General features: G+C 41.3%; 51 protein-coding genes and 1 tRNA gene (2 of these 52 running past the window's edge). 35 read left to right on the forward strand and 17 right to left on the reverse strand.

The window, feature by feature from the left end; translation table 11 throughout:
• The 10 genes in view from dnaB to U5907_08750 are tightly spaced (at most 18 nt apart) and all read left to right on the forward strand, a layout consistent with a single transcriptional unit that may run on beyond the window.
• Positions 1 to 246: the final stretch of a replicative DNA helicase gene (dnaB, locus tag U5907_08705; GenBank protein ID WRQ32655.1), read on the forward strand. 1,248 nt of this gene lie to the left of the window's left edge; only the last 246 of its 1,494 coding nucleotides appear in the window; its start codon lies beyond the left edge, outside the window; the stop codon is at positions 244 to 246.
• 9 nt (positions 247 to 255) lie between these two features.
• Entirely contained in the window at positions 256 to 1,098 is an 843-nt protein-coding gene (locus tag U5907_08710) for a DUF3108 domain-containing protein (protein WRQ32656.1), read from the forward strand.
• Entirely contained in the window at positions 1,095 to 1,520 is a 426-nt protein-coding gene (locus U5907_08715) for a SoxR reducing system RseC family protein (protein WRQ32657.1), read from the forward strand. The genes U5907_08710 and U5907_08715 overlap by 4 nt, the downstream gene beginning before the upstream one ends.
• A 4-nt stretch (positions 1,521 to 1,524) precedes the next feature.
• Positions 1,525 to 2,385 (forward strand): Fe-S cluster domain-containing protein, encoded by an 861-nt coding sequence (locus tag U5907_08720; GenBank protein WRQ32658.1) that lies wholly within the window; start codon positions 1,525 to 1,527, stop codon positions 2,383 to 2,385.
• Positions 2,386 to 2,394: 9 nt separating this feature from the next.
• Complete coding sequence (gene rsxC / locus U5907_08725; GenBank protein ID WRQ32659.1) at positions 2,395 to 3,732, forward strand: electron transport complex subunit RsxC; 1,338 nt, start codon at positions 2,395 to 2,397, stop codon at positions 3,730 to 3,732.
• Between the two features lie 16 nt (positions 3,733 to 3,748).
• Positions 3,749 to 4,750: an RnfABCDGE type electron transport complex subunit D gene (locus U5907_08730; GenBank protein WRQ32660.1), complete on the forward strand. Its 1,002-nt coding sequence runs from the start codon at positions 3,749 to 3,751 to the stop codon at positions 4,748 to 4,750.
• Positions 4,743 to 5,345, forward strand: a complete 603-nt coding sequence (locus tag U5907_08735; protein WRQ32661.1) for an RnfABCDGE type electron transport complex subunit G — start codon at positions 4,743 to 4,745, stop codon at positions 5,343 to 5,345. Before U5907_08730 ends, U5907_08735 begins: the two co-directional genes overlap by 8 nt.
• Positions 5,338 to 5,925, forward strand: coding sequence for an electron transport complex subunit E (locus U5907_08740; protein ID WRQ32662.1), 588 nt, complete (start codon positions 5,338 to 5,340; stop codon positions 5,923 to 5,925). The genes U5907_08735 and U5907_08740 overlap by 8 nt, the downstream gene beginning before the upstream one ends.
• A gap of 8 nt (positions 5,926 to 5,933) precedes the next feature.
• Positions 5,934 to 6,533 (forward strand): electron transport complex subunit RsxA, encoded by a 600-nt coding sequence (gene rsxA / locus U5907_08745; GenBank protein WRQ32663.1) that lies wholly within the window; start codon positions 5,934 to 5,936, stop codon positions 6,531 to 6,533.
• Positions 6,534 to 6,551: 18 nt separating this feature from the next.
• Positions 6,552 to 6,827: a tetratricopeptide repeat protein gene (locus U5907_08750; protein WRQ32664.1), complete on the forward strand. Its 276-nt coding sequence runs from the start codon at positions 6,552 to 6,554 to the stop codon at positions 6,825 to 6,827.
• Between the two features lie 11 nt (positions 6,828 to 6,838).
• Here the strand turns inward: U5907_08750 and U5907_08755 are convergent, their stop codons facing one another.
• A complete protein-coding gene (locus tag U5907_08755) occupies positions 6,839 to 7,468 on the reverse strand; it encodes an ATP-binding cassette domain-containing protein (protein WRQ32665.1) in 630 nt (209 codons plus the stop codon).
• Complete coding sequence (locus U5907_08760; GenBank protein WRQ32666.1) at positions 7,462 to 8,241, reverse strand: ABC transporter permease; 780 nt, start codon at positions 8,239 to 8,241, stop codon at positions 7,462 to 7,464. The genes U5907_08755 and U5907_08760 overlap by 7 nt, the downstream gene beginning before the upstream one ends.
• Before the next feature lie 1,114 nt (positions 8,242 to 9,355).
• Here U5907_08760 and U5907_08765 point away from each other — a divergent pair.
• The 11 genes from U5907_08765 (at position 9,356) to U5907_08815 (ending at position 19,315) form a co-directional block, all read left to right on the forward strand.
• A complete protein-coding gene (locus U5907_08765) occupies positions 9,356 to 10,915 on the forward strand; it encodes an RHS repeat-associated core domain-containing protein (GenBank protein ID WRQ32667.1) in 1,560 nt (519 codons plus the stop codon).
• Positions 10,916 to 10,917: 2 nt separating this feature from the next.
• Positions 10,918 to 11,406 (forward strand): hypothetical protein, encoded by a 489-nt coding sequence (locus tag U5907_08770; GenBank protein WRQ32668.1) that lies wholly within the window; start codon positions 10,918 to 10,920, stop codon positions 11,404 to 11,406.
• Between the two features lie 326 nt (positions 11,407 to 11,732).
• Positions 11,733 to 13,025: an RHS repeat-associated core domain-containing protein gene (locus U5907_08775; GenBank protein ID WRQ32669.1), complete on the forward strand. Its 1,293-nt coding sequence runs from the start codon at positions 11,733 to 11,735 to the stop codon at positions 13,023 to 13,025.
• Between the two features lies 1 nt (position 13,026).
• The gene (locus U5907_08780) at positions 13,027 to 13,323 is read left to right on the forward strand and encodes a hypothetical protein (GenBank protein WRQ32670.1); all 297 of its coding nucleotides are present in this window, start codon (positions 13,027 to 13,029) and stop codon (positions 13,321 to 13,323) included.
• 115 nt (positions 13,324 to 13,438) lie between these two features.
• Entirely contained in the window at positions 13,439 to 14,560 is a 1,122-nt protein-coding gene (locus U5907_08785) for an RHS repeat-associated core domain-containing protein (protein WRQ32671.1), read from the forward strand.
• Positions 14,561 to 14,567: 7 nt separating this feature from the next.
• On the forward strand, positions 14,568 to 15,425 hold the full coding sequence (locus U5907_08790) for an energy transducer TonB (protein ID WRQ32672.1): 858 nt from the start codon (positions 14,568 to 14,570) through the stop codon (positions 15,423 to 15,425).
• Positions 15,422 to 16,414: an RHS repeat-associated core domain-containing protein gene (locus U5907_08795; GenBank protein WRQ32673.1), complete on the forward strand. Its 993-nt coding sequence runs from the start codon at positions 15,422 to 15,424 to the stop codon at positions 16,412 to 16,414. Before U5907_08790 ends, U5907_08795 begins: the two co-directional genes overlap by 4 nt.
• Entirely contained in the window at positions 16,380 to 16,742 is a 363-nt protein-coding gene (locus U5907_08800; protein WRQ32674.1) for a hypothetical protein, read from the forward strand. Before U5907_08795 ends, U5907_08800 begins: the two co-directional genes overlap by 35 nt.
• A 149-nt stretch (positions 16,743 to 16,891) precedes the next feature.
• The gene (locus tag U5907_08805; protein ID WRQ32675.1) at positions 16,892 to 17,344 is read left to right on the forward strand and encodes a hypothetical protein; all 453 of its coding nucleotides are present in this window, start codon (positions 16,892 to 16,894) and stop codon (positions 17,342 to 17,344) included.
• Positions 17,292 to 18,233, forward strand: a complete 942-nt coding sequence (locus tag U5907_08810; GenBank protein ID WRQ32676.1) for a hypothetical protein — start codon at positions 17,292 to 17,294, stop codon at positions 18,231 to 18,233. Before U5907_08805 ends, U5907_08810 begins: the two co-directional genes overlap by 53 nt.
• Positions 18,234 to 18,271: 38 nt before the next feature.
• A complete protein-coding gene (locus tag U5907_08815) occupies positions 18,272 to 19,315 on the forward strand; it encodes a 4Fe-4S dicluster domain-containing protein (GenBank protein WRQ32677.1) in 1,044 nt (347 codons plus the stop codon).
• A gap of 657 nt (positions 19,316 to 19,972) precedes the next feature.
• Here U5907_08815 and U5907_08820 read toward each other — a convergent pair.
• The 4 genes from U5907_08820 to U5907_08835 are packed head-to-tail and all read right to left on the reverse strand — an operon-like array spanning position 19,973 to position 22,787.
• A complete protein-coding gene (locus U5907_08820; GenBank protein ID WRQ32678.1) occupies positions 19,973 to 20,902 on the reverse strand; it encodes a molybdenum cofactor synthesis domain-containing protein in 930 nt (309 codons plus the stop codon).
• Between the two features lie 17 nt (positions 20,903 to 20,919).
• Entirely contained in the window at positions 20,920 to 21,402 is a 483-nt protein-coding gene (moaC, locus tag U5907_08825; GenBank protein WRQ32679.1) for a cyclic pyranopterin monophosphate synthase MoaC, read from the reverse strand.
• An 18-nt stretch (positions 21,403 to 21,420) separates the two neighbouring features.
• Positions 21,421 to 22,242: a radical SAM protein gene (locus U5907_08830; protein ID WRQ32680.1), complete on the reverse strand. Its 822-nt coding sequence runs from the start codon at positions 22,240 to 22,242 to the stop codon at positions 21,421 to 21,423.
• A complete protein-coding gene (locus tag U5907_08835; protein ID WRQ32681.1) occupies positions 22,242 to 22,787 on the reverse strand; it encodes an RNA methyltransferase in 546 nt (181 codons plus the stop codon). Before U5907_08835 ends, U5907_08830 begins: the two co-directional genes overlap by 1 nt.
• 77 nt (positions 22,788 to 22,864) lie before the next feature.
• Here U5907_08835 and U5907_08840 point away from each other — a divergent pair, with 77 nt between their 5' ends.
• Genes U5907_08840 through U5907_08855 form a run of 4 tightly spaced genes read left to right on the forward strand, consistent with a single transcriptional unit; the run spans position 22,865 to position 30,769 of the window.
• On the forward strand, positions 22,865 to 23,968 hold the full coding sequence (locus U5907_08840; protein WRQ32682.1) for an efflux RND transporter periplasmic adaptor subunit: 1,104 nt from the start codon (positions 22,865 to 22,867) through the stop codon (positions 23,966 to 23,968).
• Between the two features lie 2 nt (positions 23,969 to 23,970).
• On the forward strand, positions 23,971 to 27,000 hold the full coding sequence (locus tag U5907_08845) for an efflux RND transporter permease subunit (GenBank protein ID WRQ32683.1): 3,030 nt from the start codon (positions 23,971 to 23,973) through the stop codon (positions 26,998 to 27,000).
• Positions 27,001 to 27,004: 4 nt separating this feature from the next.
• Positions 27,005 to 28,321 (forward strand): TolC family protein, encoded by a 1,317-nt coding sequence (locus tag U5907_08850; protein WRQ32684.1) that lies wholly within the window; start codon positions 27,005 to 27,007, stop codon positions 28,319 to 28,321.
• 45 nt (positions 28,322 to 28,366) lie between these two features.
• Positions 28,367 to 30,769 (forward strand): TonB-dependent receptor, encoded by a 2,403-nt coding sequence (locus U5907_08855; protein WRQ32685.1) that lies wholly within the window; start codon positions 28,367 to 28,369, stop codon positions 30,767 to 30,769.
• Here the strand turns inward: U5907_08855 and U5907_08860 are convergent.
• Complete coding sequence (locus U5907_08860) at positions 30,753 to 32,063, reverse strand: serine hydrolase domain-containing protein (protein ID WRQ32686.1); 1,311 nt, start codon at positions 32,061 to 32,063, stop codon at positions 30,753 to 30,755. The genes U5907_08855 and U5907_08860 overlap by 17 nt on opposite strands.
• 17 nt (positions 32,064 to 32,080) lie before the next feature.
• Positions 32,081 to 33,394 carry an MATE family efflux transporter gene (locus tag U5907_08865; protein WRQ32687.1) on the reverse strand — a complete coding sequence of 438 codons (1,314 nt, stop codon included), beginning with the start codon at positions 33,392 to 33,394 and terminating at the stop codon, positions 32,081 to 32,083.
• A gap of 228 nt (positions 33,395 to 33,622) precedes the next feature.
• On the opposite strand from U5907_08865, the gene U5907_08870 reads away from it, so the two are divergent.
• The gene (locus tag U5907_08870; GenBank protein WRQ32688.1) at positions 33,623 to 34,708 is read left to right on the forward strand and encodes an AraC family transcriptional regulator; all 1,086 of its coding nucleotides are present in this window, start codon (positions 33,623 to 33,625) and stop codon (positions 34,706 to 34,708) included.
• A gap of 5 nt (positions 34,709 to 34,713) precedes the next feature.
• Here the strand turns inward: U5907_08870 and U5907_08875 are convergent, their stop codons facing one another.
• Positions 34,714 to 35,412: a hypothetical protein gene (locus U5907_08875; GenBank protein WRQ32689.1), complete on the reverse strand. Its 699-nt coding sequence runs from the start codon at positions 35,410 to 35,412 to the stop codon at positions 34,714 to 34,716.
• A 101-nt stretch (positions 35,413 to 35,513) separates the two neighbouring features.
• Between U5907_08875 and U5907_08880 the strand changes: the two genes are divergently transcribed.
• The 3 genes from U5907_08880 to U5907_08890 all read left to right on the forward strand — a co-directional run bounded on the left by U5907_08880 (position 35,514) and on the right by U5907_08890 (position 36,175).
• Positions 35,514 to 35,587, forward strand: a tRNA-Asn gene (locus U5907_08880).
• Positions 35,588 to 35,763: 176 nt separating this feature from the next.
• Positions 35,764 to 35,907 (forward strand): hypothetical protein, encoded by a 144-nt coding sequence (locus U5907_08885; protein ID WRQ32690.1) that lies wholly within the window; start codon positions 35,764 to 35,766, stop codon positions 35,905 to 35,907.
• Positions 35,894 to 36,175 (forward strand): hypothetical protein, encoded by a 282-nt coding sequence (locus tag U5907_08890; GenBank protein ID WRQ32691.1) that lies wholly within the window; start codon positions 35,894 to 35,896, stop codon positions 36,173 to 36,175. Before U5907_08885 ends, U5907_08890 begins: the two co-directional genes overlap by 14 nt.
• 13 nt (positions 36,176 to 36,188) lie before the next feature.
• Here the strand turns inward: U5907_08890 and U5907_08895 are convergent, their stop codons facing one another.
• The 4 genes from U5907_08895 to U5907_08910 are packed head-to-tail and all read right to left on the reverse strand — an operon-like array spanning position 36,189 to position 40,392.
• The gene (locus U5907_08895; GenBank protein ID WRQ32692.1) at positions 36,189 to 37,760 is read right to left on the reverse strand and encodes an STN and carboxypeptidase regulatory-like domain-containing protein; all 1,572 of its coding nucleotides are present in this window, start codon (positions 37,758 to 37,760) and stop codon (positions 36,189 to 36,191) included.
• A complete protein-coding gene (locus tag U5907_08900) occupies positions 37,700 to 38,545 on the reverse strand; it encodes a FecR domain-containing protein (protein ID WRQ32693.1) in 846 nt (281 codons plus the stop codon). The genes U5907_08895 and U5907_08900 overlap by 61 nt, the downstream gene beginning before the upstream one ends.
• Positions 38,542 to 39,084 carry an RNA polymerase sigma-70 factor gene (locus U5907_08905; protein ID WRQ32694.1) on the reverse strand — a complete coding sequence of 181 codons (543 nt, stop codon included), beginning with the start codon at positions 39,082 to 39,084 and terminating at the stop codon, positions 38,542 to 38,544. The genes U5907_08900 and U5907_08905 overlap by 4 nt, the downstream gene beginning before the upstream one ends.
• A gap of 45 nt (positions 39,085 to 39,129) precedes the next feature.
• On the reverse strand, positions 39,130 to 40,392 hold the full coding sequence (locus tag U5907_08910; GenBank protein WRQ32695.1) for a carboxypeptidase-like regulatory domain-containing protein: 1,263 nt from the start codon (positions 40,390 to 40,392) through the stop codon (positions 39,130 to 39,132).
• A gap of 278 nt (positions 40,393 to 40,670) precedes the next feature.
• Between U5907_08910 and U5907_08915 the strand changes: the two genes are divergently transcribed.
• Genes U5907_08915 through U5907_08930 form a run of 4 tightly spaced genes read left to right on the forward strand, consistent with a single transcriptional unit; the run spans position 40,671 to position 48,325 of the window.
• On the forward strand, positions 40,671 to 41,207 hold the full coding sequence (locus U5907_08915) for an NAD(P)H-dependent oxidoreductase subunit E (GenBank protein WRQ32696.1): 537 nt from the start codon (positions 40,671 to 40,673) through the stop codon (positions 41,205 to 41,207).
• Positions 41,185 to 44,349, forward strand: coding sequence for an FAD-dependent oxidoreductase (locus U5907_08920; GenBank protein ID WRQ32697.1), 3,165 nt, complete (start codon positions 41,185 to 41,187; stop codon positions 44,347 to 44,349). Before U5907_08915 ends, U5907_08920 begins: the two co-directional genes overlap by 23 nt.
• A gap of 3 nt (positions 44,350 to 44,352) precedes the next feature.
• Complete coding sequence (locus tag U5907_08925) at positions 44,353 to 46,125, forward strand: NADH-dependent [FeFe] hydrogenase, group A6 (GenBank protein WRQ32698.1); 1,773 nt, start codon at positions 44,353 to 44,355, stop codon at positions 46,123 to 46,125.
• 40 nt (positions 46,126 to 46,165) lie between these two features.
• On the forward strand, positions 46,166 to 48,325 hold the full coding sequence (locus U5907_08930) for an ATP-binding protein (protein ID WRQ32699.1): 2,160 nt from the start codon (positions 46,166 to 46,168) through the stop codon (positions 48,323 to 48,325).
• Positions 48,326 to 48,331: 6 nt separating this feature from the next.
• On the opposite strand, the gene metG is transcribed toward U5907_08930, so the two are convergent.
• From metG to recA, 4 genes are read right to left on the reverse strand one after another with little or no spacing between them, the layout of a single operon-like run.
• On the reverse strand, positions 48,332 to 50,392 hold the full coding sequence (metG, locus tag U5907_08935) for a methionine--tRNA ligase (GenBank protein WRQ32700.1): 2,061 nt from the start codon (positions 50,390 to 50,392) through the stop codon (positions 48,332 to 48,334).
• 41 nt (positions 50,393 to 50,433) lie between these two features.
• Positions 50,434 to 52,392: a DNA primase gene (gene dnaG, locus U5907_08940; protein WRQ32701.1), complete on the reverse strand. Its 1,959-nt coding sequence runs from the start codon at positions 52,390 to 52,392 to the stop codon at positions 50,434 to 50,436.
• A gap of 7 nt (positions 52,393 to 52,399) precedes the next feature.
• On the reverse strand, positions 52,400 to 53,389 hold the full coding sequence (gene trpS / locus U5907_08945) for a tryptophan--tRNA ligase (GenBank protein WRQ32702.1): 990 nt from the start codon (positions 53,387 to 53,389) through the stop codon (positions 52,400 to 52,402).
• Between the two features lie 3 nt (positions 53,390 to 53,392).
• Positions 53,393 to 54,427, reverse strand: a complete 1,035-nt coding sequence (gene recA / locus U5907_08950; GenBank protein ID WRQ32703.1) for a recombinase RecA — start codon at positions 54,425 to 54,427, stop codon at positions 53,393 to 53,395.
• Between the two features lie 66 nt (positions 54,428 to 54,493).
• Between recA and rlmN the strand changes: the two genes are divergently transcribed.
• Both rlmN and U5907_08960 read left to right on the forward strand, forming a co-directional pair.
• Entirely contained in the window at positions 54,494 to 55,504 is a 1,011-nt protein-coding gene (rlmN, locus tag U5907_08955; GenBank protein WRQ32704.1) for a 23S rRNA (adenine(2503)-C(2))-methyltransferase RlmN, read from the forward strand.
• 9 nt (positions 55,505 to 55,513) lie between these two features.
• A protein-coding gene (locus tag U5907_08960) for a cation-translocating P-type ATPase (GenBank protein ID WRQ32705.1) crosses the window boundary here: on the forward strand, positions 55,514 to 57,671 show its 5' portion. The gene runs 647 nt beyond the window's last position; the window shows 2,158 of its 2,805 coding nt (coding positions 1–2,158); the start codon lies at positions 55,514 to 55,516; its stop codon lies off the right edge, out of view.

The raw sequence follows: 57,671 nt of genomic DNA on the forward strand, positions 1-57,671 counted from the left end.
CGTCAGGATTACTACGGGCTCACTGAAGATCCGGCAATGGCAGGAGTTACTGATATTATTATTGCCAAGCACAGAAATGGAGCCGTCTGCGATGTCTCAATGAGGTTCAGACACTCAGAGGTTAAGTTTGTAGATATTAATGATCCTGATTTTTCCGGATTGCATCAGGCAGGAACTGTCCATACTTATGGCTCTAAATTGAATAACACACCGGAATTTATACCAAATTCAGATTTTGACTCATAATGAATTAAGATGGTTAAAAGGCTCCTCATATTAATATGTCTGTTATCGGTGCCGATAGCCTCCTTTTCACAGCAATCCAACTGCCCTCCGCCAAGGGCCGGCTCTCTCTCTGATTTGCCTTTTCAGGACGGAGAGGTTTTGTTGTACTCTTTATCGTATAACTGGGGAGGGGTTGTCTCCTCTGTTGCAGAGGGGTCGTCAAAACTTAAATTTAATAACAGTGGTGCTGCAGGTCCCCATTTTCATGCAATAGTAGAGGGCAAAACTTACAGGTTTTATGATCTCTTTTTTAAAGTAAGGGATTATTATGAATCCAAATTTTTCCCGGGTAATATGAGGCCCTTCTATTTTCACAGAAATGTTCAGGAGGGTAAATACAGGATGAAAAATCACATTACATTTCTTCCTGATAATCAGATAAGATCACTAACTCAAAAATATGACAATCCCCAGAAGGATACTCTTTTAAAGGGCTCTCTCTGCACTTATGACATTGTTACAATGTTTTACTATGCCAGAACACTGGATTACAGGAGCGATTCGCCAGGTACAACATATCCGGTATCATTTGTAATAGATGATGATATATTTAATATATCAATCAGGTACATAGGTAAAGAGGTTAAGAGGATACCGGGATTTGGAACTTTCAATACAGCAAAATTCGCTGTGAAACTTATCGCAGGAACTGTTTTTAAAGGGGATAAAGAGATGATTCTATGGATTTCAGATGATGAAAATAAAATACCTCTTGGATTTGAAGTAGAGATAATTATCGGGAAACTTTTCGGGACGCTTAAAAGTACTGAAAATTTGAAGTTCCCAATGAAAAGTAAGATAACACATAAATGAAGAATACTGATATAATTGAACACGAAGGTGTAATTATTGACATAAGCCCGGATTTCATAACGGTTGAGATAATGAATAAATCTGCCTGTGGGGCCTGTGCCGCAAAAGGGGCCTGTTCTTTGGGTGAAGTGGAGGCAAAAGTTGTTGAGGTTGCAAACACCGGTTATATTATGTACGAGCCTGGTGAGAGAGTGAATGTTATGCTTGCTAAAACTCTTGGACATAAGGCTCTGTATATATCTTATCTGATTCCTTTGTTGATTCTGGTAGCAATATTACTATCTTTGTCTGCCGCCGGAGCCGGAGATCTTTTAACAGGATTGGCAATTTTAGGAGGGCTTGCTCTCTATTATTTAATTGTTTATCTCTTCAGGGAGAGGTTCCGTAAGGAGTATGTTTTTACAATCGAGAAACTGAACTAATTATATGACTGCTACAATTATCTTTACCATTGCGAGCCTCACCGTTCTTGGGCTTGTTCTGGCTCTGATTCTCTACTTTACCGCCCAGAAATTCAAGGTGGTGGAGGACCCCAGAATTGACGATGTTGAGACCATTCTTCCCGGTGCAAACTGTGGAGGATGCGGTTATACGGGTTGCCGGGCCTTTGCGGAGGGTTGTGTGAACAGTGAGTCAATGGATGGCCTGTTTTGTCCGGTAGGGGGCAACGATGTTATGAAGCATGTTGCTGACTATCTTGGGAGGACTGTTGCTGAAAAGGTGCCTCAGACAGCTGTTGTTAGGTGTAACGGAAACTGTGACAGCAGACCTAAGTCAAACAATTATGATGGCTACACATCTTGCGCAGTAATGGCATCGTTGTATGCAGGAGATACGGACTGCAGGTACGGATGTCTGGGTCAGGGAGATTGTGAGCTATCGTGTGATTTTGATGCAATAAAGATGAACCCCAGAACAGGGCTGCCTGAGGTGGATGCTGATAAATGTACTGCTTGCGGAGCTTGTGTGAAGGCTTGTCCTAAAATGATTATTGAGTTAAGAAACAAGGGCCCTAAGGGAAAGAGAATATTTGTCTCATGTATTAATAAAGACAAAGGTGGAGTTGCAAAGAAGGCCTGTGCCGTAGCATGTATAGGTTGTACAAAGTGCCAGAAGGTGTGTGCTTATGATGCAATTACTATTACTTCAAATCTGGCATATATAGACTATAACAAATGTAAGCTTTGCAGAAAGTGTGTTGTTGAGTGCCCTACAAATGCAATTTGGGAGGTTAACTTCCCGGTAAGGGTGCCTAAGAAGGTGGAAGCAGAGGTTGAACAGCATTAATCCCGGAATATGAGCAAAACATTCAGTATAGGCGGTATTCATCCGCATGATAACAAGATTTCAGTTAATGCGGCAATTGAGAACTTTCCGGTTATGGAGAGGGCCTTCATTTCCATGTCGCAACACCTTGGAGCACCTGCTGAGCCTCTTGTGGCAAAGGGGGACAAGGTTAAGACAGGTCAGTTGATTGCAAAGGCAAGTGGTTTTATATCGGCAAATGTACACTCCTCTGTATCGGGGACGGTAAACTCCATTGAGATGCTTCCTGACCTTGCCGGTAACCTTGTGCAGCATATTGTAATAAACGTAGAGGGTGACGAGTGGATGGAGGAGATTGACCGTTCTCCGGAAATAAAAAGAGAGATAACTCATTCGCCTCAGGAGATAATTGCAAAAATTGCAGAATGCGGTATAGTTGGTTTGGGAGGGGCAGCTTTTCCTACTCATATTAAGCTATCACCACCTCCGGGGAAAAAGGCAGAATTCCTTCTTGTGAACGGAGCTGAGTGCGAACCATATCTCACATCGGACTACAGGATAATGCTTGAAAATACCGAGGAGATACTTATTGGTGTTAAACTGATGATGTCTGCTCTTGGAGTGAAGAGGGCCTATCTGGGTATTGAGGAGAATAAGCCTAAAGCAATTAAAAAGATGAATGAGATAGCCTCAAAGGGCTATCAGGAGATTAAGATAGTATCGCTTAAAAAGAGATATCCTCAGGGTGGGGAAAAGCAGCTTATAGACGCTATAACAGGCAGACAGGTTCCCTCTATGGGGTTACCTATTGATGTAGGGGTTGTTGTTCAGAATGTGGGCACTGCCTTGGCGGTATATGAGGCTGTTCAGAAGAACAAACCTCTGTTTGAGGGGGTAGTTACTGTGACCGGCAAATGTATGCCTGAGCAGAGAAACTTCAGGATGAGGGTGGGAACAACATTTGAGTCTATGATATTTGCCGTGGGCGGTTTTCCTAAAGATGCAGAGAAACTGGTTAGCGGCGGACCAATGATGGGTAAAGCGGTGTCAAGGATTGAGGCTGCGTCGGTAAAGAGTACATCGGCCTTACTGCTTCTTACTGAGGAGGAGACAAAAAGGGGAGAGGAGGCAAATTGTATCAGGTGTGCCAAATGCGTTGATGCTTGTCCTATGGGGCTTGAACCATACTTGCTTAACAGATTGTCAAGGGCAAACAGAATTGAGGATCTAGAGGCGAATATGGTGCATGACTGCATTGAGTGCGGTAGCTGTCTCTATGTATGTCCGGCAGATATTCCGTTGCTTGATACTATAAGATTGTCAAAAGCAAAAGTTTTGAAGATAATCAGAAGCAGACCAAAAAAGTAAAATCTAAATTCCAGATATGAAAAAACTGATTGTTTCACCGGCACCGCATCTACACGGTAACGAGTCAACCAAGAGTTTGATGAGAGATGTGATAATCGCTCTTGCTCCATCGCTGCTTGTGTCGGTATATTTCTTTGGGTTTTCTGCAATAAAACTGGCTCTGGTGGGTGTTGCCACCGCAGTGGCTGTTGAGTATGTAATCCAGAAATATATTGTAAAAACAAAAATTACAGTCAATGACTACTCGGCAGCTCTTACGGGCCTCCTGCTCTCACTGAATCTTCCGCCGAATTCACCATGGTGGATAATGTTTATAGGTTCCGTTGTGGCAATAGGAATTGCAAAGATGACTTTTGGAGGGGTGGGCCAGAACCTCTTTAATCCGGCGCTTGTGGGGCGTGTTTTCTTGCTGGTCTCATTTCCTGTAATTATGACCGATTATTCAATTCCCACATCCTGGTTCAGGGAGGGGATTGATGCCGGCTCAGGTGCAACCGCTCTCTCAATTGTTAAGGAGGGGCTTGCAAAGGGTCTAACTATGGATCAGATATTCCCAGAGAATAATTTCTCGTATGCACAGATGCTCTTCTCAAAGATTGGCGGCTCAGTGGGTGAGGTTTCTGCTCTGGCTTTGATTCTGGGATTTGTTTATCTGCTTATAAGGAGGGTAATAAGACCTCATATTCCGGTGGCAATAATTGGGACTGTTCTTTTGTTTTCTGCCATTTTCTGGTTAATCAATCCTCAGATGTATGCTGACCCTCTGTTTAATGTACTTACAGGGGGGATACTTATAGGTTCAATTTTTATGGCAACGGACTATGTGACGTCTCCTATGAGTAAAAAGGGGATGGTGCTCTATGGAGTGGGAATCGGTATAATTACGATGCTTATAAGATACTGGGGTGCTTACCCTGAGGGGATATCTTTTGCTATTCTTATTATGAATGCGACTGTTCCGCTTATAAACATGTACTTTAAGCCTAAAAAGTTTGGGAAGGAGGTGAAGCATGGCTAGAGAATCGACACTCAAGAATATGGTGCTTACACTTGCATCAATTACTCTTATTGCTTCAACTTTACTGGGTGGTGTCTATGCTCTTACAAAGAGCTCTATTGATGCAGCGAAGGTTGCAAAAATTAACGATGCCATATCTAAGGTTGTACCGGAGTTTGACAACGATCCCTCTTCTGAAAAGTTTGTAAAGGAGCTGGATGGAAAGAGTTATATTGTCTATCCTGCAAAAAGTGGTGAGGCAATTGTAGGATATGCTGTTGAGAGCTTTACAACAGGCGGATTCGGCGGAAGAATTACCCTTATGGTGGGATTTAATACAGATGGAACTATAAATAATACATCTGTTCTTTCACACGCTGAAACTCCGGGACTTGGAGACAAAATGGTGGAGGGAAAGAGTGATTTTAGCATTCAGTTTCAGGGTAAGAGTCCGGAGGACTTTAAGTTGCTGGTGAAGAAGGATGGAGGAGATGTTGATGCAATAACAGCCTCTACAATAACATCCAGGGCATTTTGTGAAGCGGTGACTGCTGCCTGGGAGGTTTATAAACTTTGTGTTGACGAAAATGTAAAAAGGGAGGGGGAAGATGAGTAAACTAAATATTCTTACAAAGGGGATTTTCAAGGAGAATCCTGTTTTTGTGCTGATGTTGGGTATGTGTCCTACTCTGGGAACTACAACCTCTGCTATTAATGGTCTGGGAATGGGGCTGGCTACAACATTTGTTCTGATGCTCTCTAATGTGGTAATTTCTGCGATTGCTGGATTTGTTCCGGCAAAGGTAAGGATTCCCTCTTTTATTGTTGTTATTGCGGCGTTTGTGACTGTATTGCAGTTTGTTATGCAGGCTTATACGCCGGGTTTGTATGAAACTCTGGGACTTTTTATCCCGCTTATTGTTGTAAACTGTATAGTTCTTGGCAGGGCAGAGGCCTTTGCTTCAAAAAATTCAATCACAGACTCTTTCCTTGATGGTGTGGGGATAGGGCTTGGATTTACTGCAGCACTTACTGTACTGGGTTTAGTAAGAGAGATTCTGGGTAGTGCATCGGCTTTTGGAATAAAATTTTTGAACGGAGATGGTATTTTGGTGTTTATCCTGGCTCCTGGTGCATTTATTGCGCTGGGGTACCTGCTGGTTCTGTTCAATAAGTTAAAGACAAAAATTAAATAGGAGGGGTTATGGAGTACATTTTAATAATCATATCTGCAGTATTTGTTAATAACATATTGCTATCCCAGTTTCTGGGAGTTTGTCCCTTCCTGGGTGTTTCGAACAAGGTTAGTACAGCAGCAGGCATGGCCGGGGCCGTAACCTTTGTGATTGCTGTTGCCACTCTTGTTACATATCTCCTGCAGTATTATGTGTTAGTTCCTCTGGGCATTGAGTTTATGCAGACTGTTGCTTTTATACTTGTAATTGCAGCGCTTGTTCAGATGGTTGAGATTATTCTTAAGAAGGTTAGTCCATCGCTATATCAGGCACTTGGGATTTTCTTGCCTCTGATTACCACAAACTGTGCAGTTCTTGGTGTTGCTATTATCGTGGTATCCAAGGAATTTGCCTTTGGCAGCGATCCTCATATGCTTAACTTAGCTGAGTCAGTTGTTTATGGTATAGCAACAGCTCTTGGATTTGGCCTGGCAATGATACTTTTTGCAGGTCTCAGGGAGCAGCTGGAACTTGCAAATGTTCCCAAACCATTCAAAGGGATGCCCATTGCCCTTATAACAGCAGGTATTCTTGCCCTGTCATTTATGGGATTTGCAGGACTTGTTTAGTATTTGTAAATTTGAATTATGGCTAAAACCTTACTTGAAATAGATCAGCTGCTAAGAGCGGGAGATGCTGATGCAGCAAATGTGGAGCTGAGAGCTCTGCTTGAGAGGGAACCAAACAATGCCGAGGCTTGGTATCTTTTGGGAAGTCTTCTCAGAAGGCAGCAACTATGGGGGGATGCAATAAACGCCCTTAATAAGGCTAAGTTTCTTAATCCTGAAGGACCTGCTGCCCATGCAATAGAGTCCATTTATGAGATTCTGAGTTATCAGAATACTGATTTGATGAATCCGTAAAGGGAGAGAGTTTAAATAATTTTACCTCCCCTGATGTGGAGTGAAGATGTAGCCAGGCCATCTGTTTCGCCCCTGTTGTGGGTGACATGGAGAACGGTCTGGCCCTCTTTTTTGAGTATTGCCAATGTCTTTACCGCCTCCTCTCTAAGCTCCTCATCCAGTGCGGAGAGCGGCTCGTCAAGCAGTAAAACCGATGGCTGGTGCGCCATGGCGCGGGCAAGTGCACATCTCTGCTTTTCACCGCCGGATAAATCTTTTATAGCTCTCTTAAGCAATCCCTCAATTTTGAAAAGGGAGGCGATTCTCCAGGTCTCCTTTGCAACGGTAGCTTTGTCGGCACCGGAAATGGAGAGGGGAAAGCCGATGTTCTCTTCAACTGTCATATGGGGAAAGAGGGCGTAATCCTGGAAGAGCATACCCACCGGCCTCTTTCTGGCAGGGGTGTTGGTCATATCTACCCCATCAATAAGTATTTTGCCCTTTTCAGGAAATCTAAGCCCGGCAATCAGCTCAAGCATAACAGACTTGCCGGAGCCAGACGGGCCAAGCAGTGCTGTATAGCTACCCTTGGGAAGTTCCAGGTTTATGGGGCCAAGGGTAAACAGCCCTGCTTTGTATATAATGTTTTCCAGTATTACCATCTTCTCTTCTGGTATATTCTCAGCAGTGTAAACAGGATAAGGGTAACGGTGACAAATATCACCGCCACAGGCCTCGCATAGTTTATTCCGAATGAGTTAAATCTGTCAAATATCAAAACCGGTGTGGTCATCGGGTGGTATGCAACTATCACTATTGCCCCAAACTCGCTCATCCCGCGTGCAAACATCAGCATAAGTCCTGAGATAACCGATCTGCCGGCAAGGGGCATGGATATTTTGTAAAATGTAGTAAACTTTGATGCGCCAAGTGTCTCCGCGGCCTGCTCCAGCCTTTCCGGGACTGCCGAAAATCCATCCCTTGCTGAGTTTATAAGAAACGGAAGACTCACAAACGCCATCGCCATCCCAATAGCTATGGGAGAGCCCACCAGGTTAAGCCCTATGGAATCTGCCGCAGAACCCAGCAGACTATCCCTGGAGATAACCCCAAGGAGTGCAATTCCGGCAGCTGAGTGGGGAATCACTATAGGCAGATCAATAATCGCCTCAACTACACCCTTAAGCGGGAACTTTTTTCTGGCAAGAATATAGGCCAGCGGAATGGCAAATACCGACGAAATAAATGTCGCAGCAGCAGATACACCCAGTGTCAGCACAATACTTCTGCTCACCTCCGGATCCCTTATTGTCTCAAAGAGCCCCGGTGCTTTTACCGATAGAAACATCCCCGCAAGCGGCGCAAAAATGAACAGCAACGCCACTGCTCCAAGAAGCATAAAGGCTAAATGAGTGATGTTGCGGTTGTGGTGCATAGGGCAAAGATAGGAAATAATCAAGTTCGCTAGTCTGCTTCTGCACCCTTCCCCAGTGTACTGCTGCGCCCTACCTGAATCACCCGCAGCCCCTCTGGAACTTTTCCTCCTCGCTCTCTTCGTTCGCTGTGGCGGAGGTTCCATCGCTCAAAGACCTGCTCCTCATCCCTACCTGAATCACCCGCAGCCCCTCTGGAACTTTTCCTCCTCGCTCTCTTCGTTCGCTGTGGCGGAGGTTCCATCGTGTCTCGGTTGATTCAGGTAGGAATATGGCAATCTTTTTACATAGTTTACACAGCGGGTTTGATCTGAAGTTTCCCGCGTCAAAGACCGGTAGTAAACTATATACCCGTACTGCTATAACTCACAGTATATCTTCAGGTTAACACTTAATCCCGCGGATGATCCGCGGGATTAAGTGTTAACGCGTACTCAGTAAGCGAGATACAGCCTCACGGGTATGACACTTCACCGCCTTCTGCAAAGTTTATAAGGTGCTTCGCCGGTTTAGCCATCCGGCAATACAAGTTATTTTCGCAGCCCGGGAGATAACTTTTGTACAGACCTGCGACGCATACCCGTACCGCTGTAACTCTCAGTAAATCACTAACAACTACTTTGACCTGACATGTCATTTGTCATATTAAGTGCCTGTAGTAAGATAATCAACGCGTTACAACGCTGCGGGTTTTATATTTTCAGGTGAATTCGTTCGTAAATTATAGGAATAATATCATAATGCATAGGTTTGGGTTGAGAGGGATTTTCGTTTATCTTGCTTATAGTTAGAGGTTTAAAAATTGATTTTTTGAGAAGTTTTTAAAAATGCAATTTGTAATTACTTGGTTTCTTAGCATATATACGAATATCCCTGTCAACCCATTTTCTTTTTCTGCAGATGCAATCCTCTTGTCAGGGATGAATTATCATGTGCCGGGCGACAAACTTAAAAACTTAATAATTTATTAACATATAATTATTATATTTGGTTATTATTAATTAATAAGACTCTTCCTACGGTTTTCCCGTCCTCATTTCTCCGGGTCCTTCTCATTTTATGGGTAACAGTATCGTGAGCACAGCATTAACATATGATATACAGAACCGTCTTCGGATGATCAATAACCCATCCTCGCTGGGTACAAAGCCTTTCGCTATGGAGCTACAGTACAATGCTCCAAATGTGAGCGGAGCGACAGCCCAGTACTCTGGCAATATCAGTGCCGTAAAATGGAGACACAACGGAGGCAGCGAACAGAGCTACCGTTATAATTACGATTCATACAGCCGTCTGACGGATGGCCTACACAGCGGTTCAAACAACGAACAGGGGATAACCTACGACTCCAATGGTAACATAACCGCCCTAACCAGAACAGGGATACAACCTGCAGCAATGACATACAATTACTCGGGAAACAGACTCTCTTCAATAGTTAAAGGAGGTACTACATACACCTATGCTCATGACAGTAACGGCAATGTGACAACAGACGGTATAAGAGGGATGACAATAACATACAACTACCTCAACCTGCCAAAGAGCGTGATCAAGGGTGCGGATAATCTTGAGTTCATCTACGATGCCACAGGAGTCAAGCTGGCAACAAAACAAAACGGAACAACGCAGAACTACTACACAGGAGCAGTAGTGTACAAATCAGACAAGACACCTGACTACATACTAACCTCTAGTGGTATGATAAGAAAAGATGGTGCAAACTACATACGCCAGTACAACATAACAGACCATCTGGGAAATGTCAGGTCTGTTGTAAACCAGTCCGGGACAATTGAACAGGCTACTGACTATTACCCCTATGGATTATCTTTCAGCAATAACAATCTAACTAAAAACCGTTATCTTTACAATGGCAAGGAGATCCAGAACCAGACCCTCTCCTCACAGTTCTTTGGAATGTATGATTATGGAGCGAGGTATTACGATCCTGTGATAGGAAGGTGGATGGGGGTTGACCCACTGGCAGAGAAGAAACCATGGCTTACTCCATACCATTTTTGTAGTAATAATCCACTTAATAGACTTGACCCAGACGGCAGAGATGATTTTGAACTTAATAATAAAGGACAAATTGTAAATCGTATCGAAAATAAAAAAGCGGACAATATTTATATTCTTAATAATGACGGAAAGCGTATAGATGGTCAAACATTAAATTTTGAATACGGTACTATTACTGCTGTTAGGAATCCGACGGTTAAAGTAAAAGGTAAAGATGGTAACGTAACTGATAAGCCTTTAATCCTATTTGAAGTAAAAGGAAATGACAATACTACTAAGATGTTTGAATTCTTGGCAAATCCATCAAGTACAGGAGTGGAGTGGACACATGCAAAAATTGGTGCTGAGAAGTCTGAGCAAAATGTAATTGGAAGCTCACATGACAAATCATCGACACCAGTTGGTCACTACTTAAGAGCCACAAAATATACTTTAAAGGAAGTAACACATAATCATCCTAGCGGTAATTATCTTCCTTCTGATGGAGATAAGAGCGGGGCAAAACTTTATAAACAGCAGAATAGTAATACGTTGCTCAATATTTATACTTACCCTAATCGGTATAGTGGATATGATGAAAAAGGCACTCTTGATTTTAGTGATTTTGAAAATATGCCAACTATTGAAGTAATTGGGACAAAAAAGAATTAAGTATGAAAAGATATATTAAATATTTTTTGCTTGCTTGTTTAGGTATGTTTAGTTTATTATCTAAATCACAAGATTTTAATACGAGCGATTCATTACCTGTATTAAAAATTGCGAATGAACAACTCTTAGTTATAATCGATAGCCTTATAGAGTATGATAAAAGATGTGATTTCTATGATTCAAATTTAGTTTATATTGTGCATATTCAGCCAACGGAATATACTACTTTAATCCAATTTACATCAAGCCATAAATTGATAAAAATGGGTAATGAGACAGGTTGTCTTGCTAAAAAAGGACATGTTATTGTTGTAAGGGGAATTTATGATGATACTCTTTTTGAAAAGACAAGATGTAAGAAAATATTCAATTATTACCAGCCTTCTGATGGAATTGATTCAAACGGAACGGTTATAATTGATATTTATGAAGATGATTCTTATACCCAATGGGATTACAAATACAATAAAGGTAGCTTTACTAAAATATAATTAAAAAGCTTGGCAAGCTTAGGTTATTTTAATGCACATCATGAAGGACGTTCAAATGAACGTACTTTTTAATTTCATCTTGCTTAAAGAGATAGACCGGCAAATCTTAACTTTATTGCGGAGCGACAGCCCAGTACTCTGGCAATATCAGTGCCGTAAGATGGAGACACAACGGAGGCGGCGAACAGAGTTACCGTTATAATTACGATTCATACAGCCGTCTGACGGATGGCCTACACAGCGGTTCAAACAACGAACAGGGGATAACCTGCGACTCCAATGGTAACATAACCGCCCTAACCAGAACAGGGATACAACCTGCAGCAATGACATACAATTACTCGGGAAACAGACTCTCTTCAATAGTTAAAGGAGGTACTACATACACCTATGCTCATGACAGTAACGGCAATGTGACAACAGACGGTATAAGAGGGATGACAATAACATACAACTACCTCAACCTGCCAAAGAGCGTGATCAAGGGTGCGGATAATCTTGAGTTCATCTACGATGCCACAGGAGTCAAGCTGGCAACAAAACAAAACGGAACAACGCAGAACTACTACACAGGAGCAGTAGTGTACAAATCAGACAAGACACCTGACTACATACTAACCTCTAGTGGTATGATACGAAAAGATGGTGCAAACTACATGCGCCAGTACAACATAACAGACCATCTGGGAAATGTCAGGTCTGTTGTAAACCAGTCCGGAACCATTGAACAGGCTACTGACTATTACCCATATGGATTATCCTTCAGTAATACCAATCTAAACAAAAACCGTTATCTTTATAATGGAAAAGAGTTGCAGAACCAGACCCTCTCCTCACAGTTCTTTGGAATGTATGATTACGGAGCGAGGTATTACGATCTCGTGATAGGGAGGTGGATAGGGGTTGATCCATTGGCAAGTGATGCACCTAGTTGGTCTCCTTATCGAGCGTTCTTTAATAATCCACTTAGATTTATTGACCCTGATGGCCTATTTGAGATTGAAACAGGGAAAATAGAGAAAGGGGATAATCTAACAGCAATAGCAAAGCAGCTTAATGAAAAATTTAAAACTAATCTAACTGTAGCCCAAATAGCAAAAGCAAACGATTTAAAAGATGCTAATAAGATAAAAGCAGGAAATTTCATAAAATTGCCAGGTGCAGATATTGAATTAAATTTTGACTTAAGTTCTTTAAAAGTCTCAGATATCAATTATAGTATTGATATGCCAGATTTGGAATGGGAAGGCACAAGTGGACGAGAGGGTTATCAAAGTTCAGAATTTCAAAACTTAAAAGATAAAGGGCCAATACCAGAAGGACAATACATCGTTGACCCAGCCCGCACACAGTCAATATCAGATATTAGTACATGGGATAGAGCGAAAGGAACAATTGGGCGAGGTTCTTGCCCTGGATTAGAAAAATCTTGGGGAGAGCATAGAACTTGGTTGACACCTTCGGCTGGAACTAATACTTTTGGAAGAAATGGTTTTACTATACACGGTGGCGCTATACCAGGTTCTGCAGGTTGCATTGATTTGACGAGTAGAAACAATAGTTTTCACAATTGGTTGAAATCACACGACAAACCATTGAATTTAAAGATAAAATATTAGTATGAAACATTTTAGATGGGTTTTAATTCTGATTTCAATAGGGTTTTATGTAATAGCTATTACTGAAATATTCATGTATTTTAGAAATCCTGAAAGCTATATGCTGGGGTCTGAAGCTATGATAAGCAATGGAGGGCTATACTATAAAAGCAAAGTTGCCTTTTTGTTAATTAACTCAATACAAATAATACTTTCCATCTCGGCTATAATCTTATTTTTGAAAGCTAAAGGAATGATAGGATTTGTAATTGCAGCATTACTTGTGATTTTGCAATTTTTATTTCTTCTAATCAAGTAATAATCTAAAGCTTAGCTTGCTTAATAAAAGCATCAAGGAGAGCGAAGACATGTTGTTATTCGCCCTCTTTTAGTTTTTGTTTACCAAAAAGTCTAAAGGACTCCTGTACTAAAACGTGGATTTCAACAAAACGGGGATTTTGACAACAGGAGCAGTAGTGTACAAATCAGACAAGACACCTGACTACATACTAACCTCAAGTGGTATGATAAGAAATGATGGTGCAAACTACATACGCCAGTACAACATAACAGACCATCTGGGAAATGTCAGGTCTGTTGTAAACCAGTCCGGGACAGTTGAACAGGCTACTGACTATTACCCCTATGGATTATCATTCAGCAATAACAATCTAACTAAAAACCGCTATCTTTACAATGGCAAGGAGATCCAGAACCAGACCCTCTCCTCACAGTTCTTTGGAGTGTATGATTATGGAGCAAGGTATTACGATCCTGTGATAGGGAGGTGGATGGGGGTGGACCCACTGGCGGAAAAGTACTTCTTTTTATCCCCTTGGTCATATGTGGTTAATAATCCGATGAATGCCATAGATCCTGACGGAAGAGATGTTTGGGAAATAAATAGTCTAGGCAAAATAGTCAATCAAATTAAAGATAAAAATCAAGATGCTTTCTATATGGTTGATAAAAATGGGAACAGAACATTCACGACTGACGAAGAAGGAAATAAACATTATAACTCTATTTCATTCGAATACGGTACAATTACCAATTTTGAAAAGTCGGGATGGTTTAGCTCTACTACAAGATTTGCCGTAAATAGTGAATCTTCGGGAGCTGACTTGTTCAAGTTTTTTGCTGATAATACCAAAATAGAATATGGATTAATAAACACACAAAGCAATGGTTCAATCGTCATGACTAATAACAATGAAAGTTCAGTCAGAGCAAGTGAAACAGCCAAGAAATTAAGCGATAGAGGACAAACTGTTACTTCTGTCGTACATAATCACCCTAATAATTCCAATCCGTCAGGATTTAGAAAAGGGGATAAGAGTGGTGATAAATATGCATCAACCCTTTTATCTAATTCTCACGGTTATCAGGTTGAACGTTATGTATATCAGCCAAGAACAGGTAATTTAATTGCGTATGATGAAAAAAATATTATTGGCTCTATGTCTTGGGGATTGGTTTTCAGACCGTCAACAGCACGAAAACATCCCACTTATGCTTTAAGACAATATCCTGGTATTGGTTTACCTCCTAAATGATATGAATATGAAAAAAGTATTTAGTATCATATTCCTATTTTGCGGTTTTATTTCATGTCAATCAAAAAAAGACAATAACATTGTAGAGCTAACGGAGTTTTCAAAAGATTTAGTCTCTCTGTATATCAACAATGCTGAAAATCTAAGTGCAAAAAAAAGAAAGGACGAAATAATTATTATTTCTATAGCAGATACTTCTTTTTATTTTCTATCTGTTTTTGCAAATAACAGTAAAGAGTATATATTTTGTAGAGAAGATTTTATCGGACAAACTATGTATTTAGGACATTTAGTAAGAGTATTTGGCGATGAAAATTCTATGTTTTATTCTTTAAACGATAAAATAAACAAACAGAAGCGATGTAATGATAATTACATAGAATATGATCCAAACATGTGGCAGATTTGTTTTTACAAAGACAAAACATTCTGCAAAATGAGAACATATAAAGGTACTCCGAGCGATGATATTTCGGAAATACAAATTTTGGCTGAAAAACACTTTAATGTATCACAAAGCATAAGAGACAAAGTTTATCAATTAGACGAGATTGAGAATGAACCAAAGTTTGTTTTGGGTGAAGATACATTAAGGAAAATAATATCTTCAAACTTCATAAAGCGCAATAAAGGCCATCTAAGTAAAATTCCATTAGTTGTACATATTGTTGTAGATACAAATGGTAAAGCCACACTAAAAGGAATTGTAAAAAGTTCAAATGATGTTGAATTGGACAAAGAAGCAATAAGGGTAGCCAAAATAATTTCTCAATATGACTTTATTCCTGCATCGCACAGAGGCCAAACAGTTAGAGCCATTTATCCGATTGTTTTTTTGAAAAGCGATATTACACCAGACATATGATACGAAAAGATGGTGCAGAGTACATACGCCAGTACAACATAACAGACCATCTGGGAAATGTCAGGTCTGTTGTAAACCAGTCCGGGACAGTTGAACAGGCTACTGACTATTACCCCTATGGATTATCTTTCAGCAATAATAATCTAACTAAAAACCGTTATCTTTACAATGGCAAGGAGATCCAGAACCAGACCCTCTCCTCACAGTTCTTTGGAATGTATGATTACGGAGCGAAGTATTACGATCCCGTGATAGGGAGGTGGATGGGGGTTGATCCGTTGGCAGCAGATTATTATTCTTTGTCTCCATATGGTTATTGTGCCGGAAATCCTATTGTTTACAGTGATGAAAATGGAGAATGGATAAATTTTGTTGTCGGTTCTGTCATTGGAGCTGCTACAGATTATGCTTTACAAGTCGCAACGAATTATGTTAAAGGTAAAAAAGGACTTGAAGCGTGGACTGATGTAAGTGGAAGTTCTATTGCGGTATCAGCAGTAGCAGGAGCTACAGGGGTTGGGATTGCTACAAAAGTTGGCAAGGCAATGAAAGTAGCAAAAATGGCGAAAGGAATGAAGGCAACAATAACGGTTGGAACCGAAGTTGCAACAGATGCTGTAGTAAGTGCAACAAACCAATTAGTAACAACTGGCGAAGTAGATTTAAAAGATGTGGCAATTGATGCAACTGCTGGTCAGATAGTTGGGAAAACCGTAAGTAAGGCAGTTCAGAACAAAGCGCAAGCATCAAGAACGGCAAAGGTTTTACACAATCAAGCCGATAGAGCACAAAGAGTAGCGAAGGGAAGTCGAGAAGTGAGACAAGTTGCTGCAGATAAAGCTACTAAAAAAGCTGAAAATTTTGGAGCTGGCAGAGCAACGGCAGCAGGTGTAGCAAGCTCTGGAACAGCTTCTACTGTGGTTAGAGAGCTTGATGATAAAACAATAAATAATAATGAAAAAGTTTTTATCAACAGAGAATATAATTAGAGGGTTAATTGTAATTGCATTTATTGCTTTTGCCAGTACAAAATATGACATAAAAAATATAATAGTTGTTTTATTGGTAATATTTGGCATGACATTATTGGGAGTTAGCTTCGTATTACTTTACCAAGAAGTTAGGAGCTATTATAAGAATAAAACATGGGGTTTGTCGCAAGCTAAAACAATAATCTTTGTATCATCAATTGTGATAATACCAATGATATTTATATTGGAACTAACTCCAAATTTAAAGATATATTCATTATTGATAGTTGGAGTAGTTTTGTTAGTTCTATTTGTTTATGATTTAATAAAAAGGATGATAAAATAACAAGTGAAATTAGTTTTAATTTTTTTACTTTTTAGTCATTGCTTTTTGTGGCTTAGGTTTGTAGTAATGGTCTAAAAAATCTAGACAGGAAAAATGTTTAAATTAAATTTATTGTCGTATGAAATCAAAGCCAGGGCAGACTCTCAAAGGTGTGGAACACACTTAACGGCACAACAACAGTGACAGAAATCGCACAAACATATGATGAGTTAGAGAGGTTAACCGCCACCGCTATGGGTAACAGTATCGTGAGCACAGCATTTACATATGACATACAGAACCGTCTTCGGATGATCAACAACCCTTCATCGTTGGGTACAAAGCCTTTCGCTATGGAGCTACAGTACAATGCTCCAAATGTGAGCGGAGCGACAGCCCAGTACTCTGGCAATATCAGTGCCGTAAAATGGAGACACAACGGAGGCGGCGAACAGAGCTACATGGTTATAGTGCCTAGTTCTGCACTAGACTTAATGAACCTTGGGACTATGGGAGGATTAGTTTCGCGTGCAAAGAATAGCGAAACCGATAATAAGAAAATAAGAGATTATGCAAAAGAGGTTAGCTGTATTGGCATTTTTGATTCTAATATTTGCAAATAGTATTGATGTCTTGTCTCAGGAAAATTCTTTGAAGTGGATTCCGTTCGTATGGCAGAGTGATACCATTTCAGGCAAATTTGTTGAGAAGGCATATATGTACGTCCCGGTTAAGATTGATGATTTGCCTGAAAATTTTACGATGCAGCTTGATCTGGGTACTACAGATACACAGTTTTATGGAAACTCTGTTAAACCATACATTGCAGCATACCCCTCTTTTGCAAAGAAACTGGGATCATATGAAACATATCAGAATGTAATATTCAATGGGATTAATCTTAAGATGGGTAGTAGCAATTTTTTATTTGATGTTTGGCTGCGATCAGGCTTTGGTGAGACTATTCTCCGGGATTCACTTCATACAAGGACAGCAAAACATATTGGAACCATTGCTCCCGATATGTTCAAAGATAAAATCCTGATTATCGATTACAAAACTGCCAGGTTTGCCGTAGCAGAACAATTACCAGCAGAATTTAAAAGCATTTCAGGGGTTACATTTGAAATTATTAAGGGAATGATCATACTCCCGTTTAAGATTAACGGAGTTGTGCATAAGTTGCTGTTTGATACCGGGTCCAGCCCTTTTGCATTGGCAAGCTCAAAAAGCAGGGCCTTGGAGATAGCCGGACCGTTAATTATTGATTCATTGAGCGGTCCTTTATGGTGGGGTCAGCAGATAACATTTTACGGACTTAATGTGAACAAATCGGTTAAACTTGGAGTATATAAATTCGGAAAATCAAAAGTCTACTATGATAAAGATGGACTTTGGGAGAGAGATGTTTTTAAGCCATTAAATATATGGGGTTTGGCCGGGAATGGATTATTCCTTGATTGTGTAATTATTTTGGATTATAAGAACAAATTATTTATGATTAAAAAGTAGTAAATAATATCATCGAACCCTTTACTTATCTTTGCACTATGAATACCCGTCAACTTATTTTTCCAACTATTGTTGCAGCAATTATTGCTCTATTGCTGGTGCCTGTGCAGGTGATGCCGGAGAGGGCACTGTTGGTGGGTGAAAGGTTATTTGCGGGTGGAGGATGGGTGCAGATTGTGATGGCATCGGGGTATTCATTTTTGTTAGCCCGATATATGATGCCAAGGGAGAGCAGGAGTGTGTGGCGGAACAGATCGTGGATGTTATTTACCCTTTTTTTCTACGGTCAGCTTGCGCTGGGTATTTTTGGGGATTCATTATTTCTGATGACGGGAAAGCTGCATCTGCCTATTCCGGCGGTGATTATTGCGGGGCCTGTATATCGGTTTAGCTCATGGTTTATGCCGATTCTCTTTTTCTCTGCCATTCTGCTTGCGGGTCCTGCCTGGTGCAGCCATTTGTGTTATTTTGGGGCTCTTGACTCTGCTGCCGCAAGGGTGGGGGCAAAGCGAAAGCGAGCCGGACAGGGCTCTAAAAGAAGGGTGTTCAGGGATTGGATGTGGAGATGGAAACCGATACTTAGGGTGGGGGTGCTGATGGCAGTTGTGGCGGTGGCACTGGTGCTTCGGCTTATGAGGGGAACGGGCGATGGTGCCATAAGCCTCTTTCAGGACTCTGCAGCACTCTGGGCGATACTCTTTTTTGCTATTGGTCTGTTGATTATTCTGTTGATTTCTATGAGGCGGGGGATTATGGCTCACTGCACAGTGTGGTGTCCGGTGGGGACGGTGGTAAACTATTTGAAATATATCTCTCCTTTCAGGTTTGATGTAAAGAGGAGCGAGTGTACATCCTGTATGAAGTGTATTCCTGCCTGCAACTATGCTGCTATGAACAGGGATTCTCAAGGAAAGCTTGTTATTGGTAATGGTTGTACCTATTGTGGTGACTGTCTTACAGCTTGTCCTCACAATGCTCTTGAGTACAGATTCTTTGGGATGAGGGGCGATAGTATCGAGAGGCTGTGGATTGCGGTAACAATCATACTTCACACTCTGTTTCTTGCCATTGCCCGGGTTTAATATCTAAACTTTCCTGCATTCACAGAGTATCCGCATAACTTCCGGAGTTTTTCCTCCTCGCTCTCTTCGTTCGCTGTGGCGGAGACTCCTTCTGTTATGCGGATTACTCTGTGACCGGGAAGGTAGCTGTGTATTGCTTTGCAAATGAAACCCGCCGAAAATAGAGAACCCCGGACGGCTGTAACTTGCAAACAATGAGTGATTTAACACTTTATCCCTGGGGTGATCCCTTGGGTAAAGTGTCAATTATCAATTAATCTGCTTGTTGCAGCCGTGCGTGTTTAGACCACCTCCAGCAGATTTGCGGATACACATCGCTTTGCGAGGATTTAAATGGTGCTGCGCAATTTATACGGCCTTTGACCGGAAGGCAGGTTCCGGGTTTGGGTGGCACGAACCTCCACGGAGTTAAATTTCAAGGTGTTCCAAAATATAAATCTTTCAAAACCAATAAATTATATTTTACAACTAGCACAAAACGAGGTTAATGGAGGTTCGTCCCACCCACGCCTGTTAGCCTATCCTTGGGTTTAAATGCTCCGCAATCCTTCCCCGGCCAACCGAGCCACGAAGGAACCTCCGCCACAGCGAACGAAGAGAGCGAGGAGGAAAAGTTCCGGAGGGGCTTCGGTTGACCGGGGAAGGGTGAAGGGTTATCTAGTGCGAATCAATCCCGCTCATCATCGCAAAAAGGTGGTTGAGCATAGGTAGAATCTCTGACATATACTCCTTAACTGCCTTAACGCTGCCGGGCAGGACAAATATTAGGGATTTGCCGGAAACGCCTGCAATACTTCTGCTCAGAAGTGCATTAGGTTTTTCAGCTCCGTATTTTAATCTTATATAGTCCATAATTCCGGGAATCTCCTTGTCCAGTAGCGGCTTTACAACATCAGGGGTAAAGTCTCTCGGGCCGATTCCTGTTCCGCCGGTGGTGATAATTATCTCGTGTCCCTCTGAAACCATTCGCCTGATTTCGGTTTCAAGCATCTGCGGATTATCAGGAAGAAGTTTATAGTCGCAGGAGAGGCTCCGTTTTGTTTCACTGAACCATTTGCCCATTAACTCCTCTGCAAGAGGGCCGCTTAGGTCTTTGTATTCTCCCTCGAATGCTCTGTCGCTGAGGGTTATGACTCCTGCCCTCCAGGTCTTCTTCTTATAAGTAAGTTTGTCTCCTGCCCTCATCTCGCCACATTTAAGAACCCTTGCAAATATCCCCTCTTTGGGCATAATGCAGGCTCCGGTGTCGCGAAAGATTGCGCAACCATCACCGTGGCACTTTTTTCCTATCTGAGTAACCTCCATCAGGATTGTGTCGTTCATAAGCTGGTCTCCGGGCATCATCTCGTTAAGAACCATCCCTTTTGTAGTGATGTTCTCGGCAAACTCTCCCCATTTAAACTCCCTGCCTGTTATGGCCGAAAACTTCTCAAAGCTCTCCGCTCCAAGCAGACTCACCTGTCTGTGCCACTTGCCGGCGTGGGCATCTCCGGGAATCCCCTCGGGGGTAAGTTGGATATTATCAACGGGGAGTTTGATCTCTCCCTTTTTTACAGAAATATTTACCGATATTATTTCAAGTTCCATTTTGTATCTCTGTTTTGCTATTTAATCTCCTCTTTGCTCTTTGAGAGGAGTTCAATGTTGGTTATTATCATGTTTTTATCCACCGCCTTGCACATATCGTAAATGGTAAGCAGCGCTACCGATACAGCTGTCAGCGCCTCCATCTCTACTCCGGTATTGCCGTTGCATGAGGCGAACCCCTCGGCAGTGACTCCGTCATCCTGGACGGTGATTTTGACATCGGCCTTATTAAGATTTAACTGATGGCAGAGTGGAATCAGTTCAGGGGTCTTTTTGGCAGCCATTATTCCGGCAATCTGGGCTACTGTTAGCAGGTCTCCCTTTTTCAGCCCGTTCTCCCTGATAAGTGCTATGGTTTCAGGTGAAAGTAGTATCCTCCCCCTTGCTGTCGCCTTTCTTGCCGATACAGGTTTGGCCCCCACATCCACCATGTTTGCACGCCCCTTTTCGTCTGTATGGGTGAGCATTTTGCCGTTTTTAGAATTTGTATCTTCTGACATAATCATCCTCCTGAATTATTATCCGCCTATATTATAGAATTTTCCGGTATCATTATGGGAGCCCTTTGCCGGTTTGTTTTTTACAGCCATCTCAAGAGCCTTCTCTGCTCCGTACTCTCTTATGCTGTATCCAAGGTCGCTGAAGAGGCAGGGTTTTACCAATCCGTTTGCCGTAAGCCTTACTCTGTTGCACCTTGGGCAGTCTCCGCCGTCTCCGCCGTCAACTATACCAAACGAGCCGGTATGGAGATCCATCATCTTTATAAATCTCACCTCAATTCCGTTTATACCTGAAAGAGCTCTCTCCTGAGCAAACTTTAGTACGCTTTGAGCATCAGGCTCGTTTCTGTCACTATTTACAACGCAGTTAAGTTTGATAGGTAGAAGCCCGGCACTCTTTGCCGCCTCAATTCCATCAAAAACTTTGTTTATATCTCCGCCTCTGGTAATCTCTCTGTACCTGTCAGGATCTGCAGTATCAAGACTTATATTTATTCTCATAAGCCCTGCTTTTGCAAGTTCCTCTGCGAATTGAGAGAGCAGCTGCCCGTTTGTAGTCATTGAGAGGTCAGTAATTCCCTCAATTGAGGCCAGTCTGCGAACAAGTTCCGTAATCCCTTTTCTAACCAGCGGCTCACCGCCTGTAATCCGCACTTTATTAACTCCACTTGAGACAGCAACTCTTGTAAACTCCTCAATTTCGTTAAATGTCAGAATCTCACTGTGGTCAACAAGGGGAATCCCCTCTTCAGGCATACAGTATGTACACCTAAGGTTGCATCTGTCTGTAACGGAGATTCTGAGATATGTTATTGCTCTTTTGAGCGGATCATACATCATTATTGGTTCCTCCCAATGTGTTTGGAAAACTCCCAGAGAACAACACCTATGCTGACAGATACATTTATTGAGTGTTTTGTTCCGTGTTGTGGTATTTCAAGAACAGTGTCACTCATGTCAACAACCTCCTGACTAACCCCTTTAACCTCGTTTCCAAAAATCAGAGCGTACCTTCTGTCTCTGTCAAGTTTAATATCGTTTAGCATTATAGAGTTTTCAGTTTGCTCAACTGATATAGCTTCATACCCCTCTGCTTTTAGCCTCTTTACGGCATCAGTGCTCTCCTCAAAATACTCCCAGGGAATTGTGTTTTCTGCTCCAAGCGCAGATTTGTGTATTTCAGCAGATGGTGGAGTGGCACAAATCCCGCAAAGTATTATTTTCTCTGCGGCAAATGCATCGGCACTCCTGAAGGCAGCGCCAATATTGTGCTGGCTTCTCACATTGTCCAGTACTATTATTACCGGCATCTTATCTGCTGAAGAATACTCATTTGCTGAGATTCTGCCAAGCTCACTGTTAAGTAATTTTCTGAATTTGCTCATAACTAATTGCAAATATACTCATACCATTTTAAACTTTTTGCCGCCTCAATGGTCAAAGTAAAATAAATTTTACTTTGATGAAACAGAGACAGAAGTACATCCTTTATGCCGCTATTCCGATTGTGTTAGCCGGGTCAATCATTGGCTACAACAAATTGTTCAATAAACCGGAAATTAATGAAGAGCCCATTTCCCGTCCTATGGGTGAGGGAAACAGAGGGGGAGGCGGAGGAGGAAGAGCTTTGCCTGTATCAGTATATATCGCAGAATATATGACTTCAGATGAGGGTAAACTTGCAATAGGCACTCTTACTCCCAATGAAAGGGTGGATGTGGTTAGTGAACTCTCCGGCAGGGTAACTGAGATTAATTTTCGTGAGGGTGAGCTTGTAAGAAAAGGGACAATACTGGTAAAGCTAAATGATGATGAGCTTGTTGCTCAGCTTGTAAAGGCCGAGTATCAGTATAAACTAATTGAGCAGAGACTCGAGCGTCAGAAGATTCTTCTTGAGAGGGATGCTGTTAGCCGTGAGGATTATGACAAGGTGCTTACTGAGTTTAATGTTTTAAAGCAGGATATTGAGCAGTTGAAAATAAGGATTGAGAAGATGAAGGTAAGGGCCCCTTTTGATGGAATGATTGGTTTCAGAGATGTGAGCCTTGGAGCCTTTCTGCAACCCAATACAAAAATATCTACACTTGTAGATGTGGCAAATCTTAAGCTTGAATTTGCCATCCCTGAGAAATATATTAATGATGTTAAGAGTGGCTCTTCTGTTTCATTTACAGTGGAGGGAACAGGCAAAACTTTCTCTGCCAGGGTTTATGCCGTAGATCCTCAGGTTGAGGTTAAAACAAGAACGCTTATGCTTAGGGCCAGATATACAAATACGGGACTAATGCTTAAACCAGGTATGTCTGCAAAGGTATCTTTCTCAACAACCGCAGGGGCAAATAATATATATGTACCTAATCAGGCAGTGGTGCCGGATGTAAAGGGGCGCTCAGTGTGGGTTATGAAGGGGGGCAAGGCAGAGCTTGTACAGGTTCAGTCAGGAACAAGAACGGCAGATATGCTTGAGATACTCGGCGGACTGGAGAGGGGTGATACAATCATTACCACAGGGCTTATGCAGCTGAGGCCGGGGATTCAGGTATCACCACAAACAATAATGAATTAGATATGAGTATAAGCAGTACAACCATAAACAGACCGGTACTGGCTACAGTACTAAGCCTTCTGATAGTAATTTTTGGTGTTATCGGATATACATCGCTGGGTGTCAGAGATTACCCCAGTGTGGATAACCCTGTAATTTCTGTCAGGTGTGGATTTCCCGGCGCTAATGCAGATGTTATTGAAACACAGATCACTGAGCCTTTAGAGGCCGCAGTAAATGGTATTCCGGGAATCAGGGCTATCTCCAGCACAAGCCGAGATGGATCAAGTTCAATAAATATTGAGTTTAACCTGGAGGTTGATTTGGAGACTGCTGCAAATGATGTTCGCGACAAGGTGTCAGGAGCTATGAGAAGACTGCCTCAGGATGTAGATCCCCCTGTGGTTGAGAAGTCTGACGCAGATGCTCAGCCAATATTTACGGTAACACTTCAAAGTGAGTCAAGAGATATTATTGACCTTAGCGAATATGCAGAGGTTAACTTTAAGGAGAGACTTCAGACAATAAGCGGAGTAAGCTCTGTAGGTGTCTGGGGATCAAAGAGATATTCTGTGAGAATGAGGATGGATCCCATTCTTCTTGCTGCATACAAAATTACACCACTTGATGTGAGGCAAGCTGTGTCCAGAGAGAATGTCGAGCTTCCTTCAGGTATGGTGGAGGGTTCCACTATGGAGCTTACTGTAAGAACGCTAGGCCGATTAAGAACCATTGAGGATTTTAATAATTTAATAATCGCCAGAAGCGGAGAGAGAATTGTTCGCTTTTCCGACATCGGCTCTGCTGAGGTGGACGCTGAGAACACCAGATCCATTTTAAAGAGGAATGGTGTGCCTATGGTCTCCTGTGTAATAGTTCCGCAGCCAGGTGCAAATTATATAAATATTGTTGATGATGCAAAGAGGGTTGTTGAGGAGCTTAAAAGGACAATTCCTGAAGATATTGAGGTTGGAATTGGTTTTGATAACACAGTGTTTATAAGGGATTCAATAAGTGAGGTTCAGATGACAATTCTTCAGGCTTTTTTACTTGTGATTCTTATTATATTTCTGTTTCTGAGAAACTGGAGGACCACTCTTATTCCAATTATTGCTATTCCTATCTCTGTAATTGGAGCCTTTTTCATAATGTACATAGCAGGCTTTTCAATTAATATTCTAACTCTTCTTGCAATTGTACTCTCGATTGGTCTTGTTGTGGATGATGCAATTGTTGTAATGGAGAACATTTATACAAAGATAGAGAGAGGTGTCCCTCCAAAAGAGGCAGCTATCGAGGGGTCAAAAGAGATATTCTTTGCCGTAATTGCAACGACAATAACATTAGTTGCGGTTTTCTTTCCAATTGTGTTTCTGCAGGGGGTAACAGGCAGACTATTCAGAGAGTTCTCTTTTGTAATAGCTGGTGCTGTGATAATTTCAAGTTTTGTGGCTCTTACATTTACCCCAATGATCTCAAGTAAACTATTAAAAAAGGATGCGAAGGAGAACAGATTCTACAGATGGACTGAGCCCTTTTTTGTATGGCTAAATTCTGTGTACGCCTCATCACTGGATAAGTTTTTGAAAAAAAGATGGATGGCGGTGGTATTTCTGTTAATCTCCTTTGGAGTGATATTTTACCTTTGGACAACCATACCATCTGAGATGGCACCTCTTGAGGACCGATCAATGATAAATGTTTCCAGCACGGCTCAGGAGGGTGCAACATACGATTATATGCTAAAATACACAGATGATTTGTATGGTGTTGTAAGAGAAGAGGCTCCTGAAGCAGAAAATATCCTCCAGATGGTTGGAATGGGTGGCAGAAACAGATCAAATTTCTCGATCTCTCTTGTAGACCCTCTCTCAAGGAATAGAACTCAGCAAGAGATTGCAGACGCCCTCTCTCCAAAAGTTGCAATGCTTACCGGGGCAAGGAGCTTTGTTAATCAGCAGCAGACATTCGGCGGAAGAAGAGGAGGAATGCCTGTTCAGTATGTAATTCAGGCAAAAAACCTGGATTCATTGAAGAGAATTATACCGGTTTTTATGTCAGAGGTAGCCCAAAGCGAAGTCTTTTCAAATTCTGATGTTAATCTGAAATTTACAAAACCGGAGCTTAGTATAAGTATTGACAGGGATAAGGCCTCACTGATGGGAGTCTCCATTCAGAATATTGCTCAGACACTCCAGCTCTCAATGAGTGAGCAGAGGATTGGCTACTTTATCAGAAATGGTAAGCAATATCAGATTATGAGTCAGATTGACCAGAGTATGAGGAATAAGCCTGTGGATCTGGCAAATATTTATGTTAGAAATGATGCCGGTGAATTAATCCAGCTGGATAATCTTATTACTATGGAAGAGAGCAGTATGCCACCTCAGCTTTTCAGGTACAACAGATTTGTGTCTGCTACCGTATCTGCGGCACTTTCAAAAGGTTATACGCTGGGGCAAGGTATTGAGGAGATGGATAAAATTGCAGACAGATTACTCAATCCTGATGATTTCACAACCACTCTGTCAGGTCAGTCTAAAGACTTTGTAGAGAGTACATCCAGTCTTCTGTTTGCTTTTCTTCTTGCACTTTTGCTGATCTACCTTATCCTCTCTGCACAGTTTGAAAGCTTCAGGGATCCGCTGATAATAATGTTTACAGTTCCGCTGGCCCTTTTTGGTGCTCTCCTCACACTTAAACTTTATGGCCAGACAATGAATATCTTTAGCCAGATTGGGTTGATAATGCTAATTGGACTTGTCTCCAAAAATGGTATCCTTATGGTAGAGTTTGCTAACCAGAGGAAATTGGCTGGGCTTGATAAACTGGCTGCAATCAGAGACTCTGCTGCATCAAGGTTCAGACCGATTCTAATGACAAGTCTATCTACAATTTTGGGAATATTACCAATGGTATTTGCAACCGGTGCGGGGGCAGAGAGCCGTGTTTCAATGGGTGTAGCTGTTGCCGGAGGGTTGATATTTGCCACATTCTTTACACTCTATATTATCCCTGCTATGTACTCATATATATCATCTTCAAATAAGTAGTGCAATGACAACCAAATTCAAAACATTTTCACTTGCAATTGCCTTTGCATTAATAACCCCACTATCCGCACAAAACTCCAGAAATATTGAATATCTAACTCTGGAGGGGTGTATTGAGAGGGCATTGGAGGCAAACTATTCAATAATAATATCCGGGAATAACCTTGAAATTTCCAGGAATAATGTTACTCTGGCACCTTTTCTGCCAACAATCTCTGCCAGCTCCAGGCAGAGTGCAAACAGCGGAGTTCAAAGGAATATAAATGAGGCTGGAGATAGGGTAAAATCTACTGCTTCAGGAAATTCTGTTATTAATGGTGCAAATTTGAACTGGCGCCTTTTTGACGGCCTTTCAATGTTTGCAACAAGAGATAAACAGGAGGAGCTGCTTAGACAGGGAGAGTATAATTTCAGAGCTGTCTCTGAAAATCTTGTTATGAAGATTTCTTCCCAATATTTCAATATTATTAGTTTGCAGAACAGGTTCAAACTCCTCAATGAGGTAGCCTCTATTTCAAAGGAGCGGTATGAACAAGCTTTAATAAAGTATAATATTGGAAGTGGCTCAGGTCTTGAGCAGATGCAGGCAAAGATCTATCTTAACAGCGACTCCTCATCTCTGCTTCAGGCTACCGAAAATATAAAGAACGCATACATTGAACTCTTTAAACTAATGAACATACCATTAGATTCAAAATATGCAATAAAGGATACAATTATATCCGAGCCACAACTTGATGTAGCCCATCTTCTAAGTAATGCAGACAAAAATAACACAACTCTTTTAGCCCTGAGGGCAGGAGAGGAGGTGGCAAGTCTGGATACCAGAATCGCAAAAGCATCACGCTATCCTGTTATTGATCTCTCTGCCGGATATAACTATAACTTTAACCAGAGTGGGTACTACCCATCCAGATATAATGAATCCAACGGCCTTAACTGGGGCTTTTCACTTTCTGTCCCAATATTTTCAGGTAACGAAATAAACAGAAGGGTGAAAAATGCAAAAATTCAGCAGGAGAATGCAAGACTCACTTATGAGCAGGAGAGGCAGGAGCTTATGAGTGAACTCCATCAACTTTATAATATATATCAATATCATTTAAGGATGATTGAGTTTGAAGAGGAGAACAGAGAGGCTGCGCTTCTTAATCTTGAGGCAGCAAGAGAGAGATACAGACTTGGGTCACTATCCGGAATTGAGTTCAGAGATATTCAGCTCTCATATCTCAACTCTGCAGACAGAAGATTAAACGCAATTTATCAGGCTAAAATTTCTGAAATTACTCTTCACTTGATGGCCGGTGAACTGTTTAATTAGATTGTTGTTGTTCAGTGAAACATTTTCACTGACAATAACAATTCTATGAAAAAGGCGTATATCTGTTTTTTAACTATATTAATATCAACTTTCTCATTTTTACCTACCCTGGCTGAAGAGTCTGCCGCAGATTATTCTATCAGAGGAGTGGTTATAGATAAATTCTCCAGAGAACCGGTATCATTTGCTACTGTCTCTGTATTTCAGGGGACAAAATTTGCAATCACTGATTCCCTGGGAAGATTTTCAATTGAGGGGCTTCCTGCAGGGGCATACAGGCTTAAGGTTGATCTTTTAGGATACAACCAATTTATAACAGAAGAGATGATGCTATCAATAAAGGGCTCATTTCTCAATATTGAGCTGGAAGAGGAGAGCGTGCTACTTGCCGCTGCAACAGTTAAGCCAAAGGCAAATCCCTTCAGAAGGATACCGGAGACCCCTCTCTCTCAGCGAACAATAGGTGTGCAGGAGATTGAGAGAAATCCCGGTGCAAACCGGGATATATCCCGTGTAGTTGCCTCTCTTCCCGGAGTGGCAAATGTTGTAGGAGGAGGTTTTCGCAATGATATTCTTGTAAGAGGCGGTGGCCCTGCAGAAAATAAGTACTTCCTCGACGGGATAGAGGTCCCTTCAATAAACCATTTCAGTACTCAGGGCTCTTCAGGAGGACCTGTCGGGATAATTGATGCCGATTTTATCCGTGAAGTTGATTTTTATGGTGGTTCATTCCCTGTAGCCAGGGGTGGTGCAATTAGTTCCGTACTGGATTTTAAACTAAAGGAGGGAGATCCGCTTAACAATACATATAAGTTTACGGTAGGTGCATCAGAGGCCGGATTCGGCTCAAATGGGCACCTTACAAAAAGGACAAGCTATCTTGCCTCAGTAAGGGTCTCTTATTTGCAATTTCTCTTCAGAGCTATCAACCTCCCTTTTTTGCCCACTTTTACAGATATGCAGGTTAAACTTAAGACCCGCTTTGACAACAAGCACGAACTTACCTTTATTGCTTTAGGTGGTCTGGATGATATGACACTTAATGATGATACCGGAGGTAAGGAGTCAAATGAGTATATACTGGCCTATCTTCCGGTTATTCAGCAGGAGGTTCTTACAACAGGGCTGGTTTACAGATACTACTACGGATCAAATAACTTAAGCCTCTTTCTCAGTCAGAGCTATCTGAACAACAGAAACACCAAATATGCAGGAAATGATGACTCATCCGAGGATAATCTATCACTGAAATACAGATCTGTAGAGCAAGAGACAAAATTCAGAGCAGAAAATCTTGTCAGGTTTGGGGATTTCAGGGTTATTACCGGTGTGGGGCTTGAGCTTCCCCTTTACTCAAATAGCACTTTTCAGAGAATTTTCCTTCAGAATCCAGTCACTGTAGATTACAATAGTGATCTTAGTTTTTTAAAGTATGCTGTATTTACAAATGCAAACTATACCTCTCCGGATAAAAGATTTACTGCAAATCTGGGTATCCGCTTTGATGGAAATTCCTATTCTGACAAGATGGCAAATCTCTTCAGGCAATTTTCTCCAAGGTTATCACTCTCATATGAACTTCTAAGTGATTTTTATCTGAATGCAGGGGTAGGCAGATATTATCAGCTCCCACCATACACGGCACTTGGATACAGAGATCTTCAAGGAGATCTTGTAAATAAGGAGCTTGAATATATTGGGTCAGATCAAATATCTGCCGGAGTAGATTATAGAAATTCAAATGGTGTTCAGCTGGCTGCCGAACTCTTTTACAGAAATAATTTCAATGGTATGTGGTCTGTAAGGGATTCAATTCCTGTTGAAGGGAAAGGAATCAACTACGGAGTCTCCGGAAATGAAGAGATTACATCTACTTTAAAAAGCAGATCTTACGGAGTTGAATTCTCTGCCAGATGGTTTCTTGCAGACAAGTTTAACCTTCTTGGGTCCCTAACCATTTTCAGGAGTGAGTATAACACTCCGGATAATAATTGGATAGCAAGAACCTGGAATAACAAGAGATTGCTTACCCTGTCAGCAGGGTACAAGTTTCCTAAGAACTACTTTGCAGGGGTGAAGTACAGGTACTCCGGAGGAGCTCCTTATACTCCTCTTGATGAGTATAAATCCTCTCTTGTTAATGCCTGGGACGCATCCGGGAGGGCATATCCAAATTACGCTCTTTATAATTCGCAGTATCTGGGGATATTCAACCAGCTTGATATCAGGGTAGATAAAGAATTTTATTTTAACAAATTTGCATTGAAAGTTTATCTTGATGTTCAGAATGTAACGAACTTTGACTACAAGTCAGGAGATGTTCTGGTTAGTACCGGAAGGATTGTAAATCCGGAAGTTCCCGGAGGAGAGCAGAGGTATGAGATGAAAAGAATATCCCTCACAGAGGGGACAATTTTGCCATCAATAGGAATTACGGTAGAATTCTAAGATCAAATAGATTTCTCTCCGGCCAGTTTGTGATTTTATTGAGCCCGTTTTTAACAAGATTGTCAATCTGTCTTGGAAAGCGGGCTCCTTTCCAAGAGCTTGTATTGGTAATAAGTACCCAGGAGACACCGTTTTTCTGGTATTTTAAAAGGGCACTGGATCCGGAGAGTGTTCCTGTTCTTGACCACTCGCCTGAAGAGGTTACCTTTGCCCAGCCAACAGGAAGTATCTGAGGAGTACTGGATGTCATAATACCGATACTCTGATTAGAGATGATATCTGCAACACCCCCCTTCCCATCAATGGATGCAACAAAAAGAAGAATCTCTGAGGGTGATGCGACCCAAGCTCCTGCCCCCTGAAGGGCTTTTATATTATTACCTCCGTAACAACGCTGAACCATCCGTCCACTTCCGTCAAAAGCCTCAACCAGCGGTTCATTTGAGGGTTCGTAATATCTTACTTCGTTCTGGAATTTCTCTGTATAGAGATTGTTTGCAATATGCATATCTGAAATGCCTGCAGGTTTAAGGATCATCTCCTTTATATACTCTTCATAACTCATCCCTGTGACCTCTTCAATAACTCTTGAAAGGATAACATAACCAAGATTTGAGTACCTGGTACCATTGCCCGGTGCAAATCCCAGCCTTCCGGAGGCACAGTATTTAATAATCTGATCGTTATCCGGGATTGTGTCCATCTTCAACCTTGAAGACATCAGGGTTGTGTTAAACATAGGGTCACCTCCCCTGAGAGTAAAACCGCCTCTGTGTCTGAGCAGATGTTCAATTGTAATATTTCTTACTCTTGGGTCCTTGATCTCCTCATCTGAAGGGAAGGGGAGAATGCCCTCTTTTCCAAAAACCTTACTGTCAAGCGATAAAAGAGAATCTTCAGCAAGCTTCATAATACCCGCTGCTGTAATCAGCTTTGAGAGTGACGCAATCCTAAGAATATGCCCGGGCTCCATTTTTATACCTGCCTGCTCATCGGCCCATCCGTACCCTTTTGAATATATCAGCTTTTCATCCTTCATTACAGCAAGAGAGGCCCCTTTAATCTGCCATTGCCTCATAAACTTCTCTATCTGAGAATCCAGTTTTTTTGTCTCTTCTAGTTGGTTAAGATTGTTGCTTATAAGTAAATTGAGTGAGAGCTCCTGTGGCTCTTCATTAATCTCTTCAGTGCTCTCTTTTATGCTTTTTATTCCTGCTGAAACTGAAATAACGGCAACTACTGCAGCGGCCAGTACAAGAAGTTTAAGTCTGTTGCCTTTTCTGGATCTTTTCATTCCTCAAAAATATAAAATTATTTCGTGAGCTTTGAGAATCTTCTTATGAAAAGTATTGATGCTACCAGCAATCCAAAAGCAAATCCTGACATAAGTCCTGCTTCGCCAAGCTTTAATACAAATCCACCAATGTATGCAACGGGCAGTGATATAAATAGATATGAGATGATGGCAAGGAGCATCGGTTTTTTTGTATCTGTCAGTCCTCTCAGGGCTCCCAGAGCGGTGACCTGGAGGCCGTCAAATAGTTCAAAAAGAGCTACTACATAGAAAATTTTAACAGCGATTGCTGTAACCTCTTTGTCGGATGTAAAAAGCAGTGCAATAGATTCTCCAAAAAGGAGAAATATGAGTGCAGCTGTACCCATAATAATTGTTGAGAGCTTTATCCCTGTGAAACCTCTGGTTCTGGCTTCTGAAAGGTTTCCTTTTCCTGCAGAGTGGCTAACCAGAATAGTTGAGGCTGCAGCTACTCCGTTTGCTATCATAAATGTGAAATTTATCATTGTCTGAACAATCTGATTGGCTGCCAGAGATTTTGTTCCCATCCACCCCATCATAAATGTGATTGCGCTTAAAGAGAAAAACTCAATAACCATTTGTCCTGATATAGGAAGACCAATTTTTATAAGATGAAGGTGCTCTTTTACTGAAAAGTGAGCTATCCGGAACATGTTCAAGAATCTTCTGTACCCCACTTTTTTATTTATTAAAACGAGTAGCATAACAGGCATAAGAAGTCTTGAGATTAGGGTCGCCAGACCGGCTCCGTCAATTCCCATCACCGGGAAGCCTAGTTTTCCGTAAATGAACAAATAGTTGAGAAATATATTTATCAGATTGGCAATAAGTGTGATATACATCGATATGTGAGTATTTCCAATCCCCTCCAGAAACTGTTTGCCTGTAAGAAAGATCATCATTGGAATCAGTGAGATTGATACCATAATATAGTACTCATTCATAAGGGAGGTTACCTCTTCCGGCTGTCCCAGGAGGGGCAGCAGAGGTATTAGAGCAAAGAGAATTGCAACAAGCAATAATGAGAAGAACAGATTTAAGGAGAGTGAGTTTTGGAAATACCCTGACACTCTGCGGAACTCGCTTCTTGCCCAGTGCATCCCTGCGACAGGAGTAAGTCCTATGGTAAGTCCGAGACCTATTACCATAATATTGGTGATTACCGCTCCCGCAAAAGATACAGCTGCCAGTGGTACTGCTCCGGTTCTCCCTACCATTACGCTATCTGCAATTTGTACGACAGATTGCCCTGCCAGAGATAATATCACAGGAGCCGCTATTCTAAAATTCTCCCTATAATTATTTGCCACAGAAATCTTATTATTAGTAACGAAATGTTTGAAAAAGGTCACAAATTCCTCTAAAAAAAGTTAAAATCGTTATAATTATTAAAAAATGTTTTTATATTTGTATTACAAAAGTGGTTGCAAAAGTCACTGCGATGGCAGACCTGGAAAATTGGGGGTTAGTTTTCCTTGTCTGCCATCATTCTTTTTTATCCATATTTTTATAACTTTGGATTGTGCAAATATACCTCTATGTTTAAAGATATTGTAACACTTCTTCCCTTTTTTGTTTGTTTCTTCTGGACTGCTGTCCTTCTGACAGATATAAAAAAAAGTAAATTCCCCATTAGAATCCTTACGATTTTTATGACTGTGTCAACAGTCCTCTATTTTTCTCATGCAGTCTATTTTTACGGCTATATTCAGGCATACTCCGTTATTGATCCTCTGTACACTCTTGCTTCACTATCGGTATATCCCATTTTCTACATTTATATTAAATCTCTGTCAGACGAACCAAAGCTCTCTATTGGAAATCTCTATCTATTTCTCCCTGCAATAGCAGGATCTCTGTTATCTCTGATTGCGCATCTCTTTTTTGAGCAGTTTGTAGATGTTGCAGGCAAGCTTAGCAGAGTGATTTTTGTTGTACAGGTTCCAATGTGTGTAATATATGGTGGAAGTCATATCAGAAACTATCATAAAAAGATAAGAGAGTTCTACTCTTCAACAGAGGGAAGGGAGCTGGGATGGCTAAACAGAATGCTATTCCTCCTCTTTTTTACAGGTGTGATTTCTGTGCTCGCCGGAATACTCGGAAGAGAGTACTTTGATGATAATCCTGTTGTACTCATGATTCCATCACTTCTGTTTTCAACGATGCTCTTTTATATCGGTTACACAGGCTATATCCATAAATTTTCTGTGGTTGATTTTAATTTTGATAATATTGACAAGGGATCTAATGGAGACGTGAAGGATACTCACCACGGAATTCAGGATAAAACCAGAGATAAACTGCAAAGTGATATTGTTGATCTTTTTGAGAAAAAGCAGTTTTTTAAAAGAACTGATTTACGGATTACCGATGTTTCATCAGAGCTTGGAACAAACAGATCATATGTTTCTGCTGTTGTAAATACTATTTACAATTCTAATTTTACAGATTTTGTAAATCATTACAGAGTAGAATATGCAAAGAAACTGTTAAAGGCAGAAGAGAACCATATCCTGGATTATATTGCTGAGGAGTCCGGATTTGCTTCAGTAAACTCTCTTTTACGCGCCTTTAGAAAGGAGACAGGTACAACTCCTGGGCAATTCAGAAAAATGCAGTGAATCAGTTAATTTGCGAGATTCATTGAGATAGATTTTAAAATCTCTCTCTCCTCTTTGTTGTAAAGGATTATTTCCCAAAGAGGTTTCAGATGGTCGTTAAAGATAATCAGCAGAGCAATAAAGATTACTACTGCAAGAATAATAATCATCCATTTTAAAGCACTTTTTTGTATTTTAAAATTTGAAGCTCTCCTTTCTGAGGAGAGTTTTTTAATTATCTCCTCCTCTGAAAATATTTTAAGCCTTCTTGATTTGAGTTGCTCAACAGAGCCCTCCTTTTCCAGAATTTTTAATTTGATTGGCTCAAGTCCAAATGAGTCTTTGCTTATGAAAAGGTCTTGATCTACAACAAAAGAGGTTGTTCCCCTCTCGTTGATTCTCAGATATCCAAGTTCAGGAAAATCAACCCTCTTTTTAATATCAAGCTCTGTGTTAACAGAGGCAATAAAAAGTCCAAGTTCAATTTTAGCCTTTTCAGGTTTTAACCCGCTTTTTTGAGAGTATCTCTCCTCCAGAAGTCCGTCATTCCATGTCTCTTTACTTCTGAATAAAACCCTTCTGAATGGAGGATGAAGAATTGTAGCCTTGTCTGAAAAAACTGACGGAGCCGGCTCCACAACGAAGCTGCCCATCCCCGGAAGAGAGACTCTGTCGTTTTCAGTAATCAGTTCTTTGATAAGCTCAGAAATCAGTTGAATATCCATAAAGCCTTTTAAGTATTCACAAAGTTAAAAAAAATTGCTTTAAAGATTTGGACTTTTATAAAATTCCACTTACATTTGCACTCCCAAAACGGGTCAAAAATTCCTCGTTAGCTCAGTTGGTTAGAGCACCTGACTGTTAATCAGGGGGTCCTAGGTTCAAGTCCTAGACGAGGAGCTTAAAATTGATTAAAGACTGCATCTGCTTCGTTGGCTGCAGTCTTTTTTTGTGCTCAGGTACTAGAGTACGCTGCGCAAAAAAATCTTAGCGCCTTGCTTATACGGCCGGTGCTCCGCCGGTTTAGTCGTAGTAAAGTAAATGTTTTTTATCTTTGAATTGTTAGGATTCTGTTGATGAAAAAACTGCTAGCTTCTCTTTTTGCTGTAATTGCACTATTCTCTTCCTGTGAAAAGCCTTTGGCTGAACGCAAAGAGCTGGATGTGGATGTAGTTGACGGGAAATTCACCGGATATGTATATAATTATGGGTTTTTGTGAAGAACCTAATTCCTGGTACCGCTTTGAGAACTATCAGCAAAGGATTGATACATTCCAGATTCCGGAGGAGAATTTAGCCAAATTAACAACTGAGGGACTCTCACATACCTATCTGTATTATCCGTTAAGATGGGACTTTATTGCCTGGGACGGTCCTGGTGCTTTGCTTAAACTTTATGAAAATTTCAGGCCTGATGTTCCGGACGGGTCTCCGGGATCGATACAATTGCTGTATTCAAAATTCTTTCAGCCAAAGTTCCGGGCCTAAAAACACCACAGATCTAAAATTTGTAATTGCGGATTATCTCCTCAATTTTCTCCTCCTGCATAATGATGTTGAAGTGTTCCCAGAATTCCGGGTCATATGTGTATTGAATATCGGAGAAGATGTCCCGGGTAGAGAGTCTTTGGTCTGAAAGGAATTTCTCTACATTTTCTGTATCTGATTTACAATTGGCCATTTCAAACCACAGGTTAAGCGGGGTGGTAAGAAGTCGCCCCTTTTTTCTTACTTTAAAGCTCAGATCTCCTCTGATATGGTTAACCAGGTATAGCCCGTTATGTGACTTATATGAGACCTGGTATTTTACCCTTACAGGTGTGACTTCGTGTGTCTTGCTCTTTCTGACTATCAGGTTGTCAGCAAACTCTCTTATATGGTTGGGATTAACCTCAAATATAGCTTTGACCAAGGCGTGATTTTGTGCATCTACATATAGTTCGCCGGTAAAGAGGGCCTCCATTATCTCCTCTTTTTGTACAAATGAGAACACATATACCCTTCTGCCATCTATCTCTGTTATATCTGTGTGTGTGTAGTTGTACATATTCATTCCTGAGTACTGAAGGAAATCTGTAGGGTATTTCATTATATCCAGTAGGATAATTGCATTAATTGTTGAGCGGAGCTTTGCTATGAGTGTATCCTGGCTACCCATAGTGCTTATTTTTCTCATCTTTAGCAATTTTGCCTGGTCTGATGTAAATGAGGGGGATAGTCCGCTTTTGTATAGTTTAAGTACAGCTTCGCTTAGTGAGAGGTTGCTTTTATATTCAATTCCCTCTCTGTAAAATGCAGTGATATTAAGTGGTTTTGGATGATAGTTTGACTCTCTTTTCCGTATTGCATCCATAAGGATACTTCTTGGATCAACAACTCTTACAATTACCTCCTGAAGGGGAATAACTGACTGCATCATCTCAATTGTAACATCGTTTTCTGTAAGAAGAATTCCTGATACTTTTCTCTGCTCGTAACCCATTGAGGAGAATAAAATATTCCTGTTTGCCAGCGAATCAGGTAGTGTAAGTCTGAACCGCCCCTCCTGATTGGTTATTGTTCCAACAGATCCTCCTTCAGGACTTACAGTTGCAGATACTACCGGCTCTCCATTGTGACGGTCTAAAACAACCCCCTCCATCCTGACATATTTTTCACCTGAGTAAACTCTTTCAGGTGTTTTTTGCTGAGGTTTGTAAATAAGGATGTATTCACCCTCTTGTTTGATAGTTAGACTATTGTCTTGTGTTATTATTCTTACAGCCTCTTCTATTGTGTATTCTCCTCTTGAAATCCTTCCTCTTTTTTTGTTGTCAACCGCCTTGCTGTCGTAAATGAAAAGAGAACCGGTCTGAGTAGAGATTCTATTTAACAATTCGTAAGCAGTGCCGCGGCTTTCAGATATTTTAAAAGTTTTATCAGTTGGATTGTTTTGTGCGTAGAGGTGCAATTCAGACATTATTCCTAATGTCAGAGTTAAAATGAATATCAGTTTTTCACCTCTCATCCTGTTTACTGATGGATTTTTATTACCCCACCCTCTCTTTTGTATTTTAACTCCATTGCGCTGCATATTAGCTGAACCATGGAATCCGGATTGTCACCTGTAAAGGTTGCAGTAAGCTCTCTAATCTCCAGACCCTGTTCCAGTTCAATTTTTGTGTCAGGGAAGGTTCTGTTTATTACATCTGTAATATTAGCCAGATACTCATCCTTGAAATGCATTCTGGAACTGTATTTATTAAAATGTTCATGATCTTCTGTAATGTATTTGGCCAGTCCGCTCTCCCCGGCGACTGCGCTCTCCCCGGCAGATACCTCCACGCTTTCGCCACTTTTGATATGAGAGATTTTAATTCTGCCGCTTCTTACAGAGATCTTTGTCTCTCCCTCTTTTGACAACAGGTCAAAAGTTGTCCCAAGCACCTCAATTATAGCATCGCCTGCCTCAATGATAAAAGGTTTATTCTCATCTCTTGCAATTTCAAAATATGCCTCTCCGGAAAGTTCTACCTCTCTTTTGGAAGAGTTAAATTTTTGAGGATGTACAACTGTTGCTCTTTCTGATAAATAAATGTACGATCCGTCATCCAGTTTTGTTACAAAGGTTGTTCCTGGTGTGTCGTTTGTAATGGTAACGGCAAACAACTCCCCTTCATTCTTTCTATTTGTGATCAGAAGTGTGATAACAGTTATTATCAGCAGGAAGGCTGCGGCATAAGATAGTACCGGTCTCAAAGGGAGCCTTGATTTACTTACTCTCTCTTCAATCACCTCTTCATTTTCAATTCTTGCTCTCAGTTTTCTCCAGGCAACATCAGTTTTAGCCTGATCCTCCTTTGAATAATTCTTTTTCATCTCGTGTATCCTGTCTCTTTTTTTAGTAATTTAAGTGCCTTTCCCATTTCGGCCTCAACAGTCTTTACCGATAGTGAGAGGAGGGAGGCAATCTCTTCGTATTTTTTGTTTCCCAGCCTGCTCATCAGAAAAATATCCCTCCTTCTTGCAGGCATTTTTTTAAGCTCTGTTTTAATAATAGAATTGAGCTCTTCTGCCTCCATTAATTCAACTGGTGAAGGCTCTTCGCTGATTCTCCCAAGTATTTCAAGATTCTCTGATGGAGACTCTTCATATTTTCTCTTCCTGCAATAATCAATTGATCTGTTTCTTATTGAATTGAACAGGTAGCTTTTTATACTTTTTGTGATTTTTAACTCCTGCCTGTTTTTCCATAAATTGTAAAAGAACTCCTGAATAATCTCTTCAGATATCTCTTCTCTGCCTGTTATGCCTGTTGAATAGTAAAGCAGGGGGAGGTAGTAGCTTCTGAATAGACTTTCAAAGCTCTTTATGTCCCCCTCTTTAACTCTTATTACAATAAACAGATCGTTAATCATTGTCTAAAATTATGCAAGATTCAAATATACGAAATAGTAGAGCTGTTAATTTTTGTTGATAGCTTTTCTTAACCTGTTTACTGCGTTCTCAAGTGACTCTTCAGGCTCTATTATATTGTAGTCCTCCCAGAAATTCTCATCACTGAAATTATTAACCTTGTCAGAAAGAGAGTGAGAGTCTTTGAAAGCTACTCTTCCGGAGATCTTTTTTGCTTCATCCATTGTTGCATCAGTTATTACATTTTCCGAGACTATGGAGTAGCTCGTAGAGAACAATCTCTTCTTCCAGTCACATCTGAAGTTGATTTCGCTTCTGATATAGTGTAGAAGCGAGACCCCTCCGGATTGTCTGTAGGTGACCATAAATGAAACCTCTTCCGGCTTAAAGTGCATCCCGAATGGTTTCCTCTTAAGGATAGCCATAGTAGCTTTTCCTCTGTCATTCATGCTAAGCCTGTATTCGGCCCTTGAAAAAGTAAAACTCTCCTTATCAATAAACAGTTTCCCGTAGTAGAGTGCGTAAGGCATAATTACCTGAGGCTGGAAACTTACTACATAATGAGATCTCTCACCAATTGTTACAGACTCCTCAAGAGTAAAGCTGTACATCGCCAGATTCTCTCTGCTCAGAATCAGATCTGGATTTTTAACAATATCCAGATAGATTGACAAATTGGGACCTCCCAGCAATTTTACCATTAGTGTATCTTTTGGATCCGGGCTTACCAGTTTGCGCCCTTTATACACCTGAACAGCATCTCTTTCAACACCATCGCCGTACGGAGTTTTGAATATCTCCACAACTGCCTCTGATACATTAATATAACTCCTCCTTTTTTTTACTGTCTCTCTGTAAAACCCGGACAGAGTACCATTCTTTGAAGAGTAGTTTGTGCCGATTTTTTCTATAGCCCTCTCTACAATCGCCCTGCCATCCATGCCGATTATGGTTACAGGGTCTAGCAGGCTTGTTTTGGTATCAAGGAAGATGGTGATATCATTTTTGCTTGTTCCATCTATAGGCAGTTCAAAATTTGAATAACCCAGATGAGAAAAAATAATTGCTTTTGAATCCGTTCCCTCCTTGATTTTTATCGAGAATTCCCCGTTTGCATTTGCAATTGTGCCTACATTGGATCCTTTCAGAGCAACAACTGAATACTCCAGTCTCTTCTGACTCCCTCTCTCTTTAACTATACCCGAGATTGTGAAGAAGCCCTTGTCTGATTGTGACCAGGCGCGCTCACCCGGAGCGAGCAAAAGGACTGCTATAATCAGTCCGGTCAAATTTCTAAAAATTGTTTTCATTCCGGTAAAATATTAATTGTTTAAACTTCTGTCTCTGCAATCAAGACGAACAACCAATGGTTTACCCTATTTTTTTAGTATTAAGTTTAATATTTAAAGCAAATAGTTACACTCTGTAAGCAAAGTGTATTTATTTAATAATTTATGATTTCTAAAGAACATTGTATTATAATATTTTTATAAATTTACTAGCCCTTTCTTATTAAATGTAGCCATTTCCAGTATAAATATTTAACCCCAAGAAAACGAACCAGTTTTTACACAAAATTGACGAGCCTATGAAAGCAATCGAAGAAAGTCGAGTCAATACGACTGTTATTGACGAGATAATCTCCAGGTACAAAGGGAAACCGGGCGAGCTGCTTACTGTTATGGAAGAGATACAGGAGGCCAGTGAGTTTAAATTCCTTGATGATGCCAGTATGGAGTATCTCTCTTCATCAGTGAAGGTGCCTCTGTCACAAATCTATGGTGTGGCAACCTTTTACTCGTTCTTTAACCTGAAACCTCAGGGGAAGCATACTATTATTGTATGCAGGGGAACCGCCTGCCATACAAAAGGGTCCAAGATTCTACTTGACGATCTCTCACTCCTGCCGGGCTGTAAAGAGGCCTTTGATTCAGGAGAGAGCTCTTTCACTACAGAGGATAAGCAGATTACTGTTAAAACGGTAGCATGCTTCGGCCAGTGTGCACTGGCTCCTGTTGTGGCAGTGGACGGAGTGATTTACAGTAATGTAACCTCTGAACAGATAAAGAAATTATTGCAGAATTTACAGGAGGACAATAAAGATGAGAATCTCAGACTTAGTTGAGTTAAACAGACTTAGGGAGAGTGCTTCTAAGAAGGTCCTCCCGGATAAACCCTACATTGCTGTAGGAATGGGAACTTGTGGGATTGGGCGAGGTGCAGAGCTGTTATATGACAGTTTTGAGAGAATTATAAAAGAGAGGGATCTGAACATAATTCTTAAAAAGACAGGCTGTTTTGGATTTTGTTCGGAGGAGCCGCTTGTTAATATTTATATGCCCGGATTCCCTCTTATAATAATGCATAATGTTTCTGAAATTGATGTGATTCCAATTATTGGAGGTATCGTCAAAGGTATAATGCCATTTAGAAATGTTCTCTGCAGGATTGAGGAGTGGGACTTCATAACAGGGAAGTTTGAGTTTGGCAGAGGACTTACAGATTATCCGTTGTGGAACGATATTCCATTTTTCAAATGGCAAAAAAAGATTGTTCTTCGTAACTGCGGACTTATCGTTCCGGATGATATTGAGGAATATATAGCTGTGGGAGGATATCAGCCACTATATAAAGCTCTTTTTGAAATGAGTGCTTCAGCAATTGTTGATGAAGTAAAGGGTTCCAAATTGAGAGGCAGAGGTGGTGCAGGTTTTCCTACAGGCATCAAGTGGGAGATGATGGCTAAACGGGAGGCTGCTCAGAAGTATGTTATTTGCAATGCCGATGAGGGTGATCCCGGAGCCTTTATGAATAGAAACGAAATTGAGAGCGACCCGTTTATGCTGCTTGAAGGTATGACTATAGGAGCTTTTGCAATGGGAGCAACTAAAGGAGTTGTTTATATCAGGGCAGAGTATCCGCTCGCTGTCAGAAGGCTTAAAAGTGCAATTGAACAAGCTAAAGAATACGGGTTACTTGGTAAAAACATACTAAACTCAGGCTTTAGCTTTGATCTGGATATTGTTGAGGGTGCCGGAGCTTTCGTTTGTGGAGAGGAGACAGCTCTTATTCACAGTATTGAGGGTAAGTCGGGAAGACCATCTCCACGCCCTCCATATCCGGCTGAAAAGGGTTTGTACGGAATGCCTACAAATATTAATAATGTTGAGACCTGGTGTAATATTCCGGTTGTAATCTCCAAAGGTGGAGAGTGGTTTACCGGTGTGGGAACAGAGAAGAGTTCAGGAACAAAGGTTTTCTCACTTGTAGGTAAGGTTAAGAATACAGGACTCATAGAACTTCCTCTGGGATCAACCCTGGAAACAATAGTATTCAAGATAGGAGAGGGTACCGGTACTCAGAAAAGGGTAAAGGCAGTCCAGACCGGAGGACCATCCGGCGGTTGTATCCCTGTGGATTATCTCAATACCCACGTTGATTACGAGTCGCTGAGTTCTCTTGGATCAATTATGGGATCAGGAGGAATGGTTGTAATGGATCAGGATAACTGTATGGTGGATGTTGCAAGATATTTTACCGAGTTCTCAAATGGGGAATCGTGCGGCAAATGTACCCCTTGCAGAGAGGGGCTTGCTCAAACATTAACTATCATTAATAAATTCACTGAGGGAAAAGCAACAGAGGCAGATATACATGCTCTTGAAAATCTGGGTAAAGTTATTAAATCCACTGCACTTTGCGGCCTTGGTCAGACTGCTCCAAATCCTGTTCTTACAACTTTAAGATACTTCAGAGACGAGTATGATCATCATATGATTGAGAAGAAATGTGAAGCAGGTATTTGCCAGGAGCTATTCTCGGCTTTATGCGAAAACAGCTGTCCATTGCATATGAATATTCCAAGATATTTGCAGCTTCTGAAAGAGGATAAACTGCAAGATGCCTTTGAATCAACACTCAGAGATAATCCGCTGCCATCTTCAATAGGAAGAATATGTCACTTCCACTGCCAGATGAAGTGCAGGAGAGAGGCGATTGACGCATCAGTATCTCAGGGAGATATTCACAGATATATATCTGACACAGCCTATAATGAAGGTTTTTCTGATAAAGTTTATGAGAGACTTCTAAGAGAAAAGCTCCCTCAGACTCACAAACGGATTGCAGTTGTTGGGTCCGGCCCTGCCGGTCTTACCGCTGCGTACTATCTGGTAAGGCTGGGGCATGATGTTACAATATTTGAGGCTGAATCAGAGGCGGGTGGTATTCTGAGATGGGGAATTCCAAAATACAGACTGCCACTTGATGTTTTTGATCACGAGTTGAATTTCATAAAAGAGCTGGGAGTAAATTTTGTATTTAATACAAAAATTGGCAAAGATATTAGCATGGAGGAGCTCGAAAGAGACTACAACATTGTGATACTGGCACTTGGAGCTCACAAGGATATGAGTCCGGGTATCAATGGCAGCGAACTTGAGGGAGTTCTCTCCGGGATGGAATTTCTAAAAGATGTAGCTAAGGGTAAAGTGCCTGAGATGGGCAGACATGTAGTTGTTGTTGGCGCAGGAAATGTTGCCATAGATGCTGCAAGGACTGCTCAAAGGTTTGGTGCAGAAGTAACTGTTGTCTACAGACGAATGAAGCCCGATATGCCAGCTAACAAGGATGAGATTAAGGGTGCAGAGATGGAGGGTGTGAACTTTCTGTTTTTGAGTACACCTAAAGAGATCCTGGCAGATACAAATGATAAGGTCAGAGGTATTGAGCTTATGAAAATGGCTTGTGGAGAGATAGACCTTTCCAACAGAAGAAAACCTGTCCCTACAGGTGAGTCTTTTATTCTTCCTTGTGACACAGTAATTATGGCTGTAGGAGAGGAGGTTGAGGCATCATTTGTTAAAGAGTTCGGTATAAAAACAATAAGCAATGGTAATATTGAAGCAGACCACTTTACATTTATGACAAATCACCCAAGGATATACGCAGTAGGTGATGCAGTTACAGGACCGGCTACAGCTGCCGAGGCTATGGGTATAGCCAAAAAAGCAGCAGAAGTTATTGACTGGAAGTTAATGAACAAGAGAAGATTCCATAAACTTTTCAGAGACTTTGATTATAGTGATGAGGTACCTTTAAAACCTGAAGGGGGTAATCGACACTACACTTTTAAAAGACCTCTGGAGGAGAGAACCGGAAATTTCAACGAGATTAATCTGGGTTACTCAAAAGAGCAGGCTTATGCAGAGGCATCGAGGTGTCTGAGATGCGATGTAAGGATAACTGTTAACACGGAGGAGGACTAAACAATGGAAAAAAGAATAATTAATTTAACCATAGATGGCAGATCTTATCAGATTAAAGAGGGTAAAACTATACTAGAAAGCTGTAAAGAATTAGGAATAAGCATACCATCACTGTGCTATCTTAAAGATATCTCCTCTAATGCCTCTTGCGGTATATGTGTAGTTGAATTAAAAGGTGCAAAAAGTCTGGTTAGAAGCTGTGTTACCTCTGCTTCAGAGGGGATGGAGATTAAGACTCACTCTCCGGCTGTTAACCAGGCCAGAGTTACCAATCTTCAGTTACTTCTGGCAAACCATCCTGCTGATTGCCTTATTTGCGACAGAAATGGCAATTGTGAACTGCAGGACATATCCTCTGTTCTGGGTGTTAATGAAACACCGTACGATAAAACCAAACCGCTTCTTCCGCTTGACGAGACCTCCCTCTCTCTTGTAAGGGATCCCAATAAATGCATTTTATGCGGAAGATGCGTAGCTGTCTGTGCCGATATGCAAACAGTTTACGCAATTGATTTTGCCGGCAGGGGACTGAAGACAAAAATTGCAACATATAAAGATAAAGGCCTTGGAAATGTAGCCTGTACAAATTGCGGACAATGTGCATTAGTTTGTCCAACCGGCGCTATTGTTGAAAGAAATGAATCGGGTCATCTGCTTAAGGATTTGTACGACGACAACAAAGTGGTTATTGTTCAGACTGCTCCCGCAATAAGAGTGGGAATTGGTGAGGCAATGGGGATGGCAGACGGAGCACTTGTTACCGGTCAGATGGTGGCTGCATTAAGGAGACTGGGTTTTGATAAAGTTTTTGACACTCAGTTTACTGCAGATCTTACAATAATGGAAGAGGGACATGAGCTTATAAATCGGCTCACAACAAATGGAAAACTTCCAATGGTCACCTCATGTTCACCGGGTTGGATAAAATTTATTGAGCACTTCTATCCAAAATCACTTTCCCACCTCTCTACATGTAAGTCTCCGCAACAAATGTTTGGAGCAGTTGCCAAAACCTATTATGCAGAGAAGATGGGAATTGACCCTCGCCGATTGGTAGTTGTATCAATTATGCCTTGTACAGCAAAGAAATTTGAGTGCAAAAGGCCTGAGATGAAATCTGCATACCATTGGTGGAAAGAGAAGATGAATCTTAACGAAAAAGAGGCATTCTTTGATGTAGATTATGTACTGACAACCAGAGAGCTCGCCCGGATGTTCAAAATGACAGGGGTAGACTTTAAGAATTTACCTGAAGAGGAGTTTGATAATCCCCTTGGCATTTCAACAGGTGCCGGGGCAATATTTGCGGCAACAGGAGGGGTTATGGAGGCTGCTGTGAGGACTGCTTATGAGGTGGTTGCAGGTAAGCCCCTTCCTGATCTGAATCTGAAGGTTGTAAGAGGATTTGATGGTATTAAAGAGGCTGAACTTGATATTAATGGCACAAAACTTAAGGTTGCAGTTGCCCATACTCTTAAAAATGCAAGGGTTCTGCTTGATCAGATTGAGGAGGGTAATTCTCCTTATGCCTTCATTGAGGTGATGACCTGTCCCGGGGGATGCCTTGGGGGAGGAGGTCAGCCAATTCCTACAACCTGGGAAGTTAGACAGAAAAGGGCAGAGTCAATCTATCGGGAGGATTCAATTAAACCAATAAGAAAGTCCCATGATAACCCTGCTATTAAGGAACTTTATGAAGATTTTCTCAAGAAACCACTGGGCCATATCTCTCATGAATTATTGCATACCAATTATGTAGAGAGAGGTGTTTATTAATCTGTTAAAAATGCTCCCGGTATCATGGAATTAGTTATATTTGTTAATTAAGATTAATTCTATGCTGCTGGGAGTTATTCAAAATATCGCAATTCTTCTTGCACTCTCCTTATTGCACTATCTCTTTGGCTTTAGGCCAGTTAGTCACTACAAAGGGGTTAAGGAGATATTTATGGGGTTTGCAATAGGCATTATCGGCATTATCCTGATGATGTCTGAATGGACTCTTCAGCCCGGATTGGTTTTTGATTCAAGAACCATTCTTCTCTCTGTTTCCGGTCTTATTATAGGACCTATTCCCACAATTATAGCGATGGCCTTCACTGCTATGTACAGAATATATATGGCAGGGGATGGGATTGTAATGGGTGTTGCTACTATTCTCACATCAGGGACAACGGGGATTTTATGGGGGGGCCTCAGGCCAAACTGGTACAAAAAGAGAAAAAACTGGGAGTTATACTCTGTGGGTATGCTTACACACCTTATTATGGTAGGGTGTACCATTTTTTTACCGGAAGAGATAAGATTTGACACATTTGTTAATATTTCGCCGGTAGTACTGGCAATATATCCTTTTGGTACGCTCATGCTTGGATTAATCATGCTCACAAATATCGAGAGGCGCGCGAGTATTGTTAAGTATAAAGAGGCAGAGGAACGAAAAACCTCATTTTTCAATGCCAGTAAAGATATGATGTTTATAAAGGATGATTTATTCAGGTATATTGAGGTGAATGATTCATTACTTGAGTTTTTTGGAAAGAGGGCAGATGAAGTACTTGGAAAAACGGACTTTCAGTTACTGGAAGGAGAGGATCTTGATGATGTTTTGATTTCAGATAATCAGGTGCTGTCAGAATTAATCACAGTGAAGATTGAAGAGAAGTTCGGGACAAAAATGTATGAGGCAACAAAATTCCCGGTAAGGCTAGAATCAGGTAAATACGGAGTTGGAGGGGTAGTCAGGGATTTGACACATTCTGTTCAAAAGAGGGAGGTTCAGGAGGCGATTCTGAATATATCAAAGTGCTCTCTTGTAAAGACTGAACTTAAAGCTTTTCTGGAAGAGGTGCATAAAGAGTTAAGCAAAATAATTTCTGCAAGAAATTTTTACATAGCTCTTTATAATAAAGAGAAGGAGGAGTACTCTTATCCATTTTTTAAAGATGATTATGATGTTATTGAAGAGGGCTTTACAGAGCAACTTTATGGCTCTTTGACAGACTATGTCAGAAGAAGTGGCAAAAGTAAAATTATTAATGTCCAGATACAGGAGGATCTGAAGGAGGAGGGGCTGATTTTCTCCACTTATGGAACAGACTCTTCTGTGTGGATGGGAGCACCTCTTTATGATGTCGAGTTTAAGGAGGTTATTGGTGTTATTGTTGTTCAGGATTACACAGATCCTAAAGCATATAATGAGGATGATCTTGCACTTCTTGAAATATTTGCCAATAATATTGGTCTTTTTATAGACCGGATTAAGAACATAGAGAGCCTGAAAATGGCTAAATCAAAGGCCGAGGAGAGTGATCGCCTTAAGAGCTCCTTCCTTGCAAATATGAGCCACGAGATCAGAACACCAATGAATGGAATTATGGGATTCGCCAATCTTCTTCTGGAGGAGGTAGATAATATTGAACATAGAGAGTATCTTCAGATTATTTCAAAGAGTGCAGACAGACTCCTTGCAACTATAAACGATGTTCTTGATATCTCAAGAATTGAGGCAGGTCAGGTCTTAATAAGCAAATCCGAGTTTGATTTAAATGAAATCCTCAGGGAGGTTCACGAATTTTTTAAAGCAAATAACTCAAAACTGGATCTCAGGCTCTCCCTTGAGTCTGTTGATGCTTTTATTGTTAATACAGACAGAATAAAGCTTAACCAGATAATAACCAACCTGATGGGTAATGCTGTAAAATTTACCAGAGAGGGTTATATTGAATTAGGTTACATAAAGGGGGTCAGCATCTATACAATTTATGTAAAGGATACAGGGATAGGAATCCCTGAAGATAAACTGGAAAGTATTTTTGAGAGATTTGTGCAGGCTCACACTATTGAAAATGAATTTGAGGGTACCGGCTTAGGTCTCTCAATTTCAAAATTGTTTACAGAGATTCTTGGTGGTAAAATATGGGTTAAATCAAAATTGGGAGAGGGGAGTACATTCTACATCTCCCTCCCCAATTGATTAATGTTAATTAATACAGCTTCCGTTTGAAAGTCTCTCTTCAGGAGTAACGATTCTCATCTTTCCGCTCTCCTCTTTTGCCATAAGTATCATACCGCAGGACTCAATCCCCTTAATCTTTCTTGGAGCTAAGTTTGCTAAAATACATATTTGTTTGCCCACCATCTCTTCAGGAGTGTAATACTCAGCTATTCCTGAGACAATAACTCTTTTGTCCACTCCTGTGTCAATATGTAATTTAAGAAGCTTGTCTGTTTTAGGAACCCTCTCGGCCTCCAGGACGGTAGCTGTACGGATATCCATTTTCATAAAATCATCGTAAGAGCACTCCTCTTTAGCCGGAGCCAGTGTACTCTTTTCAGGCTGAGGCTCCAGGGCTGTCTCCTCTTTAGGTCTGAGTGCGTCAAGTTTAGCCAGCTGATGTGCTATAGTCTCATCCTCAATTTTCTCAAAAAGGAGCGTGGCATCATTAATTTTATGACCGGGAAGAAGTATCGTGTCCGATCCAAAATCCTCCCATGTTTTACTCTTCATATTAAGCATATATGAGAGTCTCTGAGTTGTATGAGGCAGGAATGGTTCAAAAGCAATTACCAGATTTGCGCAAATCTGAAGGGAGGTGTTAAGAATTGTAGCCACCCTCTCCATATCGGTTTTGGAAAGCTTCCAGGGCTCAGTGTCTGCAAGGTATTTATTGCCTAGTCTGGCAAGATTCATAGCCTCTCTCAGAGCTTCGCGAAACTTGAATGTCTCAAGGCTCTCTTCAATATTCCTTTTTATAACAGGAATCTGTGCCAATGTCTCTTCGTCTGCCTGCTCACTCTTAAGATGAGATGGGACCTCTCCCTGAAAATATTTATGAGTAAGAACCACGGCCCTGTTTACAAAATTCCCAAGGATTGCAACAAGTTCACTGTTATTTCTCGTCTGAAAATCCTTCCAGGTAAAATCGTTATCTTTTGTTTCAGGTGCATTTGCACATAGTACATATCGGAGGACATCCTCTTTTCCCGGGAATTCATCCAGGTATTCGTGAAGCCATACTGCCCAATTCCTTGATGTAGATATTTTATTCCCCTCAAGGTTTAAAAATTCGTTGGCAGGCACATTCTCGGGTAGTATATAGCCGTCTCCGTATGCTTTTAGCATGGATGGAAATACAATGCAGTGAAAGACTATATTATCCTTGCCGATAAAGTGCAGGAGCCTGGTATCATCGCTTTTCCACCATTTTTCCCACTCATTTGGCAATAGTTCGATTGTATTTGAAATATATCCTATAGGTGCATCAAACCAAACATATAAGACTTTACCCTCTGCACCTTCAACCGGGACAGGTACACCCCAGTCCAGATCCCTGCTTACTGCACGAGGCTGCAGGCCTCCGTCCAGCCAGGATTTGCATTGCCCATACACATTTACCTTCCACTCCTTATGCTGTTCAAGTATCCACTCTCTGAGCCAGGGCTCATACTGATCAAGAGGGAGGTACCAGTGAGATGTCTTTTTAAGGACAGGAATACTTCCGCTAAGTGTGGATTTTGGATTTATTAGTTCATTTGGACTAAGGGTACTGCCGCATTTCTCGCATTGGTCACCATAGGCGTTTTCAGCTCCGCATTTTGGACAGGTCCCGGTAATATATCGGTCTGCAAGAAAATGGTTTGCCTCCTCATCATAATATTGTTCACTCTCTTTTTCAATGAATTTGCCCTCATCGTAAAGCTTTCTGAAGAACTCAGATGCAGTTTTGTGATGCGTCTCTGAACTTGTCCTTGAGTAAATGTCAAAGCTTATTCCAAGTCTTTCAAAAGAGTCTTTTATTATTAAATGGTATTTATCCACTACCTCCTGAGGTGTGCAATTCTGCTGACGGGCCTTGATTGTAATCGGGACACCATGCTCGTCTGAGCCACAGATGAATTTAACATCCCTGCCACGCATTCGGAGATACCTCACATATATATCTGCAGGTATATATACCCCGGCAAGGTGTCCTATATGCACAGCCCCGTTTGCATAGGGAAGGGCCGCTGTTACAAGGTCTCTTTTGTAGCTCTTTTCCATTGTGTTTATTCAGTAAAATATTTGGGTGCAAAGATAAGATTTTATATCGTAAGTCTGTTCAGCTCCCTTGAGAGCATATTTCTGACAGTTAACAGGGTCTTCATATGACCCATAAGTTCTGTCTGCTTCTCCTCTTCATCTGCAGGTATTCTGTTTAGTTCATTCCACATCTCCTGGTAGGCAATGGATGTAATCTTGGCTTTATATACCATAATAGCTTTTGGAACAGCTATTGAAAGGACCTTCTCTTCAGGGATCAGAGAGGCTACAAACTGTTTAATATTAAGGCTGTGCTCCTGAATCAGGATGGAAGAGGTAAGGGAGACTATTTCCGGATCCTGATGATTGGTAAAGTGTTTCTGTATCTCTTCCTGATTCATCTCCCGGACTTTGTAATACTCCTCAAACATATTCTTGTAAAGTAGATTCTGAAATTCCAGTTCATCTGTCTGAAGTTCGTTTAGAATAAACTGGGATACAGTAATAGTAGACTTTATCTCATCGTCGTTACCATAGAGTGGTAGCTCCCCATACTTAAGCAGGTAGTAAAGAAGCTCTCTCTCAGCAGGTTCATAGTATATATCTTTGATGAACAGAGGAAGACTCTCACCTGTATCAATATCAGGAATCTGGGCAACAGGAAATGAGTCACGGATGTCTGTCTCTCTGTTATAAGGACCGTGAGGCAATCTTACTTTCCTTATTTTATTGACCTCCCTTGCGAGAAGGTTTTGATCAAACCTTAGCTTTACACTGCACTCTTCAATGTATACAGCTCTTGTAATTGCGTCAGGAATAACAGAGATACTTGTGACAACTTCATTAATAAGTTGTCTTCTTTTTATCGGGTCTTTATCAGCCTCTGATGAGAGAAGCTCAATCTTGAATTCAATAAAGTCCCTCTCTGCACTTTCAAGATAATCTTTCAACTGGGCAGGAGAGTTGTTTTTTGCATATGAATCCGGATCCTCTCCTTCAGGGAAAAGGACAACCTTTACCTGAAGCCCCTCCTCCAGCAGCATGTCAATCCCTCTCAGTGATGCCTTAATTCCGGCAGGATCGCTATCGTAAAGAATTGTAACGCTTGGTGCAAATCGTCTTATTAATCTTACTTGTTCAGATGTAAGGGATGTTCCGCTTGATGCTACAACATTCTCTACACCGGCCTGCACCAAAGAGATAACATCTGTATAACCTTCAACCAGATAGCATTTTTGAAGCCTAGCAATGGCACTTTTTGCAAAATAAATTCCGTAAAGAGATCTGCTCTTATTATAAATCTCAGTTTCCGGAGAGTTTATATATTTTGCCAGGCTTTTATCCGTCCTTAGAGTCCGTCCTCCAAATGCAATTACCCTTCCTGTAAGTGAGTGGATAGGAAACATCACTCTCTCATAAAACCGGTCTGCAATCTCACCACTCTGTTCTCTCTCTATACCAAGCCCCGAAGATACGATAAACTCCTTTTTAAATCCGGCTCTGAGAGCCGCTGAAGACATTGAGCCATCTCTGCCATCGGGAGCCCATCCAAGCTGGAATTTTTTTATTGTCTCTTCAGAAAAGCCTCTCTCCTTAAAGTAGCTGAGTGCAATTGAGCGCCCTCTCTGGGAGTTCCATAGAGAGTTTATGAAAAAGTCTCTTGCAAATTCAGATACAACTTGCAGACTTTCACTTTTTAACCTTTGTTGAATTTCGGCTTCACTCTCCTCTCTCTCCTCAACTTCAATCCCATACTTTCTTCCAAGAAATTTAAGCGCCTCAACATATGTGAGATGCTCGTGTTCCATAACAAAGTTAACTGCGTTGCCTGCTTTCCCGCAGCCAAAACATTTGTAAATTCCTTTTGAGGGAGAAACTGAAAACGATGGTGTCTTTTCATTGTGAAAAGGGCAACAAGCTGTATAGTTTGCTCCCCTTCTTCTCAATGAAACAAAGTCACTAATTACATCTACAATCTGTGCGCTCTCCAGAATCCTGGATATAGTTGTTTTGCTGATCATTTGCAGGTCAGAAGCTTCTGAACCCTACGGCTCTCTTTACCTCTGCAAGTGTAGCCGAGGCGCTCTCTCTTGCCTTCTCTCTTCCCTCCCTTACAACCTTGCTAAGGAAATCTGCATCATTTGAAATATCGTCAATTCTCTCCCTGATAGGGAGTGTGTGCTTACATATATCAGAGGCAAGTTGTTTTTTAAGGTCACCGTAGCGTATTGTGCAATTATTGTAAGCATTTGTAAAATGCTCCACAACATCTTTTTCAGAGACTATTTTTAGAAGAGTAAAGAGATTTTCAACAGGTTCAGGCATTTTGCTGTTGAGCTCTGTTGGTCCTGCATCTGTAACGGCTCTCATTACCTTTTTGTGAATTGTCTTTTCGTCATCATAGAGATAAACTCCGTTCCCTTCACTTTTACCCATTTTCCCGCTCCCGTCAAGGCCCGGAACCTTAACTAAATCACTGCCAAAATTAAAGGCCTGTGGCTCAGGAAACAGCTCTGTCCCATAAAGGTTATTAAATCTTCTGGCAAGGAGCCGTGCTATCTCAAGATGCTGCTCCTGGTCTTTACCTACAGGTACTTTGTGTGCCCTGTGTATAAGGATGTCTGCTGCCATAAGTACAGGATATGTAAGTAGCCCGGCATTAACATTGTCAGGGTTTTTGCGAACCTTCTCCTTAAATGATGCAGTCCTCTCAAGTTCTCCTTTATATGCAATCATATTGAGAAGCACATAAAGTTCAACAATTTCAGGTACATCGCTTTGTATAAAAATTGCAGATTTTTGAGGGTCCAGTCCGGATGCGAGATACTCAGCCAAAATGGTCTTAACTCCGGAGTGAAAATCATCAGGGTGAGGGTGAGTTGTTAACGAGTGCAGGTCTGCTATAAAAAAGTAGCAGTTATACTCATCCTGCATTTTAATATAATTCCTCAGCGCCCCAAAGTAGTTTCCAAGGTGCAGATGTCCAGTGGACCGTATGCCGCTTAATACAATCTCCATTCTCTAGTCTTTAATCTCTTTAAGCTTTACGCGGATCTTCTCTTCCACCTCATTCATCAGTTCAGGGTTGTCAGTAAGAATTTGTTTTACAGCCTCTCTTCCCTGGCCAATCTTTGTGTCACCATAGCTAAACCACGATCCGCTCTTTTTAATAATCTCAAATTCAACTCCAAGGTCAACAATCTCTCCAAGTTTAGAAATACCCTCTCCAAAAACAATGTCAAATTCTGCCTTTTTAAAAGGGGGGGCCATTTTGTTTTTTACAATTTTTGCCCTAACCCTGTTTCCGGTTGCCTCTTCACCATCTTTAAGCTGAGTGATTCTTCTGACATCAACACGGACTGATGCATAAAATTTTAGTGCATTACCACCGGTAGTTGTTTCCGGATTTCCAAACATTATTCCAATTTTCTCCCTGAGCTGATTGATGAAAATACAGCAGGTATTTGTTTTGCTGATATTGGCTGTTAGCTTCCTAAGCGCCTGGCTCATCAGTCGTGCCTGAAGACCCATTTTGGAATCACCCATTTCGCCTTCAATCTCGGCTTTAGGAGTAAGGGCTGCAACAGAGTCAATAACAATAATATCCACTGCTCCTGAACGGATAAGTGCATCTGTTATCTCAAGGGCCTGCTCACCGTTATCCGGTTGAGAGATAAGCAGAGTATCAACATTTACACCCAGCTTTTTTGCGTATGTCCTGTCAAAAGCGTGCTCGGCATCAATAATTGCTGCAATGCCGCCAAGCTTTTGAGCCTCAGCAACAGCGTGTATTGCAAGGGTAGTTTTACCGCTTGACTCCGGCCCGTAAATTTCAATAACCCGTCCTCTCGGATAGCCCCCAATTCCTAACGCGTTGTCAAGTGCAATAGAGCCGGATGCTATAGTACTCACTTCCCATTTTGGCTGCTCCCCCATCTTCATAACGGTACCCTTACCGTAATCCTTCTCAATCTTGTCCAGAGTTGCCTGTAAAGCCTTAAGCTTCTCAGGGGCAATCTCCGCACCACTCTTTACTTCTACACTCTCTTTAGCCATAATGATAATAGTTTTAAATTCCCACAAAAATAGCAAATGATTTTCAATTTTACCTAAATTTGCCCAATGAAAAAATGGCTACTGGGAATGACTCCGGCAGAGGTAAAAAAAGTGGTGGAAGAGCTTGCTCTCCCATCTTTTACGGCCGGTCAGATAATTGGATGGATATACGGGAAGAGGGTCTCTGAGATTGACCAAATGAGTAATCTCTCAAAAATTACAAGATCACTCTTGTCTGAGAACTATCAGGTTGGTGGATTCTCTCCTTCAGAGAGTCAGATTTCTATTGATGGAACTAAGAAATATCTCTTCCCCTCTCTTTCCGGAAGTCCGGTAGAGAGTGTAATGATTCCTGAGGCCGACAGAAAAACAATATGCGTCTCTTCTCAATCAGGATGTAAAATGGCTTGTCGTTTTTGTATGACAGGACGGATGGGATTCAGAGGGAATTTGAGAGCAGGTGAAATTATCTCGCAATTTATTAACATTGAAGAGAGTTCAGAGCTCACAAATGCGGTTTTTATGGGTATGGGAGAGCCGCTTGACAACTATACCGAGGTGATGAAGGCTATAGAAATCCTCACATCTGACTGGGGTTTTGGATGGAGCCCCAAAAGAATTACCCTCTCCTCAATAGGTGTTGCCCCCGCATTAAAGGATTTTCTGGAAAATTCAAAGTGCCATTTAGCAATCTCTCTGCATAATCCGTTTGATTCTGAAAGGCTTGAGCTTATGCCAATGCAGAAGGCATGGCCTATCGATGAGACAATTAATCTTATCAAGGAGTATGACTTTACAGGACAGAGAAGGGTGAGTTTTGAGTATATTATGTTTGACGGATGGAACGATTCAAAGAGGCATGCCGATGCTCTTACCAGGATGCTCAGAGGGCTGGAGTGCAGAGTCAATCTTATAAGATTCCACGAAATCCCTGACTTTCACCTTAGGACATCACCTCTGCCTGTAATTGAGATGTTCAGGGATAGACTTAACAGATCCGGAATAGTCTCTACAATAAGAGCATCAAGAGGGGAGGATATAATGGCAGCCTGTGGGATGCTTAGCGGAAGCAAATAATAAACGAACATGGAAGGTAACTACAAAGGTTATACAGGGCTAACCTCAGCTGAGGTAGCAGAGAGCAGAGAGAGACACGGGAAAAATGTTTTAACTCCTCCGGAAAAAGAGCCGTTGTGGAGACTCTTTCTGCATAAATTTGAGGATCCAATTATCAGGATTCTTCTTATTGCTGCTTTTCTCTCACTTGGGATTTCATTTATACATCGTGATTTCATTGAGACCATAGGTATTTTCTTTGCAATATTTCTTGCCACCGGAGTCGGATTCTGGTTTGAGATGGATGCGAGCAAGAAATTTGACATTCTTAACAAAGTCAATGATGAGACACCTGTAAAGGTTATGAGAGATGGTGTTATAACAGAGATTCCAAAGAGTGAGATAGTTTGCGGAGATCTGGTTTTACTGGACACCGGAGAGGAAATTCCTGCAGACGGAGAGCTGGCAGAGGCTCTCTCTCTGTTAGTAAATGAATCAACATTAACCGGAGAACCAGTAACATCCAAAAGCACAAATCCGCTTGATTTTGACAGTGAGGCAACCTATCCCTCCAACAGGATATTCAGAGGAACAACTGTTATAGAGGGTCACTGCTCCTATGTTGTTACAGAAGTTGGAGACTCCACAGAATTTGGAAAAGTAGCAGAGAAATCGGCAGAGAGAAGTACAGAGCAGACTCCGCTAAACAAACAACTTGAATCCCTAGCAGGATTTATTGGTTTTGCAGGACTGCTTACCGCTTTTCTTCTCTTTTCTATACTTTACATAAAGGAGATATTGACTCCACAATCGGTATTTACACCAGCTCAGATTATTTTGTTAACATCTGCAATAGCCGGATTGCTGGCACTAATCGGGAAAATTTGGATGCCAATTCTCAGATACAGCAGTAAGAAAAAAAGAGGAGAGAGAGGATGGCTCTTTTGGATTTTAACAGGTTTTTTAATATTCTCTTTGCCCGTAATTACCGGAGAGATACTTGGATTTAATATGTTCTCGTCAGATGCTCTGGTCTCACTTGATGTTGCAAGCCGGATACTGGGACATTTTATGGTGGCAGTAACTCTGATTGTAGTCGCTATCCCGGAGGGTCTCCCAATGGCAGTTACACTGTCGCTGGCAATGAGTATGCGAAGGATGCTCCTTACCAATAATCTGGTAAGAAAGATGCACGCAACCGAAACAATGGGTGCAGCAACTGTTATATGCACAGATAAAACGGGAACTCTTACAATGAATCAAATGAGGGTTTCAGAGGCTCTGTTTTCAGATAACAAAAACTTGGTTTACGAAAGTATATCTCTTAATTCTACTGCATTTCTGGATTTTACCTCCGGAGGGATGCCAAAAGCTTTGGGTAATCCCACTGAGGCAGCCCTTTTGCTTTGGATGCATGAAAATGGCGAGGATTACCTTGGTATTAGAAAATCTACATCTGTTGAGAGTCAACTCACATTCTCAACAGAGAGGAAATATATGGCTACTCTTGCAATCTCACCATCTCTGGGGAAACTACTTCTTTATGTAAAAGGGGCCCCTGAGATTGTTGCCGGTAAATGCAAAAAGGTTCCTGATGATATTCCCGGGAGACTTCTGGATTTTCAAAGCAGGGCAATGAGGACTTTAGGCTTTGCATTTTGCGAGATAGATCCGTCAGACAGGAGAAGTATTGAGGAGATGGCATCCGGAGGGCTGGAGTTTCTTGGAGCTGTGGCAATCTCTGATCCTGTAAGACCGGATGTTCCTGCTGCAGTAATGAGGTGCAGAGGTGCAGGTATAGATGTGAAAATTGTAACTGGAGATACTCCGGCGACTGCAATGGAGATAGGAAGACAAATAGGGATTCTTGAAAGAGATGAAAAAAATCCTGAAAAGTATGTAATTACCGGAAGCGATTTTGCAGCTATGACAGATGAGGATGCCTTCAAACTTGTAAAGGAGCTGAGGATTATGTGCAGAGCCAGGCCTGGTGATAAGCAGAGATTGGTAGAACTTCTTCAGAAGAGAGGTGAGGTTGTGGCAGTAACAGGTGATGGCACAAATGATGCTCCGGCTCTGAACCACGCACATGTAGGGCTCTCAATGGGATCAGGCACCTCAGTGGCAAAGGAGGCAAGTGATATTACACTGCTTGATGACTCTTTCAATTCTATTGCAACTGCTGTTA

Source organism: Bacteroidales bacterium MB20-C3-3 (assembly GCA_035609245.1).
Lineage (GTDB): Bacteria > Bacteroidota > Bacteroidia > Bacteroidales > UBA932 > Bact-08.

Excerpts from the sequence above, each read along its gene's own strand:
- U5907_08710 (WRQ32656.1), top strand. The coding sequence starts at position 256 with ATGGTTAAAAGGCTCCTCATATTAATATGTCTGTTATCGGTGCCGATA.
- U5907_08715 (WRQ32657.1), top strand. The coding sequence starts at position 1,095 with ATGAAGAATACTGATATAATTGAACACGAAGGTGTAATTATTGACATA.
- U5907_08720 (WRQ32658.1), top strand. The coding sequence starts at position 1,525 with ATGACTGCTACAATTATCTTTACCATTGCGAGCCTCACCGTTCTTGGG.
- rsxC (WRQ32659.1), top strand. The coding sequence starts at position 2,395 with ATGAGCAAAACATTCAGTATAGGCGGTATTCATCCGCATGATAACAAG.
- U5907_08730 (WRQ32660.1), top strand. The coding sequence starts at position 3,749 with ATGAAAAAACTGATTGTTTCACCGGCACCGCATCTACACGGTAACGAG.
- U5907_08735 (WRQ32661.1), top strand. The coding sequence starts at position 4,743 with ATGGCTAGAGAATCGACACTCAAGAATATGGTGCTTACACTTGCATCA.
- U5907_08740 (WRQ32662.1), top strand. The coding sequence starts at position 5,338 with ATGAGTAAACTAAATATTCTTACAAAGGGGATTTTCAAGGAGAATCCT.
- rsxA (WRQ32663.1), top strand. The coding sequence starts at position 5,934 with ATGGAGTACATTTTAATAATCATATCTGCAGTATTTGTTAATAACATA.
- U5907_08750 (WRQ32664.1), top strand. The coding sequence starts at position 6,552 with ATGGCTAAAACCTTACTTGAAATAGATCAGCTGCTAAGAGCGGGAGAT.
- U5907_08755 (WRQ32665.1), bottom strand. The coding sequence starts at position 7,468 with ATGGTAATACTGGAAAACATTATATACAAAGCAGGGCTGTTTACCCTT.
- U5907_08760 (WRQ32666.1), bottom strand. The coding sequence starts at position 8,241 with ATGCACCACAACCGCAACATCACTCATTTAGCCTTTATGCTTCTTGGA.
- U5907_08765 (WRQ32667.1), top strand. The coding sequence starts at position 9,356 with ATGATCAATAACCCATCCTCGCTGGGTACAAAGCCTTTCGCTATGGAG.
- U5907_08770 (WRQ32668.1), top strand. The coding sequence starts at position 10,918 with ATGAAAAGATATATTAAATATTTTTTGCTTGCTTGTTTAGGTATGTTT.
- U5907_08775 (WRQ32669.1), top strand. The coding sequence starts at position 11,733 with ATGACATACAATTACTCGGGAAACAGACTCTCTTCAATAGTTAAAGGA.
- U5907_08780 (WRQ32670.1), top strand. The coding sequence starts at position 13,027 with ATGAAACATTTTAGATGGGTTTTAATTCTGATTTCAATAGGGTTTTAT.
- U5907_08790 (WRQ32672.1), top strand. The coding sequence starts at position 14,568 with ATGAAAAAAGTATTTAGTATCATATTCCTATTTTGCGGTTTTATTTCA.
- U5907_08795 (WRQ32673.1), top strand. The coding sequence starts at position 15,422 with ATGATACGAAAAGATGGTGCAGAGTACATACGCCAGTACAACATAACA.
- U5907_08800 (WRQ32674.1), top strand. The coding sequence starts at position 16,380 with ATGAAAAAGTTTTTATCAACAGAGAATATAATTAGAGGGTTAATTGTA.
- U5907_08810 (WRQ32676.1), top strand. The coding sequence starts at position 17,292 with ATGCAAAAGAGGTTAGCTGTATTGGCATTTTTGATTCTAATATTTGCA.
- U5907_08815 (WRQ32677.1), top strand. The coding sequence starts at position 18,272 with ATGAATACCCGTCAACTTATTTTTCCAACTATTGTTGCAGCAATTATT.
- U5907_08820 (WRQ32678.1), bottom strand. The coding sequence starts at position 20,902 with ATGGAACTTGAAATAATATCGGTAAATATTTCTGTAAAAAAGGGAGAG.
- moaC (WRQ32679.1), bottom strand. The coding sequence starts at position 21,402 with ATGTCAGAAGATACAAATTCTAAAAACGGCAAAATGCTCACCCATACA.
- U5907_08830 (WRQ32680.1), bottom strand. The coding sequence starts at position 22,242 with ATGATGTATGATCCGCTCAAAAGAGCAATAACATATCTCAGAATCTCC.
- U5907_08835 (WRQ32681.1), bottom strand. The coding sequence starts at position 22,787 with ATGAGCAAATTCAGAAAATTACTTAACAGTGAGCTTGGCAGAATCTCA.
- U5907_08840 (WRQ32682.1), top strand. The coding sequence starts at position 22,865 with ATGAAACAGAGACAGAAGTACATCCTTTATGCCGCTATTCCGATTGTG.
- U5907_08845 (WRQ32683.1), top strand. The coding sequence starts at position 23,971 with ATGAGTATAAGCAGTACAACCATAAACAGACCGGTACTGGCTACAGTA.
- U5907_08850 (WRQ32684.1), top strand. The coding sequence starts at position 27,005 with ATGACAACCAAATTCAAAACATTTTCACTTGCAATTGCCTTTGCATTA.
- U5907_08855 (WRQ32685.1), top strand. The coding sequence starts at position 28,367 with ATGAAAAAGGCGTATATCTGTTTTTTAACTATATTAATATCAACTTTC.
- U5907_08860 (WRQ32686.1), bottom strand. The coding sequence starts at position 32,063 with ATGAAAAGATCCAGAAAAGGCAACAGACTTAAACTTCTTGTACTGGCC.
- U5907_08870 (WRQ32688.1), top strand. The coding sequence starts at position 33,623 with ATGTTTAAAGATATTGTAACACTTCTTCCCTTTTTTGTTTGTTTCTTC.
- U5907_08875 (WRQ32689.1), bottom strand. The coding sequence starts at position 35,412 with ATGGATATTCAACTGATTTCTGAGCTTATCAAAGAACTGATTACTGAA.
- U5907_08885 (WRQ32690.1), top strand. The coding sequence starts at position 35,764 with ATGAAAAAACTGCTAGCTTCTCTTTTTGCTGTAATTGCACTATTCTCT.
- U5907_08890 (WRQ32691.1), top strand. The coding sequence starts at position 35,894 with ATGGGTTTTTGTGAAGAACCTAATTCCTGGTACCGCTTTGAGAACTAT.
- U5907_08895 (WRQ32692.1), bottom strand. The coding sequence starts at position 37,760 with ATGCAGCGCAATGGAGTTAAAATACAAAAGAGAGGGTGGGGTAATAAA.
- U5907_08900 (WRQ32693.1), bottom strand. The coding sequence starts at position 38,545 with ATGAAAAAGAATTATTCAAAGGAGGATCAGGCTAAAACTGATGTTGCC.
- U5907_08905 (WRQ32694.1), bottom strand. The coding sequence starts at position 39,084 with ATGATTAACGATCTGTTTATTGTAATAAGAGTTAAAGAGGGGGACATA.
- U5907_08910 (WRQ32695.1), bottom strand. The coding sequence starts at position 40,392 with ATGAAAACAATTTTTAGAAATTTGACCGGACTGATTATAGCAGTCCTT.
- U5907_08915 (WRQ32696.1), top strand. The coding sequence starts at position 40,671 with ATGAAAGCAATCGAAGAAAGTCGAGTCAATACGACTGTTATTGACGAG.
- U5907_08920 (WRQ32697.1), top strand. The coding sequence starts at position 41,185 with ATGAGAATCTCAGACTTAGTTGAGTTAAACAGACTTAGGGAGAGTGCT.
- U5907_08925 (WRQ32698.1), top strand. The coding sequence starts at position 44,353 with ATGGAAAAAAGAATAATTAATTTAACCATAGATGGCAGATCTTATCAG.
- metG (WRQ32700.1), bottom strand. The coding sequence starts at position 50,392 with ATGGAAAAGAGCTACAAAAGAGACCTTGTAACAGCGGCCCTTCCCTAT.
- dnaG (WRQ32701.1), bottom strand. The coding sequence starts at position 52,392 with ATGATCAGCAAAACAACTATATCCAGGATTCTGGAGAGCGCACAGATT.
- trpS (WRQ32702.1), bottom strand. The coding sequence starts at position 53,389 with ATGGAGATTGTATTAAGCGGCATACGGTCCACTGGACATCTGCACCTT.
- recA (WRQ32703.1), bottom strand. The coding sequence starts at position 54,427 with ATGGCTAAAGAGAGTGTAGAAGTAAAGAGTGGTGCGGAGATTGCCCCT.
- rlmN (WRQ32704.1), top strand. The coding sequence starts at position 54,494 with ATGAAAAAATGGCTACTGGGAATGACTCCGGCAGAGGTAAAAAAAGTG.